General features: G+C 70.8%; 47 protein-coding genes and 1 other RNA gene (2 of these 48 running past the window's edge). 25 read left to right on the top strand and 23 right to left on the bottom strand.

Going from position 1 to position 57,538, the window contains the following annotated elements; translation table 11 throughout:
* The 4 genes in view from I004_RS37445 to I004_RS0107195 are tightly spaced (at most 36 nt apart) and all read right to left on the bottom strand, a layout consistent with a single transcriptional unit that may run on beyond the window.
* Positions 1–1,423: the 5' portion of a helix-turn-helix domain-containing protein gene (locus I004_RS37445; protein WP_051344809.1), read on the bottom strand. It extends 143 nt beyond the left edge of the window; 1,423 of the gene's 1,566 nt are visible here — the first part of the coding sequence; the start codon lies at positions 1,421–1,423; its stop codon lies off the left edge, out of view.
* Positions 1,420–2,508, bottom strand: coding sequence for a DUF917 domain-containing protein (locus I004_RS0107205; protein ID WP_158677012.1), 1,089 nt, complete (start codon positions 2,506–2,508; stop codon positions 1,420–1,422). Before I004_RS0107205 ends, I004_RS37445 begins: the two co-directional genes overlap by 4 nt.
* Before the next feature lie 36 nt (positions 2,509–2,544).
* Positions 2,545–3,687: a DUF917 domain-containing protein gene (locus I004_RS0107200; protein ID WP_028434923.1), complete on the bottom strand. Its 1,143-nt coding sequence runs from the start codon at positions 3,685–3,687 to the stop codon at positions 2,545–2,547.
* Positions 3,687–5,276 carry a hydantoinase/oxoprolinase family protein gene (locus I004_RS0107195; protein ID WP_028434922.1) on the bottom strand — a complete coding sequence of 530 codons (1,590 nt, stop codon included), beginning with the start codon at positions 5,274–5,276 and terminating at the stop codon, positions 3,687–3,689. Before I004_RS0107195 ends, I004_RS0107200 begins: the two co-directional genes overlap by 1 nt.
* Positions 5,277–6,053: 777 nt before the next feature.
* Here I004_RS0107195 and I004_RS0107190 point away from each other — a divergent pair.
* Entirely contained in the window at positions 6,054–6,530 is a 477-nt protein-coding gene (locus I004_RS0107190; protein ID WP_051344808.1) for an ATP-binding protein, read from the top strand.
* 171 nt (positions 6,531–6,701) lie between these two features.
* On the top strand, positions 6,702–7,778 hold the full coding sequence (locus I004_RS32705) for a pirin family protein (RefSeq protein ID WP_078510909.1): 1,077 nt from the start codon (positions 6,702–6,704) through the stop codon (positions 7,776–7,778).
* Between the two features lie 13 nt (positions 7,779–7,791).
* On the opposite strand, the gene I004_RS0107180 is transcribed toward I004_RS32705, so the two are convergent.
* Positions 7,792–9,624 (bottom strand): hypothetical protein, encoded by a 1,833-nt coding sequence (locus I004_RS0107180; protein WP_028434920.1) that lies wholly within the window; start codon positions 9,622–9,624, stop codon positions 7,792–7,794.
* 272 nt (positions 9,625–9,896) lie between these two features.
* On the bottom strand, positions 9,897–10,064 hold the full coding sequence (locus tag I004_RS39390) for a hypothetical protein (protein WP_158677011.1): 168 nt from the start codon (positions 10,062–10,064) through the stop codon (positions 9,897–9,899).
* A gap of 124 nt (positions 10,065–10,188) precedes the next feature.
* Between I004_RS39390 and I004_RS0107170 the strand changes: the two genes are divergently transcribed.
* On the top strand, positions 10,189–11,736 hold the full coding sequence (locus I004_RS0107170; protein ID WP_028434919.1) for an aldehyde dehydrogenase family protein: 1,548 nt from the start codon (positions 10,189–10,191) through the stop codon (positions 11,734–11,736).
* A gap of 102 nt (positions 11,737–11,838) precedes the next feature.
* On the opposite strand, the gene I004_RS0107165 is transcribed toward I004_RS0107170, so the two are convergent.
* Both I004_RS0107165 and I004_RS0107160 read right to left on the bottom strand, forming a co-directional pair.
* A complete protein-coding gene (locus tag I004_RS0107165; protein ID WP_028434918.1) occupies positions 11,839–12,234 on the bottom strand; it encodes a nitroreductase/quinone reductase family protein in 396 nt (131 codons plus the stop codon).
* Positions 12,235–12,395: 161 nt separating this feature from the next.
* Complete coding sequence (locus I004_RS0107160; RefSeq protein WP_028434917.1) at positions 12,396–13,118, bottom strand: TetR/AcrR family transcriptional regulator; 723 nt, start codon at positions 13,116–13,118, stop codon at positions 12,396–12,398.
* Between the two features lie 681 nt (positions 13,119–13,799).
* Here I004_RS0107160 and I004_RS32700 point away from each other — a divergent pair.
* The 4 genes from I004_RS32700 to I004_RS0107140 all read left to right on the top strand — a co-directional run bounded on the left by I004_RS32700 (position 13,800) and on the right by I004_RS0107140 (position 21,818).
* Positions 13,800–14,666, top strand: coding sequence for an IclR family transcriptional regulator (locus I004_RS32700; RefSeq protein ID WP_078510908.1), 867 nt, complete (start codon positions 13,800–13,802; stop codon positions 14,664–14,666).
* 189 nt (positions 14,667–14,855) lie between these two features.
* Positions 14,856–16,118, top strand: coding sequence for a beta-ketoacyl-[acyl-carrier-protein] synthase family protein (locus I004_RS0107150; protein WP_028434916.1), 1,263 nt, complete (start codon positions 14,856–14,858; stop codon positions 16,116–16,118).
* Between the two features lie 638 nt (positions 16,119–16,756).
* Positions 16,757–21,451 carry an aminotransferase class I/II-fold pyridoxal phosphate-dependent enzyme gene (locus tag I004_RS0107145; protein WP_486579829.1) on the top strand — a complete coding sequence of 1,565 codons (4,695 nt, stop codon included), beginning with the start codon at positions 16,757–16,759 and terminating at the stop codon, positions 21,449–21,451.
* Between the two features lie 154 nt (positions 21,452–21,605).
* Positions 21,606–21,818: a hypothetical protein gene (locus I004_RS0107140; RefSeq protein WP_028434914.1), complete on the top strand. Its 213-nt coding sequence runs from the start codon at positions 21,606–21,608 to the stop codon at positions 21,816–21,818.
* 224 nt (positions 21,819–22,042) lie between these two features.
* On the opposite strand, the gene rnpB is transcribed toward I004_RS0107140, so the two are convergent.
* The 3 genes from rnpB to I004_RS0107130 form a co-directional block, all read right to left on the bottom strand.
* An RNA gene (gene rnpB, locus I004_RS37480) (RNase P RNA component class A) lies at positions 22,043–22,465 on the bottom strand.
* A gap of 29 nt (positions 22,466–22,494) precedes the next feature.
* The gene (locus I004_RS0107135) at positions 22,495–23,760 is read right to left on the bottom strand and encodes a lactate 2-monooxygenase (protein ID WP_078510907.1); all 1,266 of its coding nucleotides are present in this window, start codon (positions 23,758–23,760) and stop codon (positions 22,495–22,497) included.
* A gap of 174 nt (positions 23,761–23,934) precedes the next feature.
* Positions 23,935–24,705, bottom strand: coding sequence for an SDR family oxidoreductase (locus tag I004_RS0107130; RefSeq protein ID WP_028434912.1), 771 nt, complete (start codon positions 24,703–24,705; stop codon positions 23,935–23,937).
* A gap of 126 nt (positions 24,706–24,831) precedes the next feature.
* Here I004_RS0107130 and I004_RS0107125 point away from each other — a divergent pair, with 126 nt between their 5' ends.
* From I004_RS0107125 to I004_RS0107110, 4 genes are all read left to right on the top strand, one after another.
* Positions 24,832–26,460, top strand: coding sequence for an alkaline phosphatase D family protein (locus I004_RS0107125; protein ID WP_028434911.1), 1,629 nt, complete (start codon positions 24,832–24,834; stop codon positions 26,458–26,460).
* 121 nt (positions 26,461–26,581) lie between these two features.
* Positions 26,582–27,988 carry a Bcr/CflA family efflux MFS transporter gene (locus I004_RS32695; RefSeq protein WP_078510954.1) on the top strand — a complete coding sequence of 469 codons (1,407 nt, stop codon included), beginning with the start codon at positions 26,582–26,584 and terminating at the stop codon, positions 27,986–27,988.
* Positions 27,967–29,199, top strand: coding sequence for a serine hydrolase domain-containing protein (locus tag I004_RS32690; protein ID WP_486579828.1), 1,233 nt, complete (start codon positions 27,967–27,969; stop codon positions 29,197–29,199). Before I004_RS32695 ends, I004_RS32690 begins: the two co-directional genes overlap by 22 nt.
* A 9-nt stretch (positions 29,200–29,208) precedes the next feature.
* Positions 29,209–30,249: a small ribosomal subunit Rsm22 family protein gene (locus I004_RS0107110; RefSeq protein WP_028434910.1), complete on the top strand. Its 1,041-nt coding sequence runs from the start codon at positions 29,209–29,211 to the stop codon at positions 30,247–30,249.
* An 87-nt stretch (positions 30,250–30,336) separates the two neighbouring features.
* On the opposite strand, the gene ddaH is transcribed toward I004_RS0107110, so the two are convergent.
* Complete coding sequence (gene ddaH / locus I004_RS0107105) at positions 30,337–31,155, bottom strand: dimethylargininase (RefSeq protein WP_037975434.1); 819 nt, start codon at positions 31,153–31,155, stop codon at positions 30,337–30,339.
* A gap of 92 nt (positions 31,156–31,247) precedes the next feature.
* Positions 31,248–32,153, bottom strand: coding sequence for a glycerophosphodiester phosphodiesterase (locus I004_RS32685; RefSeq protein ID WP_051344806.1), 906 nt, complete (start codon positions 32,151–32,153; stop codon positions 31,248–31,250).
* Positions 32,154–32,388: 235 nt separating this feature from the next.
* On the opposite strand from I004_RS32685, the gene I004_RS0107095 reads away from it, so the two are divergent.
* Positions 32,389–33,156 (top strand): bifunctional DNA primase/polymerase, encoded by a 768-nt coding sequence (locus tag I004_RS0107095; protein WP_028434908.1) that lies wholly within the window; start codon positions 32,389–32,391, stop codon positions 33,154–33,156.
* Between the two features lie 151 nt (positions 33,157–33,307).
* On the opposite strand, the gene I004_RS0107090 is transcribed toward I004_RS0107095, so the two are convergent.
* Complete coding sequence (locus I004_RS0107090) at positions 33,308–34,294, bottom strand: SCO2278 family lipoprotein (protein WP_028434907.1); 987 nt, start codon at positions 34,292–34,294, stop codon at positions 33,308–33,310.
* 414 nt (positions 34,295–34,708) lie between these two features.
* On the opposite strand from I004_RS0107090, the gene I004_RS0107085 reads away from it, so the two are divergent.
* Positions 34,709–35,125 carry a hypothetical protein gene (locus I004_RS0107085; RefSeq protein WP_028434906.1) on the top strand — a complete coding sequence of 139 codons (417 nt, stop codon included), beginning with the start codon at positions 34,709–34,711 and terminating at the stop codon, positions 35,123–35,125.
* A gap of 43 nt (positions 35,126–35,168) precedes the next feature.
* On the opposite strand, the gene I004_RS0107080 is transcribed toward I004_RS0107085, so the two are convergent.
* The gene (locus tag I004_RS0107080; RefSeq protein WP_028434905.1) at positions 35,169–35,840 is read right to left on the bottom strand and encodes a biliverdin-producing heme oxygenase; all 672 of its coding nucleotides are present in this window, start codon (positions 35,838–35,840) and stop codon (positions 35,169–35,171) included.
* A gap of 55 nt (positions 35,841–35,895) precedes the next feature.
* Entirely contained in the window at positions 35,896–36,753 is an 858-nt protein-coding gene (gene map, locus I004_RS0107075) for a type I methionyl aminopeptidase (RefSeq protein ID WP_028434904.1), read from the bottom strand.
* 52 nt (positions 36,754–36,805) lie between these two features.
* On the opposite strand from map, the gene I004_RS0107070 reads away from it, so the two are divergent.
* A complete protein-coding gene (locus I004_RS0107070; RefSeq protein ID WP_028434903.1) occupies positions 36,806–37,045 on the top strand; it encodes a hypothetical protein in 240 nt (79 codons plus the stop codon).
* A 345-nt stretch (positions 37,046–37,390) separates the two neighbouring features.
* On the opposite strand, the gene I004_RS0107065 is transcribed toward I004_RS0107070, so the two are convergent.
* From I004_RS0107065 to I004_RS0107055, 3 genes are all read right to left on the bottom strand, one after another.
* Positions 37,391–39,403 (bottom strand): DUF2264 domain-containing protein, encoded by a 2,013-nt coding sequence (locus I004_RS0107065; RefSeq protein WP_051344805.1) that lies wholly within the window; start codon positions 39,401–39,403, stop codon positions 37,391–37,393.
* Positions 39,400–40,416 carry a hydroxyacid dehydrogenase gene (locus I004_RS0107060; RefSeq protein ID WP_028434901.1) on the bottom strand — a complete coding sequence of 339 codons (1,017 nt, stop codon included), beginning with the start codon at positions 40,414–40,416 and terminating at the stop codon, positions 39,400–39,402. The genes I004_RS0107065 and I004_RS0107060 overlap by 4 nt, the downstream gene beginning before the upstream one ends.
* Positions 40,417–40,638: 222 nt before the next feature.
* Entirely contained in the window at positions 40,639–41,286 is a 648-nt protein-coding gene (locus I004_RS0107055; protein WP_028434900.1) for a hypothetical protein, read from the bottom strand.
* A gap of 240 nt (positions 41,287–41,526) precedes the next feature.
* Here I004_RS0107055 and I004_RS0107050 point away from each other — a divergent pair, with 240 nt between their 5' ends.
* From I004_RS0107050 to I004_RS0107040, 3 genes are all read left to right on the top strand, one after another.
* The gene (locus I004_RS0107050) at positions 41,527–42,672 is read left to right on the top strand and encodes a sialidase family protein (RefSeq protein ID WP_028434899.1); all 1,146 of its coding nucleotides are present in this window, start codon (positions 41,527–41,529) and stop codon (positions 42,670–42,672) included.
* 82 nt (positions 42,673–42,754) lie between these two features.
* Positions 42,755–43,471, top strand: coding sequence for an NADPH-dependent F420 reductase (gene npdG, locus I004_RS0107045; protein WP_028434898.1), 717 nt, complete (start codon positions 42,755–42,757; stop codon positions 43,469–43,471).
* 200 nt (positions 43,472–43,671) lie between these two features.
* Positions 43,672–43,893 (top strand): hypothetical protein, encoded by a 222-nt coding sequence (locus I004_RS0107040; RefSeq protein WP_028434897.1) that lies wholly within the window; start codon positions 43,672–43,674, stop codon positions 43,891–43,893.
* Here I004_RS0107040 and I004_RS0107035 read toward each other — a convergent pair.
* Complete coding sequence (locus I004_RS0107035; RefSeq protein WP_028434896.1) at positions 43,877–44,680, bottom strand: site-2 protease family protein; 804 nt, start codon at positions 44,678–44,680, stop codon at positions 43,877–43,879. The genes I004_RS0107040 and I004_RS0107035 overlap by 17 nt on opposite strands.
* Before the next feature lie 259 nt (positions 44,681–44,939).
* Positions 44,940–45,806, bottom strand: a complete 867-nt coding sequence (gene panB, locus I004_RS0107025) for a 3-methyl-2-oxobutanoate hydroxymethyltransferase (protein WP_028434895.1) — start codon at positions 45,804–45,806, stop codon at positions 44,940–44,942.
* A gap of 198 nt (positions 45,807–46,004) precedes the next feature.
* Between panB and I004_RS0107020 the strand changes: the two genes are divergently transcribed.
* The 6 genes from I004_RS0107020 to I004_RS0106995 all read left to right on the top strand — a co-directional run bounded on the left by I004_RS0107020 (position 46,005) and on the right by I004_RS0106995 (position 52,378).
* Positions 46,005–47,600, top strand: coding sequence for an MFS transporter (locus tag I004_RS0107020; protein ID WP_028434894.1), 1,596 nt, complete (start codon positions 46,005–46,007; stop codon positions 47,598–47,600).
* A gap of 162 nt (positions 47,601–47,762) precedes the next feature.
* Positions 47,763–48,383 carry a TetR/AcrR family transcriptional regulator gene (locus I004_RS0107015; protein WP_028434893.1) on the top strand — a complete coding sequence of 207 codons (621 nt, stop codon included), beginning with the start codon at positions 47,763–47,765 and terminating at the stop codon, positions 48,381–48,383.
* Between the two features lie 295 nt (positions 48,384–48,678).
* Positions 48,679–49,719, top strand: a complete 1,041-nt coding sequence (locus I004_RS0107010) for an endonuclease/exonuclease/phosphatase family protein (RefSeq protein WP_028434892.1) — start codon at positions 48,679–48,681, stop codon at positions 49,717–49,719.
* Between the two features lie 327 nt (positions 49,720–50,046).
* Positions 50,047–51,270: an MFS transporter gene (locus I004_RS32680; RefSeq protein ID WP_051344804.1), complete on the top strand. Its 1,224-nt coding sequence runs from the start codon at positions 50,047–50,049 to the stop codon at positions 51,268–51,270.
* A 254-nt stretch (positions 51,271–51,524) separates the two neighbouring features.
* The gene (locus tag I004_RS0107000) at positions 51,525–51,962 is read left to right on the top strand and encodes a PaaI family thioesterase (RefSeq protein ID WP_028434891.1); all 438 of its coding nucleotides are present in this window, start codon (positions 51,525–51,527) and stop codon (positions 51,960–51,962) included.
* Positions 51,959–52,378: an NUDIX hydrolase gene (locus I004_RS0106995; RefSeq protein ID WP_486579824.1), complete on the top strand. Its 420-nt coding sequence runs from the start codon at positions 51,959–51,961 to the stop codon at positions 52,376–52,378. Before I004_RS0107000 ends, I004_RS0106995 begins: the two co-directional genes overlap by 4 nt.
* 53 nt (positions 52,379–52,431) lie before the next feature.
* Here I004_RS0106995 and I004_RS0106990 read toward each other — a convergent pair whose 3' ends face one another.
* Together I004_RS0106990 and I004_RS32675 are read right to left on the bottom strand one after the other, a co-directional pair.
* A complete protein-coding gene (locus tag I004_RS0106990; RefSeq protein WP_028434889.1) occupies positions 52,432–52,746 on the bottom strand; it encodes a hypothetical protein in 315 nt (104 codons plus the stop codon).
* Between the two features lie 109 nt (positions 52,747–52,855).
* The gene (locus tag I004_RS32675) at positions 52,856–54,721 is read right to left on the bottom strand and encodes an NAD+ synthase (protein WP_078510953.1); all 1,866 of its coding nucleotides are present in this window, start codon (positions 54,719–54,721) and stop codon (positions 52,856–52,858) included.
* A 232-nt stretch (positions 54,722–54,953) separates the two neighbouring features.
* Between I004_RS32675 and I004_RS0106980 the strand changes: the two genes are divergently transcribed.
* Complete coding sequence (locus I004_RS0106980) at positions 54,954–56,048, top strand: helix-turn-helix domain-containing protein (protein ID WP_246531056.1); 1,095 nt, start codon at positions 54,954–54,956, stop codon at positions 56,046–56,048.
* 717 nt (positions 56,049–56,765) lie between these two features.
* Positions 56,766–57,538, top strand: the 5' portion of a protein-coding gene (locus I004_RS0106975) for a glutamine synthetase family protein (protein WP_028434887.1). The gene runs 589 nt beyond the window's last position; only the first 773 of its 1,362 coding nucleotides appear in the window; its start codon is at positions 56,766–56,768; the stop codon falls past the right edge of the window.

Below are 57,538 nucleotides of genomic sequence, written 5' to 3'. Positions count from 1 at the left end.
GATACGCGGCCGTCGACGACGCCGACGACTCGTGTTCGAGGTACGCCTCGACGGTCCGGATCAGTTCCGTCTCGCCGCGTTCGGAGAGCGGCTTGAGGATCTGCCGTGCGTAGGTCTGGAACGACTCCAGGCTGTACCAGTCGGCGAGCAGCTGCTGGAGGTCCAACTCGTCGATGTGCGCGATGCGCATGCCTCGTGCTCCCGCGCCTGCCAGCAGACACGCCTGCCGGGCCTCGGTGAGGGTCCTGGCCAGGCCCTCCGGGCCCTCACGGGGACGCCCCACTCCCGCGGTCAGCGGCGCCTCGTCGGACAGCGAACCCAGCGCGGCACGAAGCTGCTTGACCATGTCGCCGGAGGCGGCACGGGCCGGCTCGCGTTCCGAGGTGACCCAGAACGCCCAGCCCTCGCCGCGCTCGACGAGGTGGCCGTTGAGGCCCTGTTCGGAGAGCGCGGAGTTGAGGAGGTCGGCTGTACGCCGCCGCCAGTTGGGAGCGGGACGGAGTGAGCGCAGGTGCACGCCCGTGTGCCAACCGTGCACCTGCCAGCCGAGTTTCAGGCCGCCCTCCGCCACCTCGCGGTTGGGGTTGTTCGGCTTCTTCAGCAACTCGGAGAGGAGATCGCGGCGTTCGCTGAGTTCGCGTTCCCCCTCCATGCGGCGCCGGGCCACCCAGCCGGTGATCGCGGACGCGGCGAGAGTCGAGGCCTGTTCGGCCGTCGTCGTCCACGTCCGTGGCCCCGGCGGGAGCTGCACAGCGAGCCATACGTCCGGCCCCGACTGGACGTCGAGGGTCACGGGGACGAGGACCAGGTCGCCGTCGCGGCTGTCGGCAGCCGCGGGCACCGTGTGCGGGGAAGGATCGGCGAGGGTGCCCTCGGGAAGTGCCAGTGTCGCCCCGGAGAGCACTGTGCCGACCGGGTCGATCAGGCTCGCCCGGCCGCTCAGCATGCGGGAAAGGGTGTCCAGGACGGGACCTGGTTCCGCGTGGCGGTGACGCAGCTGCCGGCCGAGCTGGCTCAGTACGTCCGCCCGCACCAACTCCGGTGCGTGGACGACGCGGTCGAGCTGCCGCGCGAGCTGAAGAGGGTCCTTGAAGGTGGCGACGAGGAGCGGCATCCCCAGCTTGTCGGCCAGCCGCGTGGCGGATCCGACCAGGTGCGGGCCCTTCGTCACGACGAACCCCACCGCGCCCGCCGCCCGGACGGCGCTGAGCATCATGTCCAGGACGACGAGTTCCGTGTCGCCCGGTGCCGCGATGACGAGCGCACCGGCCGTCACCGATTCCGCGCTGGCCAGGGTCGAGACGACCTCGATCGAGCACACCTCGTGGTCGAGGCCCGCCTTCCCGGCAGCGAGATGGGCGCCTACCAGCCCTTCCAGCCCGCACAGCATGCGGACCGTGACCGGCTGCCAGGGCGTCGTCATCCGGGCGTTCCCTCCAGCGGTACGTACTCCATGTCGTAGCCGAACGACCGCGGCCCGAGCAGTTCCAGCCCGGCCGGGCTACGCCACTGAGGGTGGCACGGTATCCCCAGCACCTCGACCCACAGGCCGTAGCGCACCCGCTCAGCCGTCAGACAGGTACCCGTCTCCTGTTCCAGAACGCAGATGAGGTCCGGCACGCAGGCGACGATGCGTCCGTCCTCGAGCGCGACGAGGTACTCGTTCTGCATCTCGATGCGCAGTGCGCGGTCGCGCTGTTCGGTGTGCTCGATGACGACGGTGCCCGTCGGGAACTGTCCGAAGTGCCGCCGCGGCACCTCGACGATCTTGCCTTCGAAGAGGGTACGGGCGCCGTAGCGCGCTGCCAGCCCCTCCCGGTCGCGCTCTTCCAGGAGGCGTCCCATCTCGAGCGCCATGGAGTAGGTGCCGACCAGCATTCCCGTGTCGATCTCGTCCATGCTCAGCGGCCGCCAGGCCATGCCGGCCCAGCCGCCCATCGCCGGCATCGAGAGCCGGATCACCGACTCCGCGTCGGCGCTGTTCACCCCGTCCACAAGGAGGTTGGAGCCCTTGTCGGCGGTGAACGCGGCCGGGGTCAGGTCGATCCCTGCCAGCGTCAGAGTCGTCTGGCTGAGTTTGGTGACGCCGCGCCCCGTGCCGTCCGCGTCCACGAGGGGAAGCCCGAGTTGTGCGGCCGCGATGACCGGGATCACCGCCATGATGCCGGTCATCGCCACGCCGACCACCGCCTGCACCGTGACGCCGGTGTGTCCTTCGACGCCACGTATCGCGCGGGCTATCTCGCTGCCCTCGTACGGCTTTTCATGCATGACTGTGCCGGAGCCGACGAAGCCGACAGGCACCGCCAGGCTCTCGGGCGGCAGTTCGGCAGGTTTGACGACCTCGACGGGACCGTGTTCGCGCAACGCCCGGCGGAGGATGGGCTCCACGAGTTCGGTGCCCGTGCCGCCCCCGCCGCCTGCGCCGAGCAACATCGCGGCCCTGCTGAGAGCCGGTACGTCGTCAAGTGTGATCTGCCACATGCCCACTATTGTGATGGTGCTCACCAAAAGGAATCAGTCAACGACTGAAATGACATATGCCTAGGGGAGCGGCGCGGCGGGACGGTAGTCCTCGTCGACGCCGAAGGCCCGCGGCCCGAAGGCGGCCAGCGCCTCGGGGGTGCACAGCCGGTCCGGCGCGGAGATCACGAACACCCGCACGCGCTGCCCGAACGCCAGTCCCTCGGTGGTGATCGGTTCCCCCGAGTCCGCGTGCAGCACGGTGACGAGATCGGGCACGATCGCCACCGTCCGGCCGGCGATCCGGGCCACCAAGTTCTCGTTCTGGAAGACGAGTTCGCAGGTCGCCTCCGCGCCGTCAGCGACCGCGCCGTCCGCAGCGGTGCGGTCCGCGACCGCGCGGTCCGGCGCGACCACGGCACGACCGCGGGCGAAGCCGTCCGTCGTGCGGCGTTCCACATCGACGACCTTGCCCGAGAAGACGACCCTCCCGTGCCGGTACACCGTGTGCGGCAGCGCGTCCTGGAGCGCGGTGAACGGGTCGCTGTGTCTCTCCCGGGCCTCCCGCACGGCCCGTCCCAGCCGTACGGCCGTGCTCACGGTGCGCGGCACTGCCGTACGGCGGACGTCGCGGCCGCTCATGGGGTAGATCGCCATCGAGGCCGAGGCACCCATGCTGACGGCCAGTGCGCGGGCCAGCGACTCCAGCCGCCGGTTGTCGGATCCCGTCTCGACGACGGCCACGCTGCCGTGCTCGTCGGCCATCGCCATGGGCGAGCCGGGCAGACCGCAGGCGCCGAAGGTCGTCATCGACAACTCGGGGAAGGCGCGGCCCATGCCGTCGGCGTCGACGACGGGCAGCGCGAGCTGCGCCGCCGCCAGCAGCGGGACCATCGAGTTCATGCCGCCGCACTCGGCGGGCATCGTGGCGGTGACGGGGCGGCCCAGGCGCTGTTCCAACGCGCGTAGAGCAAGGGCCGCTTCCGTGCCGTTCGGGAGCTTCTCCACGAGGACGGTCGGCGCTCCCAGCATGGCCGAGGTGACGACGAGGCTGTCCTCGCCGAGTTCGTCCGGGTCGAGGAAACGGACGCTCCCCGTGGCCGACTTCAGGGCATCGGCGGCCAGTGACTCCCCCAGATAGGGGTCGCCTCCGCCTCCCGCGCCGAGGAGTGCGGCTCCCCGGGCGAGGTCCGGCAGGTCGGTGAGCTGGAGCTCCCAGGCCATCAACCGACCCCGCGTCCGTGCGTCACCGGGGAGGGAGCGGAGGTGCTCTGCGCCAGGTCGCCGACCGCCTTCACGCGGATCCGCGTCGCGTTGCCCGGGAGGTAGGCGAGGGGGATCTCCTCGACCTCGACGATCTCCACCGTGCCCGGGCTGGCGCCGGCGATGAGGGCCCGGTCGGTGGCCTCCTGCTTGGCGGTGTCCAGCGCGGCGTCACGCTGACCGGACTGGATCGCGAAGATGCGGTCGACATCGCCGCTGATCTGGGCGATGGCGGCACCCACCGCATTGGCGACGGCGAACTGTTCGGGCCGCAGCACCGAGGACGCCAGCGGGAACTCCTCGGGCAGCAGCACGCTGCCGCCTCCCACGAGGACGACGGGGACGAGCGCTCGGCTGGTGCGCATCCGGTCGATCGTCCCGGTGATCCGGTCCGTCACGTAGCCCAGTCCCGCGGTCACCAGGTCACGGTCCAGGGAGGCCACGCGTTCCGGGTCGCCGATCTGCGCGAGGCCCGCGGCCACGACGAGGTCCGTGGCTGTCGGGGTCTCGCCCCCGAACACGAGGGCCTCGTCCTGCAGCCGGTAACCGACGCTCTCCGGCCCGACCTTGACGTCCGTGCCGTCCTGCCGTACGAGGCTGCCTCCGCCGACGCCGAAGGAGAGCACGTCGGGCATGCGGAAGTTCGTACGGATGCCGCCCACGCTCACTTCGGTGCTCGCCTCCCGCGGGAAGCCGCGGTGCAGCATGCCGACGTCCGTCGTGGTGCCCCCGACGTCGACGACCGCGCAGTCGTCGACCCCGGACAGATATGCCGCACCACGCATCGAGTTGGTGGGCCCGGACGCGAACGTCATCACCGGATACTGGCGGGCGTAGTCGACGCCCATGAGCGTGCCGTCGTTCTGGCTGAGGTACAGCGGCGCATGCAGGCCTATGGTGCGCAGCGTCGCCACCATGCCGTCGCAGATGCGCTCCGCGAGTTCACCGAGCGCGGCGTTGATGACGGTGGCGTTCTCCCGTTCCAGCAAGCCGGTGCGGCCGACTTCGTGGGAGAGGCTCACTCGCAGACCCGGCAGCCGCTCGGCGAGGATCTCCGCCGCCCGCAACTCGAACTCGGAGTTGACGAGCGAGAAGACCGACGTGATGGCGACCGAACGGACCTCGTTGGCGGCGAGTTCGTCGGCGATCCGGTGCAGTTCCTCGGGGTCGAGTTCCGAGATGACGCGCCCGTCGTACTCGTGCCCGCCGTGACACAGATACGTGTGGCCGCCGATGGCGCCCACGAGGTCGTCGGGCCAGCCCACCAGCGGCGGCAGCGACTGAGTGGCCGGCAGGCCGAGACGGATGGCGGCGGTCGGCGCCAGGTCACGCCCCTCGACGATCGCATTGATGAAATGGGTCGTCCCGAGCATCACGCCGGTCAGGGCCGCCGGGTCGAAGTCCCGCTGCTCCCGAAGGCGTTGCACCGCCTGCACGATTCCGTCCGTCACGTCGGGAGTCGTGGTGACCTTCGCATCGGCCAGCACGGAGTCGCCGTCCATCAGAACGGCGTCCGTGTTCGTTCCGCCGACGTCGATACCGATCCGCATGTGGTGAGAACTCCTCGGTCATGGACGTGCCGTGGTGGGGACGAACGGGAACGTCACGGTACGGGCGAAGTTCACGACGTCCAAGCGGCCCGATGACGGTCTTCGGGCCAGGTGCGTCCGCCATGGCATCGGGGTCCGTGCCGACGGTGGCGGCGAGGAGAACGCCCCGTGACGGACAGGCCCGGCGGCCCATCGGAACAACGGGGAGGAATCCCGTAGCCGGCCGAATCGGGGACGGTCGGAAAGCACCGCGCACGGACCTTCCGGAGGAATGCATTCCGGTGGGATGCCCCGTGCCGGAACCGGTGCGGGACAGAAACTTCCCTGGTCCAAAGAAACCTTGCTCCGCTCCTTGTGCGATGTCCGATTTCGGATATCACCGGCGTCGGCTCGGCGGGTGCGCGTCGACCACAGAATTTTAGGTGTGGCGCCGGTCCGGTGCAGTGGGCAATGTGTCAGGCCCGCTTCGTCCGCCCGTGCAGAGTGCACAGTGAGGTCCCGCGCAAGGGGCCTGTCAGCAGCGGCGGAGCGGCAGGGACGGCCGTGCAACGTGCAGCCTCGCGCGCGCGGCGTGTGCAGTGTGACCACTTCCTCACGGCGCCGAACGTGCTTACGGTTAGGCATTGGCAGGAACAGAAATCGCCGTAACGAAAGCCACGGAGCACGCCCATGGCAACTGGCCGTCCCCCCACGGACGTTGCGCAGGGAGAAGACAAGAAAGAGTCCGCTCGCCATAGGCGCACAGCCACGGCTTTGACCGAGCCGCGGCCCTTTTCCGTGTCCCGCACGGTGCCCCGTCCCGAGGACAAGCTGATCGAACTGGTGGAATTCCTGGCGCCCATTCCTGAAGCGGTGCCCGTCGCCCGCCGTCATGTGGCGGAAGTGCTGAGGGGATGGGGCTTGGGCGCGCTGACAGAGACGGCCGCCTTACTCACGTGCGAACTGGTTGCCAATGCCGTCAAGCACGGGAGTTCGGCGCCTGCACCTCTGACCGGCCGCGCCCGGCAACAGATCGTGCTGACAGTGCGTCACCGCGGCGGACTGCTCATCGAGGTCTGGGACCCCGCGTCGAAGGGCCTGCACCCCCAGGTACGGAATGCGGCCCCGCAGGACGAGGTCGGGCGCGGGCTCCACATGGTCGACACCCTGAGTCGCGCCTGGGGCCACTACTCGCCCGCGTACGGCGGAAGAACCGTCTGGTGCGAACTCGCACTTCCGGCAGCCAACGAGGGGGAACGGGCACCTGCCCGGTGAGCTGACCGCGGCCGCGGGGGGGTCGCGGTCGGGAGTCGGACATCCGCTCGCTCAGTGCTGTCGCCCTGAACGGCCCATGGGTGCCGACACCTGGCAGGGCATCCTCAGGGGTGCCCTGCCATAATGAATGTGGCTGGTCGACTGCCCGGCGATCCCCGGAGGTGGCGGACGGTGAGCAGCACGGAGACCGATCCGGCGGAGATTCTCTGCTCACCGGGCGGCGGCGCGCCCGCGCACGTGGAGGTGCTCACCGCACGGGACGTACCGCTGGGCGGACCGAGGGCGATGATGGTGCGGCGCACGCTGCCCCAGCGGGCCCGGACACTGATCGGAGCCTGGTGCTTCGCCGACCACTACGGGCCCGACGACGTCGCCGGAACGGGCGGCATGGACGTCGCCCCGCACCCTCACACGGGTCTGCAGACGGTGAGCTGGCTCTTCAGCGGCGAGATCGAACACCGCGACAGCCTCGGTACGTGCGCGCTCGTGCGCCCCGGCGAGTTGAACCTGATGACGGGCGGCCACGGCATCAGCCACTCGGAGGTCTCCACCTCCCGGACCAGGGTGCTGCACGGCGTACAGCTCTGGGTGGCCCTTCCCGGCGAACACCGGCATGCGGACCGCGACTTCCGGCACCACGTACCGCAGCCCGTTCCGCTGGACGGCGGCGAGGCCCGGGTCTTCCTCGGCTCGCTCGCCGGCAGCGTCTCGCCCGTCCCCGTCTTCAGCCCCCTGCTCGGCGCCGAACTGACCCTGGAGCCACGCGCGTCGGCCACCTTCGCGGTCGATCCCGGCTTCGAGCACGGTCTTCTCGTGGACCGGGGCGACGTACGAGTGGCGGGGACCGTGCTGCACCCCCACGAACTCGGTCACCTGTCTCCCGGGAACGCGACGCTGACGCTGGAGAACACATCGGATGTCGCGGCCCGCCTGATCCTGCTGGGCGGCCCGCCGTTCGAGGAGGAGATCGTGATGTGGTGGAACTTCGTCGCCCGCAGCCACGAGGAGATCCTCCAGGCCCGTGAGGCGTGGGAGAACGCCTCCGACCGGTTCGGCGACGTCGAGGGTTATCCGGGGGAGCGGCTGCCGGCTCCCGCCGTACCGAACACCGTTCTCACGCCGCGCCGGAACCCGGGCCGACGGGCGCCTGAGCCGGCTGAACCGCCGGCGAACCCGCCGCACGACGACAGACCGCCGGATGACGAGACCGCCGCCCGGAGCTGTGGGCCACTCGGCCGCCTCACCTGACGGGACATGATGCTCAGTCGTTCTTCGCACCGGAGTCGGACCCGGGGCCGAAGGTGGTCAGGAAGCGGTCGCGGAAGCTGTCCATCCGCCAGACCGGGGCCTTCTTGCCGGGCTTGAGGCCCTCGTCCCAGCCCCAGCCGGACATCCGTTCCATCACCTTCGGATCGTGGGCCACGATCGAGACCGGTACGTCCCGGCTGACGTGATTGCCCACGACGACCGGCACGGGCTGGTGGTCACCCAGGAACACCAGCACGGTGTCCTTGTCGCCGTACTTCGCCACGTAGTCGGTGAGGCTGCGTATCGAGTACTCGATGGATCGCCGGTACTCGGTGCGCACCTGACGTGGGTCCTTCCAGACGTCCTTGGGGTCCTTGCCGGCCTTCTTCTGCGCGTGGAAGAGCGATCCGTCACCGAGTTCGTCCCAGCCGACCGTCGTGGGCAGAGGCGCCCACGGGTTGTGGCTGGTGGCGAGTATGGCCGTCGCCATCAGCGGCCTGCGGTCCTTCTTGCCGTGCTCCAAGCGCTCGAAGGCCCGCAGCGTGTACTGGTCGGGCACGGGCGACCAGCTGAACATCGGGCCCCTGTAGCCCATTTCGCGGGAGTCGTAGATCTCGTCGAAGTGGTAGAACTGCCCCTCCGGCCAGGACCGCCGGACACCGGGCATCATGCCCACCGTCCGCCAGGCCCTGGAGCGCTGGAAGGCGCCGGTGAGGGTGAAGCGGTCGCTGGCGGTGGCGGTTCGGTAGCGCTGGTTGTTGTCGATCCACAGTCCCGACATGAGCGTCGAGTGGGCCAGCCAGCTGCCGGCGCCCGTCGTCGGTGAGGTGAGCCAGCCGCTGCGGGAGGAGAACCCCGCCTCGCGCAGCCGGCCGGTCTGGTTCTCGAGCATCGCGTCGACCCGGGGTGCCATCCTCGGGTCCTGGACGGCGCCCCTCCCGTAGCTCTCGACGAAGGCGAAGATGACGTCCTTGCCCCGCAGTCCGTTCAGCAGCTTGCCGGGCGGGGTGCCGCGGAAGTCGTCGACCGCGGCCTGTTCGGAGAACTCCCGCCCGTCGTTCAGCCCCTTCCTCAACAGGCTGACGCGCTCCTGGACCTGCCTCGAGGTGGCCTTGGCGGCGAACGGTACGCCCTCGACGACCTGAAGGCCGAGCGACGCGAGAGTGATCCAGGCGACGCCCAGCATGAGGGTGGTGCGGGTCGCCACGGTGCTGTGGCGGAGCACGACGCCGCCCAGCCTGCGCACCGCCAGAGTCACCAGAACGACCAGGAGGAGAGCCAGGATCACGATGCCGACGACCGCGACCGCCGCACCGGTCCGGCCCAGCGTCTCCCTGAGGAAGTCCTCGGCATCGTCGAACAGGATCCAGTCGAGTACCGGGTCGAAGGGCCGGTCGAGAACCGAGTAGAAGCCCATGTCGAGGAATTTCACGACCGTCAGCAGGCCGAGGCCCGCTCCGGCTGTCAGCGAGAGCACGCGGCCCGCCCTCGGCGGCAGGACGATCAGTACGGCGGCGAGGTATATCGCCTCCACGGGCAGACGGACGAACGAGCCCGGCGTGACGCGGTCCAGCGAGTTCGGCACCAGGAGGGCGAAGAGCACGAGCAGGGCGGCCAGACACGTGGTCACCCAGGGCACGCTCCGCGCCATGACCGGGTACTTGGCCCGGTATCCGTCCCGGATCGCGGCAAGCCGCCGGACTCCTGCCGTGACTTTCCCGCGGGCGCCGGTGCCGTCACTTGCCGCAGCCTCCTGATCGGTGGCCGCGTCGTCCCGGGGGAGGTCGTCCGCCGTGGCCGACGTATCCGTTTCCGGCTTCTGACGGGAGCTTGAGAAGAGCGACACCCCGAAGGTCCTTCCGCGCGAAACCCGGTGCTGGCGCGGTGGACCCGGGCCGGAGGGACCGGGGGAACGCCGCAGGCCGTACTGCCGACGGGGACCCGGCGGGATCTTCCGGGCTGCCCCGCGCGGGCAGCGTATGGCGGCCGCGTGCGCGGGTCGGCGGGTTGTCCAAGCGTTCAGACGCCGTTTCCACCGGTACGAAGGCTCCGGCAACTGCCAGGACACTCGGGGCAGTCGGTGACCTCGCGCGATGCCTGATCGAGCGGGGTGCCCGATCAGGCAGTTGCGGTGCCCGGCTCCTCGTCGTGCGGACGCCGCGCCAGTACGCCCGTGGGCAGCCAGAGCATCAGGAGGAGGAACAGCAGGGCGATCACTCCGCGGTGTGCCCCACCGGCGAGGAGACGAGCGCGCCCATCGGCCAACTGCCGTGTCGCAGAGGCCACTTGTCGCGCGGATCCCGCTGGTAGCCTGCGCCGCTGTGCCCCTTCCGGCCGCTTTGCACCGACCAGCTGGGTCCACGGGGGCGCGGAACCGACCGCCCGCATCCCTCCCATCCGAGGAAGTCTCATGACCGGCAACGGACGTTTCGCCTCTCTTTCACCCGCCACCGGGGCAGAGCTTGCCGACTACCCGGTGCACGGCCCCGCGGACGTGGACGCGGCGGTCGACCGCGCGCGTGGAGCGGCCAAGGGCTGGGCGAGGGCGGGCTGGAAGGGACGCAGGGCGGCCTTGCTCGCCTTCAAGCGCGCGCTGGCCACCCGTACGGGCGAAGTCGCCGAGGTCGTCGCCTCCGAGACCGGCAAGACGGATCACGACGCGCGCAGCGAGGTGCTGCTGGCCGTCATCCATCTCGACTGGGCGGCCCGTCACGCCCGGCGCGTGCTGGGCCGCCGCCGAGTCTCCTCGGGGATGCTGTCCGCGCATCAGCGAGCGCTGCTGGCGTACCGGCCATTGGGCGTCGTCGGGGTGATCGGCCCGTGGAACTACCCCGTCCACACACCCATGGGCTCGATCGGCTACGCCCTCGCGGCGGGCAACGGCGTGGTCTTCAAACCGTCCGAACTCACGCCGGGCACAGGCGTCCTGCTCTCACGCATCTGGAGCGAGACGCTGCCGGAACACGCCGATCTGCTGTGCACCGTGACCGGTCGGGGCTCCACCGGGGGAGCGCTGGCACGCTCCGGCGTGGACAAGGTGGCCTTCACAGGGTCACCCGGTACGGCGCGCAAGGTCGCCGCTGCCTGCGCGGAGTCCCTGACCCCGCTGGTGGCCGAAGGCGGCGGGAAGGACGCGGTGCTGGTGGGCGGCGACCTGGACGACGCGGGCCTGGACAGGGCGGCGGAAGCCATTGTTTGGGGCGCGTTGTCGAACGCGGGCCAGACCTGCGCGGGCGTTGAGCGGGTGTACGCGGTCGCGTCCGTGCACGAGGCGCTGTGCGAGCGCATCGTGCGGAGGGCTCGGCAAGTCGTGACCGGGCCGGCGGAGTCGGAACCCGCCGGGACCGGGAACGGGAGCGCGGGCGGCATGGCGGGCGGTAACGAGGAAGCCCACTACGGTCCGCTGACACTCCCTTCGCAGTTGGGGACCGTCGAGCGCCATCTCAAGGAGGCGCTCGGGGCGGGTGCCCGCGTGATGCTCGGCGGGCCGGAGTCGGTGCGGGCGCCCTACGTGCATCCGGTCGTGCTGGCGGACGTGCCTGAGGGCTCGCCCCTCATGCAGGAGGAGACCTTCGGTCCCCTCGTCGCGGTCAACTCCGTACGCGACCTGGACGAGGCCGTCGAACGCGCCAACGCCTCCCGGTACGCCCTCGGGGCAGCGGTCTTCACCGGTTCCGGCCGGGCCGGGCAGGCGGCAGCGGAGAAGCTGCGCGCCGGCGTCGTGTCGGTGGGGTCCGTGCTCGGCTTCGCCGCGATCCCGTCGCTGCCCTTCGGTGGCTCGGGCGAGTCCGGATACGGCCGGGTGCATGGCGAGGAGGGGCTGCGCACCTTCGCCGCGCCGCACGCGATCACGGTACGGCGCTTCGCGCCGCCGGCGGATCTGACGTCGTACGCCACTCCGCGGGCGAAGGCCTCCCGCATGGTGGAGCTCGCCCGCCGTCTCCACACACGCATGTGACGGCGGCGCCGCGCGGGGATGCTCTCCGGCCTGTCGAGCCGCCGCACGGAGACGTAGCGAAACGGCCGCCCAGGCCGTCTGCCAACCCCGCGGCGGATCCGGTCAGTCCGTGAGATCGACCCGGACCGTCAGCAGGTGCGTGCCGAAGGCCCGCACCGCCGCGCTGTTGAAACGCCGTAGCGTCCGCAGCCGTGCACGGGAGTCGTCACCCGGGACGAGATGAGCCGTGCCGCTGTGCCATCGTCCCTTTGTACGGACGCGGACGCGCGGGTCCGCCTTGATGTTCCGCACGTACTGGGACTTCTCTCCGTATTCGGAGACGAACCAGAACTCCCGGCCGACGCGACGCCCGCCGATGGGCGTCCGCCGGGGCAGTCCGGAATTCCGGCCGGTGGTCTCCAGAAGATCCTGGGTCGGCAGACGCACGGTCAGTGGGTTGACGATCCTTCGCTGAAACGACGTGACGACCCGGTGCTTGATCTCGTTGCGGCGTGCCATGTGTCGCTCCCGTCTGCCGTCGTTGTTCTCTGACCTCGGATTCGGGCCATCAGCCGTACGCGGTGCGATCGTACGGTCGTCGTTCACGGGCACATCGGCGGCCCGCGGCCCTGTCCCGAGAGACATCTCACGTGCCGTCAGATCACGCCGTGAGGTCATGTTCAGACTGTGCTGTCGGCCTTGGACGACTTCAGGCCGGTCTGGTGCGCCAGTGCGATGACGGCCTGGTCGAACATCTCGTCAGGTGCCGCGACCACACCCTGGAAGTGGCCGAACACCTCGAAGCTGATGAGTCCGAAGAGCTGCGCCCAGGCAGTGACGACCCACGGCAGTACGTCCTCCGGGACGGCGCGGTCCGAATCCTGGGTGAGCTCAAGGACGTTGGAGTTCAGCACCGTAGCGGGAGGCACCCCCTGGGCGGGTGCCTTCAGGGAGCCGTCAGCCAGGGCGGACCCGGCCAGCGACAGCAGCACCAGTGCCACCCGGGAGGCCGGTTTCACGGTTTCCTGGGGCGCGCGGTAGTCGGGGACGGGCGCACCGTAGATCAGTGTGTACTCGTGCGGGTGACCGAGTGCCCAGCGGCGGACGGCCCGGCACACGGCCAGCCACTCCTGCATGGGATCGGTGCTGCCGCTGTCCTTCAAGGCCATCTCCGCCGCTTCGCCCACCGCTTCGAACGCGTCGATGATGAGCGCCGTGAGCAGATCGTCCCGGCTGGGGAAGTAGCGATAGAGGGCGGATGGAACCATGCCCAGCTCACGTGCGACCGCGCGCAGCGAGAGCCTGGCGGCTCCATCGGCGGCGAGCTGCTGCCGTGCCTGGGTCTTGATGGCGCCGGCGACTTCGGCCCGGGCGCGTTCCCGTGCTCCCTTGATGGCTCCCATGTGATCAGTGTTTCACAACTCAGTGAACAGTGGCCAAGTGCGAGAGCAACACACTTGTTTTGGATCAGTGTTCACGGCACAGTGGTCTGTGACCACATCGAGACTCTGACCCGTCTTCATGCCGGGTGCCCGCATCGCGGGGGGACACCCCACACCTCGTTCCCGCCATGCGCAGGCCCTCTGACCCGCTTGCCGCGCGGTGAACCGTTCCGGGGGAGCACCTCGGGCACGGGGAGTCCCGCAGACACCGATGCCGGGCAGTCCTGGCCCGGCCGAGGCCGCCGGGTCACAGAGGTCGAGAGAGAGGAGGCCGTGTGAAGATCACTACTGGGTCGCCCCGGGAGCGATCGGACGAACCGTCGCGGTTTGTGCGGGTCTTCCCGCGACCGGACCGGCGCTGCGTCCCAGGTGCCCGCGCCGTGAAGCAAAGACGCACAGCGAAGCGCAATCCGGCGGGTGTACTTCCGGCTCGAACTGCCGGAAGCAGGCACAAAGCCTCCCGCGTCGCGAAAAGTTGAAGACGCTTCATTTCCGGGGCAGCGGTGAGGCCGGCCCACCATATCGTCCAACCAACGGGCATGTGAACGCTGGAACGCCCTCGCCCCTGTTTCTGGTTGCGTCAAGTGCGAGTATCACCTGCCGCAGCACCCAATAGGCGGCATCGGGTTCAGTCGTGCGCGTATGTGCCTGAATGTGGAAGGGTGTATCTGCTCGATGCAGAATTCATCTGTCCGTCATGATTCATCTGTCGGTCATGCAGATCGTTCGGTAGTTGACAGGACCCTCAAGATCTTCGGATGTTTCAATGTCAGGAATACCGCTCTCACCGTAAGTGAAATCAGCCGCAGGTCGGGACTGCCCGTGGCGACCACCTACCGCCTTGTGTCGAAGCTGCTCTCGTGGGGGGCGTTGGAGCGCGCAGCGGGCAACAAATACAGCATCGGCCTTCGTCTGTGGGAGGTGGCCTCTCTCGCGCCGCGGCACTCGATGTTCCGTACCGCCGCCCTGCCGCACATGCTCGAACTGCAGAAGGAAACCAATTCATCGGTCTTCCTGTCGGCACGGGAGGAGGGCGACGGAATCTGGCTGGAGAGCTTCTGGGGCGACGGAGTTCCCTACGACGGCTCGTGCATCGTGGGGAACCGGTTCCCGCTGTACGCGTCGGCGTCCGGGCAGGTCCTGCTGGCCCACGCCGACCCAGCGGTTCAACGTGAGCTCTACTCACGCGGCACACGGGCCGTGACGGGGCGCACCGTCACCGGCTCGCTCCCTCTCCGCAGACTCGTCCACGAGGTGAAGCGACGAGGGTATGCCGTGGACGACAGCGAGCCGTGCGACGACCTGTCGGGCGTGGCAGCTCCCATTCACGGCGGTGGCGGAACCGACGTCGCCTGTGTCGCTCTGTGTGGTTCGCCGGCGGACGGGTCGCCGCATCAGCGCGTGAAGCCCCTGCTGGCAACGGCCAGGCGCATCTCGAACGAACTCGCGAGGCTGCAAGGGGCGAGGTTCCCTTCGCAGCGTCAGGACTTAGACCGCGGGGGGAGTTGAGGGCCACGAAAGGAAAGCGACGCAGGTACGAGCCGCAGGTCCGTGAGCGTGCTCTACGGATCGTCGGACCGGCCGCACGTCGACGGCGCACCCGTCAACCGAACCGTTGATCCCATCTGTGCCCACATCGCATCCGATGCGATCCACCGCCGCTTTTCCCTTCCCGATACGCGAAGTTGGAGTCATCCCGTGAACCCGATCAACCGTACGGTGGTCGTCACCGGCCTTGGAGCGACCACTCCGCTGGGCGGCGACACCGCGTCCACGTGGCAGGCGCTGCTCGACGGCCGCTCCGGAGTCCGGCTGCTGGACCACGAGTGGGCCGAGGACACCCCTGTGCGCATCGCCGCCGAGGTCGCGGTGGAGCCGGCCGAACGCATACCTCGGCCCGAGGCGCGCAGGCTCGACCGAAGCGCACAATTCGCCCTGATCGCGGGGCGCGAGGCGTGGGCCGACGCCGGATTCACCGGCCCGGCGGGCGCCGGGTCCCCGGCGGACCCCGACCGGCTCGGCGTCGTCATCGGCTCCGCCGTCGGCGGAATGGCCTCCGTGCTCGAGCAGTACGAGGTCCTCAGGGAACAGGGCGCGCGCCAGGTGTCCCCTCACACCATGCCGATGCTGCTGCCGAACATGCCGTCGGCCGACGTCGGTCTGGACGTCAACGCCCGTGCCGGCGTGCACAGTACGGCCAGTGCCTGCGCCTCCGGCGCCGAGGCCATCGGCTACGGCATCGACATGATCCGTGCCGGCCGCGCCGACATCGTCATCGCGGGCGGCTCCGACGCGGCCGTTTGTTCCCTCAACATGGCCTCGTTCAGCAATATGAAGGCCATATCCAGGCGCAATGACGATCCGGCAGCGGCGTCCCGTCCGTACGACACCGACCGCGACGGCTTCGTCATGGCCGAGGGCGCGGGCGTCGTCGTACTGGAGTCCGCCGAACACGCCGAGCGGCGCGGCGCGCGCGTCTACGCGGAGGCGGTCGGCCAGGGCCTGTCCGCCGACAGTCACCACGTCGCCCAGCCCGAGCCGACGGGCCGCGGAATCGCCGCCGCCCTGCAGCACCTGCTGGACTCCAACGACCTCAAGCCCACCGAGATCATGCACGTCAACACGCACGCCACCGCAACGCCCCTGGGAGACGTCGCCGAAATCAAGGCCATGCGGGACGTTTTCGGTGTCGACGTCGACCACTTCGCCGTGTCTGCCACGAAGTCCATGACCGGGCACATGCTGGGCGGCGCCGGCGGCCTCGAGACCGTCGCAGCCGTCCTCGCCCTGTACCACCGCATCGCACCGCCCACGATCAACCTCGACAACCTCGACCCCGAGGTCAACGCCGACATCGTCTGCGGCGAGCCTCGCCCCTTGCCCGTCGGACGCATCGCCGCCCTGAACAACTCCTTCGGATTCGGCGGCCACAACGTGGTGGTGGGCCTGCGCACGGTCTGAGCCCGGCACGCCCGCGCTGCTCGGGGCGAACTGCACCAGATCGGCGAGGAGTTGCGGCTTCAGGTAGCGGAACGCGGTCCGAGCGGGGTGACGCGAGCGCGGTACGCGGGCGCTGCGCTCGCGGGGCCTCGCCTCCGCTGCCGCGTTCGACGGAGGAGCATTTCGCGCAGCTGGAGCGGGAGCCGACCAGGGCTCAGCCGTGCGCGGCTGGGGGGACCAGCTCCGGACGCTGTCCCGGCGCAGGACGTGATCGATTCCATGAGGCGGCCGGGCTCTGCCAACAGAACCGACCATTCACACGGCACCACACCACGAGTTCGACCTCATCAGCGGGCAGTTCGTGTCTGTTGCAGCAACAGATGTGAGCAGTTCGGGCGCTGCCCTATGACCTTCACGAGTTAATTCTCAGTAACTTCGGAGACTGCTTTTCACTGACTGGGAGAGCGACTTGTTCGGCCTGCGGTCCTCCGGCCAGGCTTCAGGTGTCGGAGTCAGGAAGGCGGAACCTACCGATCGCGACCACATCTCGGAAGAAGAGAGCCGTCTTCGCCGCCGGGCGACGGGGAGGCGATTCACAGCCTCCCTGACTTCTGGCACCGAGTCACTCTTCGGAATCGACGTTGATAGAGGTACCGGACATGGCCCATATGGCCGTCGTCGGCATGTCGTGCAGGTTTCCCGGGGCGTCCAACCCCAGTGAGTTCTGGAAAATCCTGGTGAACGCCGAACCACAATTCGCTACGGTGCCGGAAAGCCGTTGGGACCATTCTGTTTGGTACCGGCCGGGGGAGTTCCGGCAGCCGCACAGCGCCTACACCGACCAAGTCGCCTTTCTCGAGGATGTCGACCACTTCGCACCTGCGCACTACGGAATTCCACCCCGCCGCGCCCGCACCATGGACCCTCAGGCGAAGCTCTTCACGGACCTCGCCCGGGAAGCGCTGCAGGACTCCGGCTGGGAGCGGGACGGCTTCGACCGGGCCTCCACCGGAGTCTTCGCCGGCGTGACGTCCCTGGACCACCGCGACATCAGCTTTTCCCGCGTCACCGCCAATCTCCTCGCAGACGGGTCCATGCACGAGGGCGTCAGCGACCCGGAGCTGCTCACCGAGCTGGAGGAGGCGGGCAACTCCTCGGTGATGCCGTTCAGTTCGTTCACCATCCCCGGAGCACTGGCCAACATGGTCCCGGCCACGGTCAGCGAGATCCTGGACCTGGGCGGCCCCTCCCTCTCCGTCGACGCCGCCTGCTCCTCGGCGCTCGTCGCCCTGGACACCGCGATCCGCTCGCTGCGCTCCGGAGCCTGCTCGATCGCCGTCGTCGGTGGCGTCTACCTCGGCCTGTCCCCGTCCGGCATGGTCGGCTTCTCCCGCGCCGGCGCACTGTCCCGGGACGGAGTGTGCCGGCCCTTCGACGAGCGCGCCGACGGGTTCGTCCTGGGGGAGGGCGGCGCGACGCTGGTGCTGCGCCCCCTGGATGACGCCCTGGCGGCAGGCGACCGTGTCTACGCCGTCATCGCCGGTGTGGGCATGGCCAACGACGGCCGCGGCGGCGGTCCGATGACCCCGCAGACGCAGGGTCAGCTCGCCACGCTCCGCGCGGCGTACCGGGACGCCGGGGTCGTCCCCGGAGACATCGATCTGCTGGAGGCCCACGGAACCGGTACCCCGGTCGGCGACCGGACCGAGGTGGAGGCGCTGCAGCTGCTGCGTGCCGACGAGGAAGAGGTCCGGCCGTGCTACGTGTCCTCGTCCAAGGCACTTATCGGCCACACGCTCTCGGGTGCCGGTGCCGCCGGCCTGGTGAAGGCTGCGCTCGCCATTCACCACGGCGTCGTACCCCCGCAGCCCGCGGACGTTCGCGTCAGCGGCGAACTGGCACTGGATACGGCAGAGTTGCGCATGACCACGCGGCAGCAGCCGTGGCCGCACGACGAGGTGCGCCGGGCGGGCGTCAGCTCGTTCGGCTTCGGCGGTACGAACGTGCACGCCGTCCTGGAGAGCGCGCCGCCCGCACACACTCCCGGCCCGGCCACCGGAGGGGAGTCGGCCCGGCAATTCGAAGAGAGCCAGGACCGGCCCTGGCTCTTCCTGCTGTCCGCCGGGTCGGTTCAGCAACTGGCTCGCCACGCGGAAGAGATCCACCGGTACGTCACGGACAACGCCGACGTCGCACCGGTCGCCGTCGCGCGCACTCTTGCCTCCCGCACCCTGCTCACCGCACGCCTGGCCGTCGTCGCCGCCTCCCGCGAGGAGCTTCTGAGCCGCCTCGAACTGGCCGCCCGGGACCTGGCGGAGGGACGGGTCGGTGTGCTGGCCGACGGCGTACACGTGGCTGCCGAGCCCTTGCCGCCCCAGGACCGGAAAATAGCCTTCGCCTTTCCGGGCCAGGGCTCCCAGCGCCCCGGCATGCTGGCCGAACTCGTCGGGCGCTTCCCGCTGCTGGCCGATGCCGCCGCCGAACTGGCCGGGTCGACGGCGGAAGCGTCCGAGGAACTCGCCCAGGAGTTGCCGGACCTGCTGTGGGGCCGGCGACAGGACGACGACGAGGCGCAAGCGGCGATGACGCTGACCGACCGGTGCCAGCCGGCCCTCGGCATCTCCGGGATGAGCGTCGCGGAGATGCTGGCCGCCTGCGGAGTGCGACCCGATGTCTCCGTTGGGCACAGTGTCGGCGAGTTCCCGGCCGCCGCGGCGGCAGGCGTGCTCGACCCGCGGGACGCGGTCCCCTTCCTGGCGCGGCGGGGCTCGGCCCTCGCCGAGACGGTGCCACCCGGCGAGAGCGCCATGCTTGCCGTCCAGGCTCCGATCGCCGAGGCGGAAGAACTCGCCACGGCAGTGGAGGGCGTGTGGCCCGCTTGCTACAACCACGAGGGCCAACTCGTCCTCAGCGGCAGCAGCGAGGCAGTCGACGCTCTGCGCGAGCACTGCGCTCAGCACGATGTCACCGCCGCGCGGCTGGAGGTGTCCCACGCCTTCCACTCGCCCCTGGTGGCCGCGGCGGACGAGGCGATGGACCAGATCGTGGCCGAGCTTCCGTTGGCCACCCCCACGTGCACCTTCGTCTCCAGCGTCAGCGGCGGGCCGTGTCCGGAACCGCACGAGGTCAAGCAGCTGTGGGCACGTCACCACACCGAGCCCGTGCGCTTCATCGACGCCGTCCGCTCGGTCGCCGAGGGCGGTGCGCGCTTCCTCGTCCAGCTCTACGGCGGCGACAACTTGCTGCAGATGGCCCGCCGCAGCGACGCCGGTGCCGGGCTCGACCTGCTGGCCGTGACCGACGGCCGGGCCGACGCCGGCCGGGCCTTCCTCACCGTTCTCGCCCGGCTCGCGGTCGCGGGGGTGCCCGTCGAGCCGTCAGTGCTCTTTCACGCCGCCGCCGAGCCGCTGCTGCCCCTTCCTCCGTCGCCGCTGGAGACGGAGGTCTACAGCGTCCTCACCGGTACGGGTCGCGAGCCCAAGGCCGCACGCCCGTCCGTGCCGACTGCCACGCCCGCGGCAGCGCCTTCGCCGGCAACGGCCCCCCGTCAGGACGCTGCCTCCGGCCCCTCCACCGAAACTCCCTCCCCCATCCCTACGCATCAGCTTGGAGAGACGAACATGAGCGGTCTCGTTGAGTTCCTGCACGCGCAAGTCGCGCTGCTCCAGTCCGTCGACCCGGATGGCCGGGCCCTTCCCGCCACGGATCCTCGTCACACCGCCGAAGCACCCGCGAAGCAGGCGGTCGAGGCGGCCACCCCGGACTCCGGCGCCGCCCGGCTCCCGGCTGCGGGCGCGGGCGCGGCGGAAGCTGCCCAAGAGGTGGAGGCCACTGTGCTGTCGGCCATCGCGAACGTCAGCGCATACTCCGAGGACTTCCTGCGCGCCGAGCACGCCTTCACCACCGACCTCGGCTTCGACTCCCTCATGCTTGGTGAACTCACGGTCCGGCTGCGCAAGCAGTGGCCCGGGATCGAGGTCAGCGTTGCCGAGATAATCGACCTCGCCAGCGTCGGCTCACTGGTCGGCACCGTGCAGAACCGGCTCGGGGCGGAGCGGCCGGCCGCAGTTCCCGTGCAGCGCACGGCGACGCCAACCGCGCCCACCCAGCAGGCCGCCGGTGAGCCGGAACGTACCGCCTTCGACCGCCAGGAGAACGCGGATGTCCGCCTGTTCCCGGAGGTCGTCGCCTCCCAGGAGCGCGCGCGCACCATTGCCTCGGCCAGTACGCACAACCCGTTCTTCCTGCAGCATGAGGGCAACATCCGGGACACCACCCGGGTCGGCGACCGCGAGTTGATCTCCTTCTCCAGCTACAACTACCTCGGCCTGTCCGGGCACCCGCAGGTGGCGAAGGCCGGCAAGAAGGCCATTGATCGCTACGGCTCCTCGGTGTCCGCCGCCCGGATCCTGTCCGGAAACCGGCCCATCCACGAGGAGCTCGACCGGGGTCTGGCCGAACTCGTCGGAGCACAGGACGCGCTGACGCTTGTCAGCGGTCACGCCACCAACGTCACCGTCATCGGCCACTTGATGAGCCCGGAGGATCTCATCCTCCACGACTCCCTGGCCCACGACAGCATCCTTCAGGGCTGCCGGCAGTCGGGGGCCGCGCGCCAGCCGTTCCCGCACAACGACGTCGCTGCTCTGGACCGGATCCTCACGGAGGTACGAGACCGGTACCGGCGCGTCCTGATCGTGGTCGAGGGCGTCTACAGCATGGACGGCGACACGGCTGACGTGCCCGCTCTGATCACCATCAAGGAGAAGCACGGCGCACTGCTGATGATCGACGAGGCGCACAGCATCGGCGTCATGGGCAAGACCGGCGGAGGCATGGCGGAGTTCTCCGGGGTCAACCCCGAAGACGTGGACGTCTGGATGGGCACCCTCTCCAAGTCGTTGGCCAGCTGCGGCGGTTACATCGCCGGCCGGCGCGAACTCATCGAGCACTTCCGGTACACGCTCCCCGGATTCGTCTTCAGCGCCGGGCTGCCCCCGGCCTCCACCGCCGCGGCGGTGGAGGCGCTGCGACTGATCCGCAAGGAGCCCGAGCGCATCGCGAGGCTGCACGACAACGCCGAGATGTTCCGGCGGCTCGCGGCCGGGGCCGGGGTGGACGTGGGCACCAGCGAGAACACCCCGATCGTGCCCGCCATCACCGGTGACTCCCTCAAGGCGCTGCAACTCGCCGACCGGCTCTACGCCCGGGGCGTCAGCGCCAACCCGATCCTCCACCCGGCGGTCGAGGAACGCCTCACACGACTGCGCTTCTTCATCACTTCCGAGCACACGGAGCAGCAGATCGTCACGACGGTCGAGATCCTGACCGAGGAACTCGCCAACCTGTCCTGACCCGCGGCCGGTGCCTGGACGGAGGCGACGGGGCCCAGGTCCTCAGCTCCGTCCAGGTTCCCCGGTCCGTGTCCGCCGTGGCCGAGGCGATGCATGCCCTCGGCCGGCGAGGCACCGCCCCTTCCGTCCGAGACATCGAACCGGAGGCGAGCGCATGACCGCCCCCACCCCTCGCACCCTTCCCGCACCCGGCTGGCCGGCGGCCACCGAGCACATGCCCGCACTGCCGACCACGCATGAGATGTTCCTGGGCGTCATCACGGCACCGATGGAGGTCTCCGCTCACCTGAACTCCGACTTCGCCGTCTCGCGAGCGGGATGGCCACTGGGGGTCGAACTCGTGGATGCGCAGGAGGGCGGTCCGTGAGCCGGCGTTCCCTCTCCGGGTGAGGCCGGGCCCGGCCCGTGGAACCGTGAGTCCCCCTGCTGATACGTGACGTGGCGGGAAAGTTTGACCGCGGCGCTCACCCTCCTCCCGGGTGGGCCAACGGCTCGCGACCGTGACTGAGCGGCCGCGCCCGCACCGCGGCCGTACGGGCGCGTGCCCGCCGGCCCCTTCGCATGCCGACGCTGGGGGTTCCGATGGTGCGGCGGACGAGCCGGCCTGTACGCCGGGTTCTGTCTCCCCGGAGCCTTGCGGCGCCGGGGGAGGCGGCCATCCATCTGGGACCGGCGTTGCCGCCGGCCTCGTGCGGTCCACCCGCGGACTCGGGCGGGCAGCCCTCGGTCGTCCGCGCAGGGCCGTCAGCCGACGGCCCCTCTTGACCTTGCTCCGGATGGGGTTTGCCGAGCCGCCCAGGTCGCCCTGGGCGCTGGTGGTCTCTTACACCACCGTTTCACCCTTACCGGGACCGTCGCTTTCGCATGGTCCCGGCGGTCTGTTTTCTGTGGCACTTTCCCGCGGGTCACCCCGGGTGGGCGTTACCCACCATCCTGCCCTGTGGAGCCCGGACGTTCCTCGACGGACCTGGACCTTGCGGCCCGAGGCCCCGCCGCGGCCGCCCGGCCGGCTCGTCCGCCGCACGTCCAATGATAGCTGCGGCTCACGTCCCGCTCTGCAGCGAGTCCGGCGACAGATCCGCCGGTGAGCGGTGGCCCGAGAGGCCCAGCGTGAGGTCCAGATCGGCGAGCAGGCTGCGCAGCACGTGCAGCACGCCCTCCTCACCGCCGTGCGCCAGCCCGTACGCGAAGGGGCGGCCGACGAGCACGGAGCGCGCACCGAGAGCGAGCGCCTTGAGGACGTCCGAGCCGGTGCGGACACCGGAGTCGAAGAGGACCTCGAGTCGGTCGCCCACCGCCTCGACGATCGGGGGAAGGGCGTCCAGGGACGCGATCGCGCCGTCGACCTGACGTCCGCCGTGGTTGGAGACGACGATGCCGTCCATACCGGCGTCGGCCGCCCTGCGGGCGTCGTCGGGGTGGAGGACGCCCTTGAGCACGATCGGCCCGTCCCAGTGTTCCCGCAGGAACGGCAGTTGGTCCCAGGAATGGTCGGTGCCGGTGAACATCGGCACCCACCGCAGCACTGCCGGGATCAACTCGTCCTCCGGCGACTTCTCGAGCCCGGCGCGGAAGGCAGGGTCGGAGAAGGGGATCGCGGTGCCGATGCCGCGGATGAAGGGCAGATACGACTGGTCGAGGTCCTGCGGGCGCCAGGCGAGCGTCCAGGTGTCGAGCGTGACGACGAGGGTCGTGAACCCGGCCTTGCGGGCACGGTCCAGGATGCTGACGCACACGTCGTCGTCGTTGGGCCAGTACAGCTGGAACCAGCGCGGGTTGCCCGCACTGTGGGCCTCCGCGACCTGCTCGATGGTGTGCGACGAGGCCGTGGAGAGCACCATCGGGATGCCGACGGCGGCGGCGGCGCGGGCCGTGGCCAGCTCTCCGTCGGGGTGGATGATCGACTGGACGCCGACCGGCGCCAGCATCACCGGAGCGGGTATGCGGGTGCCCAGCACGGTCGTACTCAGGTCGCGCCTGCCCGGGCCGCGCAGCATGCGCGGGACGAGGCGGTGCCGCTCGAAGGCGGCGCGGTTGGCGCGGTGCGTCGCACCCGAGCCCGCGGCGCCCGCGACATAGCCGAAGGCACCCGGGTCGAGGTGTTCGCGTGCCGACGAGCCGAGGAGGGTGAGGTCGGTGGTGAACGGCGGCAGCCGGTCGTCGAGACCGTTGAGGTAGATGTCGTTCTGGTAGTTGCCGAAGCCCGGTCCCGGGGGAGCCTCCGTGGCTTCCGCCGCTCCCGTCGCCCCGGTGGATTCGGTTTCCGCCCCGGCCGCATCGGCCCCGGACGTCCCGGACGCCTCACTCATCGCAGTAGCACCCTTCTCTCTGCCGGCCCTCTGCCGAACCTCGAGTCTGCGCTGCGCAGGGCGCCTGCGGCTACCCTCCGTCGACCGCTACGTCGGTCACGGCGCGGCCTTCCGCGGGCAGGCCGGGTCGCCCTCTCCGCGGCCACCCGCGCCGGGGAGTCCGCCGACGCCTCCTCAGCCGCGTCCGATGTACGGCATCGCCGTCGCCATCACGGTCGCGAACTGCACGTTCGCCTCCAGCGGCAGTGCGGCCATCTGGACGACGGTGCGAGCGACGTCCGCCGCGTCCATCACCGGTTCCGGCCTCGTCGTGCCGTCCGCCTGCGGCACGCCCTGCTGCATCCGTGCGGTCATCTCGGTGGCGGCGTTGCCGATGTCGATCTGGCCGCAGGCGATGCCGTACGGACGGCCGTCCAGCGAAAAGGACTTGGTCAGCCCCGTCACCGCGTGCTTGGTCGCCGTGTACGCGATGGAACCCGGGCGCGGCACGTGCGCCGAGATCGAGCCGTTGTTGATGATCCGTCCGCCCTGCGGGCGCTGATCCTTCATCAGCCGGAAGGCCGCCTGCGCGCACAGGAAGGCCCCGGTCAGATTGACGTCGACGACAGCGCGCCACTCCGCGGGCGAGATCTCCTCCAGAGGCACCGTCGGGCCGAAGGCCCCGGCGTTGTTGAAGAGCAGGTCGAGCCGGCCGCTGCTCTCGCGTACGGAGGCGAACAGGGCCGTGACCGCCTCCGGATCGGTCACGTCCGTCGGGACGACGTCCGCAGGGGCCGCTCCCGCCCTTCCCCCGATCAGCCGTGCCGTCTCCTCCAGCGGTCCCGCCCGGCGTCCCGCAAGCGTCACGGACCAGCCCGCGGCGGCCAGTTCGAGGGCGACGGCCCGTCCGATGCCGGAGCCGGCTCCGGTCACCAGCGCCGTCCGTGTCGTCTCGTCGTTCGTCATGGGCGGCAGGGTACGTGCCCCGGCGGAGGCTGACGTTCGGTCAGAGGACGGACCGCCATCGAACGGACACCCCGCGGTCGCGTGTCTGACCGCTGGGTGACGCTCACGGACTGTGCAATCAGATGTATGACGCAGCCTTCGAGCGCAGACAGCGAATACCGTGCGGCCGCACGGCAATTGTGCCGTCGCCGACTGCTGACCGGCACGGCGGCGACTGTGACGCTCGCCCTCGGGACCAACCTTCCCCGGCCCGCACACGCAGCGGCGAAGCTCGACCCTGCCCGTATCAACAAAGACCCCTTCACCCTCGGTGTGGCCTCGGGTGACCCGCTGCCCGACTCCGTCGTGCTGTGGACCCGGCTCGCCCCCGACCCGTACGAGCCCGACAGCGGTCTGGACCGCAAACCCGTCGCCGTCACCTGGGAGTTGGCGCAGGACCAGGGCTTCAAGCGCAAGGTCCGCAGCGGGAGTACCACCGCGCATCCGGAATTCCACCACTCGGTGCACGTCGTGCCCGAGGGCCTCAGCCCGCGAACCCGCTACTACTACCGCTTCCGCGTCGGCTCCTGGACGAGCCCCACCGGCCGCACCCGGACCTCACCCAGTGCCGGTGACGCCTCCGGTTCGCTGCGCTTCGCTGCCGTCTCCTGCCAGGCCTACCACGACGGGTACTTCACGGCGCTGAAGCATCTCGCGAAGGAGGGCGACGTCGATGCCGTGCTGCACCTGGGCGACTACCTCTACGAGTACGCGGTCGACGCACACGGCGGCGACCGTGCCGACCCTTCGCTCGAACTCCCCGACAGGTTCAACAAGGAGACCGTGACGCTGGAGGACTACCGGCTGCGGTACTCGCTGTACCACCGCGACCCCGACCTCCAGGCCGCACACGCCGCCCACCCGTGGATCGTCACCTGGGACGACCACGAGGTGGAGAACAACTACGCCGACGAGACCCCGGACGGCTCGCCGCCCGAAGCCTTCCTCGCCCGCCGGGCCGCCGCCTACCGCGCGTACTACGAGAACCTGCCGCTGCGGCCGCCCCAGCAGCCCTCGGGCTCCAACCTCCAGCTCTACAGGCGGCTGCACTTCGGCAAGCTCGCGCAGCTCGACATCCTCGACGGCCGGCAGCACCGTGACGACCAGTCAGCCGGCGACGGCTGGCAGGTGCCCACCGCCGAGACGGGCAGGCCGGACCGGACGATGCTCGGCACGACCCAGGAGCGCTGGCTCGAGGACGGCTGGAAGAGCTCGAAGGCCGTGTGGAACCTGGTCCCGCAGCAGACCGTCCTCTCCCGCCGCCGGAACCGGACCACCGGGCCGTTCCCGCTGTCCATGGACGCCTGGGACGGCTACCCGGCGGCGCGGCGGCGCTTCCTGGAAGCCGCGCGCACCGCGGGCGTGAAGAACCTCGCCGTGCTCACCGGCGACGTCCACGTTCACTACGCCATGGACATCAAGGAGGACTTCGACGACTCCGGCTCCCGTTCCGTGGGTGTGGAACTCGTCACCACGTCGGTCGCCAGCGGCGGCGACGGAGTCGCGAAGCCGGGCGACTGGCAGACCTTCCTCGACGCGAACCCTCACATGAAGTTCTACGACGGGCGCCGCGGCTACGTCCTGCTCACCCTTGACCAGCGGCAACTGCGTGCCGACTACCGCACCGTGGACGTCGTCACCCGGCCGGGGGCACCGGTCACGACGGCTGCGTCCTTCGTCTCGCGGGCCGGTGATCCGGGTCTCCGGCCGCTCTGAGAGTCCTGGTGAGGCGGCCGCGAGCCGCTACGTCCGTGGTGCTGTGACGAAAACCCGTTCGGTCGGGGACGGAAATGTCTGGGAGAATGTGCCTGTCATCAACAATCTCCTGGAGAGGTTCATGTCCGAGCCCGGCCCTGCCCGAACGGCCGCCGTCACAGCCCCCGTCGACGACTCCGTCGCCGTCCCCGAATCGACTTCCGCCCCAGGGAGCGCCCCCGGACCCGCGGTCCGCCCCGCCGGTCCTGTGACCGGTCACGTGAACGGTTCCGCCGCGGCTCCCGCGGGCCTCTCCGTGGGCGAGCCCGCTCCGCAGCTCACCGGCCGCCGGCGGGCGAGCCTGTTGGTGACCCTCATCCTCGGCAGCCTCACCGCACTTCCCGCGCTGTCGATGGACATGTACCTCCCGGCGCTGCCCGCCGTCGGCGGCACGCTGAACACTCCCGCCGCGACGGCACAGCTCACGCTCACCGGCTGCCTGCTCGGGCTGGCCGTGGGCCAGCTGGTCGTGGGCCCGATGAGCGACCAGTTCGGACGGCGCCGCCCGCTGCTCATAGGCATGTGCGGGTACATACTCGCCGGAGCCGCCTGCGCGCTCGCACCCACCATCGAGACGCTGATCGTCTTCCGCCTGGTGCAGGGCCTGGCCGGTGCCGCCGGCATCGTCATAGCCCGGGCCGTCGTCCGCGACCTCTACGACGGGCTCGCCATGGCCCGCTTCTTCTCCACCTTGATGCTCATCGGGGGCCTCGCGCCGATCCTCGCCCCCGTGCTCGGCGGACAGATACTCCGCTTCACGGACTGGCGGGGCGTCTTCCTCATCCTCGCCGGCATCGGTGTCGTACTCACCGTCGTCGTCGCGCGCTGGCTGCCCGAGACCCTGGAGCACGACAAGCGGCGCAGCGGTGGCGTCCCCGACGCCCTGCGCACCATGCGCGGCCTCTTCGCCGACCGCCGCTTCACCGGCTACCTGCTCGCGGGCAGCCTCAGCTTCGCGGCGCTCTTCGCCTACGTCTCCGCCTCGCCGTTCGTCGTCCAGGAGATCTACGGGGCGAGCCCGCAGACCTTCAGCCTCCTGTTCATGGTCAACTCCATCGGCCTTGTCGCCGCCGGCCAGATCAACGGGAAGGTCCTCGTCGGCCGGGTGCCCCTGGACCGGGTCCTCGGCTTCGGGCTCTGCCTGACGGGTGCGGCCTCGGTCGCATTGCTGCTGATGACCAGCGGCGTCTTCGGCCGGACGGGGCTCCTTCCGATCGCCGCCGCGCTGTGTGTGCTGATGACGGGCATGGGTTTCGTCATGCCGAACGCCAACTCCCAGGGCCTGATGCGCGCTCCGCACGCCGCCGGTTCGGCGTCCGCGCTGCTGGGCACCGCCCAGTTCCTCATCGGGGCCGTCGCGTCACCGCTCGTCGGTGTCGCGGGTGAGCGCACGGCCGTGCCGATGGCAGTGGTGCAGCTGAGCGCGCTGCTGCTGGCCGCGGCCGCGTTCCTGGGGCTGTGCCGTCCGTGGCGGACGTCGCGGAGCTGAGGCGCGCCGCATCCGCCGAGGAGGCGGGGCTGCGCCCGGCGGAACTGGCCGCACTGCGCGACGGCGTCGACGAACTGCCCGGGCGCGGCTGGTGCTCCGGCGCCGTCGTGCTCGCCGGCCGCGGCCGGTGGATCGCGCTGGAGCACGCCACCGGCTGGGCGGTGCGCTTCTCGGCGTACGACCAGGAGACGTACACCGGCGTCGAGTTGCCGCGCGAGCAGTGGGAGGCGGTGACTCCGGAGACGCTCTTCGATCTCGCGTCGCTCACCAAGCTCTTCACTGCCGTCGCCGCGATGCAGCAGTACGAAGCGGGCGTGGTGGAGCTGGACCGCGAGGCCGCCGCGTACGTGCCGGAGTTCGGCGCGCACGGGAAGGCGCACATCACAGTGCGGCAGCTGCTGACGCACACCTCCGGGCTGCGGCCCGAACTCCCCTTCGGTGAACGCCCGCACGGGCCCGCGGGCACCGGCACGGGTCACCCCGCCACGGCCGAGGGAACTGCCCCCCGCCCGGACGGCCTCTTGGCGCCCCTGTGGGAGGAGGCGCCGGTATCGGCGCCCGGCGGAACGTACTGCTACTCCGACCTCAATCTCATCGCCCTGCAGCAGGTGCTGGAGCGCGTCACCGGGAACGGTCTGGACACCCTCGTCAAAGAGGGCATCACCGGACCGCTCGGGATGCGCGGCACCTCGTACGGGCCCGTGCCCGCCGCGTCCGCTGCCGCGACGGAGGACCAGCGCCGCCCCTGGGCCAAGGCCGACCGCGGAATGCTGCGCGGCGTCGTGCACGACGAGAACGCCTTCGCGCTCGGCGGCGTCGCGGGCCACGCGGGGCTCTTCTCGACCGCGGCGGACCTGGCCGTGCTGTGCCGGGCACTTCTCTCGGACGGCGCGTACGGGCAGGCACGGATCCTCACGCCCGCGTCGGCCCGGGCGCTGCGGACGCCGCCCGGACTGGGATTCGCCGTCGGCCAGCCCCGGTTCATGGGTGAGCTGGCCGGCCCCGCGGGCGAGGCGGGTACGCGAGGCCGGGGGAGGGCCGCGGGGCACACGGGCTTCACCGGCACGAGCCTTGTGATCGACCCGGTCACGGACACCTTCCTGGTGCTGCTCGCCAACACCGTCCATCCGGTGCGCCGGCTGCCCGACAACCGTCCGCGTGCCGCTGCGGCCACCTGGCTGGCACGCGCCGCGGGTGCGGCGGCTCCTTAGACTGTCGCGGTGATCGAGGAAGAACTGCGGCGCGCCCTCGCCGCGCTCGTCGACGGACTGCCGCCCCGTCAGGCGACCGGTGCCGTCGAGCGTCTGATGACCGGCTACCGGCACGGTGAGGCCGCTCCCGTGCTGCGTGATCGCGCGGACGTCGTCGCTTATGCCGCGTACCGGATGCCCGCAACGTTCGCGGCCGTCGCGGCGGCCCTCGAAGCCTTCGCCTCACGTACGGGTGAGTGGCGCCCGGAGAGCCACCTGGACATCGGGGGTGGTACGGGTGCCGCCGTCTGGGCCGCCGCCGACGTCTGGGGAGGGGCGGACAACGCCGGTCGGGACGGGGCGCCGCGCCGCACCACGGTCCTCGACCGGTCGGAGCCCGCACTGGCCCTCGGACGTGAACTGGCGGGCGCCTCCACCGCGGACGCGCTTGGCGCGGCCGAGTGGCGGCACCGTTCGCTGACCGGGCACGACCAGGGAGGCGGGCCGGGTGAAGCCGCGCTGCCCGAGGCCGACCTCGTCACGATCTCCTACGTACTGGGCGAACTGGCGGAGCGCGACAGGCTCACTGTCGTCGACGCGGCGGCCCGCGCCGGCCGTGCCGTCGTCGTCACCGAGCCCGGAACGCCGGACGGCTACGCCCGGACGATGGCCGCACGCGACCACCTCGTCGCGGCCGGGCTGCGGGTCCTCGCGCCCTGCCCGCACAGCGAACGCTGCCCGATGGTCCCCGGCGAGGACTGGTGCCACTTCGCCGCGAGGGTCAACCGGTCCTCCCTCCACCGGCAGGTCAAGGGCGGCTCACTGCCGTACGAGGACGAGAAGTTCAGCTACGTCGCTGCCGCACATCCCGCCATCGCCGGTGCCCCCGCGCCCGGCCGCATCGTGCGCAGGCCGCAGAAGCGCAAGGGCCAGGTGCTGCTGGATCTGTGCACCGCCGGGGACGGGCTGCGTCCGGCGACCGTCACCAAACGGCACGGCGCCGACTACCGCCGGGCCCGCGACGCGAAGTGGGGCGACGCCTGGCCGCCGGAGCCGGAGCCTGCGCCGTAGCGGGATCCGGACGCGGGGGCTTCCCCGCTCGCGTGGGGGGCCATCCGGTCCCACGAGCCTCCGACCCGTGGGACCTCGCGCCGGGTGTCAGGCCGCCGCGCGCAGTTCGGCCGTCACGCACTTCACGCTGCCGCCGCCCTTCAGCAGCTCCGTCAGGTCGACGGGCACGGGGTCGTAGCCCCGCCGGCGCAGCGGTTCGAGCAGTCCCACGGCCGCCTGCGGAAGCATCACGTGATGCCCGTCGCTGACCGCGTTCAGGCCGAGGGCCTCGGCGTCCGCTGCGGACGCGATGAGCGCCTCCGGGAAGAGACGCTTGAGCACGGCCTGGCTGCCCGGGGAGAACGCGGGCGGGTAGTACATGACTTCGTCCCCGCCCAGCACGCACAGCGCCGTGTCCAGGTGGTAGTAGCGCGGGTCGACCAGGTCGAGGCCGATCACGGGCCGTCCGAAGAACTCCTGGACCTCGCCGTGGGAAAGCGGACTGCTGCGGAAGCCCCGCCCGGCCAGCAGCCAGGTGTCGGTCACTGCGAAGTCGCCCTCGCCCTCGTTGATGTGCTCCGGCTCCTGCACGTCCGCGAAGCCGTTGGCCCGGTACCAGGCGCGGTGCACCTCGGCCTCTCCCGTGCGCTCGCGGTGCGCGAAGCGTGCGCCGAGGACGCGGCCGTCGACGACGGTGGCGCCGTTGGCGGCGTACACCATGTCGGGCAGGCCGGGGACCGGTTCGAGCTCCTCGACGGTGTGGCCGAGCGAGCGGTACCGGTCACGCAGTTCCTCCCACTGCGCGAGCGCCAGCGGGATGTCCACGGGCTTCTCGGGATCCATCCAGGGGTTGATGGAGTACGTCACGCGGAAGTGTGCAGGTGAGCACATCAGAAAGCGGCGTGGGGTGTAGCCGGGTCCGTACAACGAAGGCTCCTTCACGGGGTCGACGCGCACTGTGTTGAGCCCATGGTGCGCCGTCGGAACGCTCTTCGCCGCGTTGTGATCGGAATGTTCGCTCACCGGTCGCGCGCGTCGCCCGAGCCGTCCTTCTTGTCCCGCTGTGGTGTGCGGGCCAGGAGTCCTGGAGTGTCCGTCATCACCCCGTCGCACCCCAGCCGCAGCACCCGATCGCGGTCGGCCGGCGTGCGGACCGTGTGCGACCACACGCGCGGAATGCCCGAGTCGACGGCCCTGCGGATGTCGGAGTCGCGTGCGTGGTGGTCGACGCTGAGCATGTCGACCACGTCGCGCCACTTCTCCGGCCGGTCGGTACGCGCCTGCTTCACCGACCGCCACACCGAGGTCAGCAGACCCATCCGGTGAGCCTGCACCGCCGGTGACAGCTCGTTTGTCTGCACGTAGACCGAGTCGGTCAGGCCCCGCTTGCGGATCATTCCCGCGAGCCGCTTCAGGCCGCCGCCGTCCTTGAGCTCGACGTTCAGCACGATGCGGCCCCCGAAACGGTCGAGGACCGCGGACGCCGTCGGCGGGTGCTCCCGGGACCAGGTGCCGGGCAGCCCCCCGTCGGGACGCAGCCGTACGTGGCGCCACTGGCGCAGCGTCAGCCCGGAGACAGGTCCCTTGTGGTCGGTGGTGCGGTCCAGGGTGCGGTCGTGCATCGCGACGAGGGTTCCGTCGCGCAGCGTCCTCACGTCCACGTCGAGCACGTCGGCGGAGCGGCGGCGGTAGGCGGCCGTCAGCCCCGAGATGCTGTTCTCCGGAACTTCGAGGGCGCCTCCGCGATGGGCGGCGTAGACCGTGCCCGGCAGACCGGCGGCGCGTGGGCCCTCGGGGCCTCGCATGCGCGCGGGCGCGGGGGCACAGCCCGGAGCGAGTGCCACAGGTGCGAGGACGAGCAGCGGAAACAGACAGGCTTCGACGGCCCGGACGGCCCTCACGGCCCTGACCATGATCATGACCATGGGTCTCAAGCTAAGCGCGCACGACGGAACATGCCGCCCGGAGCGGCTGTTGTGCGGCAGACGGGTGTTCCTCGCCCGCACAGGCGCCCGGACCGGCGCGGACGGGTGGACGGGCCGACAGCGCAGGATGACGACGGGTCAGCCACGATCCAGGGATTCGGCCCGGCACGTGCTCGGTGCTGCGTACCCTCGGAGATCCACGGTGTGGTCGCAGAGTCGCGGAGTGAGGCGATAGATGGAACGCGAGAGCAGGTTCGACCGGTGGCTGCGTCACTTCACGCGGAGCGGCCCCAGGGCGAGGACCTCCAGGTCCAGGAGCGCCGTCGCACAGGCCGACGCCGCCCGCGCCCGTACGGAACTCCTGCTGACCGCCGCAGCGGCGGGCTTTCCGCTCGCGCCCGCCGCGCACCCCTCGGGGTACGGCTGTTCGTGCGTACGCATCGGCTGTCCCACTCCGGGCCGCCACCCTCTCTCCTTCGGATGGCAGACGCAGGCCACCACCGACGCCGCGCAGATCGAGCGCTGGGCGCAGAGCCAGCCGCTGGCGAACTTCGTCACCGCCACGGGGCGTGACCACGACGTGCTCGACGTGCCGGCCGAGGCCGGCTGGGCGGCACTGGAACGGCTGGATTCGGAGAGGGCGCCACTCGGCCCGGTCGCTGTTTCCGGGGATGAGCGGATGCTCTTCTTCACCGCCACCCGCACCCCCGACGACGAGGACGAGTGGTGGCCGTGCGAACTGGACTGCCACCCCGAGACGATGGACGAGCACCCGGGCCTGCGCTGGCACTGCCGGGGCAGCTACGTGCTCGTCCCGCCCGCGACCCTGCCCGGGACGGGGCAGAACCGCGAGGTGCGCTGGGTGCGTCCGCCGGAGACATCGGACGGTGACGGCACGGGCGGCGCCGAACCACTGCCCGAACCGCTGACCCTTCTGGAGGCGCTCACCGACGCGTGCGCGGAGCACGTGGGCGAGGACACGGCGGCCTGGCCGGTGCGCTGACGACGCGTCGGCGGCGGCAGCTCCGCCCGCGGGGACGGCAGCTCGGGCCCCCGCGGCGAGGCCCGAACAGGCAGCGGGAGCACGCCAGTTCACGCCCGCCGGGGGCTTCGACCGTGCGAGCCACGGGCCCCGGCAGCGGTCCGTGAGGCGGCTACTCGCCCTTGACCGCGGTGAGTCCGTCGATCCGGTTGAGGAACTCGATCTCGCCGCCGTCCTTCTTCGCGGGCACCTTGACGACCTGTTCGGAGACCCGCACATAGGTCACCGACTGACGCGGCGTTCCGGTCATCAGCGCCTTCACCAACGGTTCCTTCACCGGGGGCTTGTAGCCCTTCGCGTAGGTCTCCTTCGTGTGGTGCTGCGAGGCGAAGAAGACCAGCGCGCCGCCGTCCGCGGTGCGCAGCCCGAACGCAGCGTACTGCGGTGCCTTGGCCGCCACGTCCGCGAACTCGGTGCGTTTTCCCGGGCGGTTGGCCGACCCTTCGCGCTGTGCGCGCCGCTTGCTCGTGTGCTCGCCCGGAGCGAAGTCGCCGGTGCCCTCGCCGAGATAGCCGATGTACGCGTCGCTCATCTCGTCCGGTGCGACGATGAGTTGCGACCGCGGACCGCCGAGCACGGCCTTCGCGTAGCCGCCCTTGCCGGTGACGAACTCCGGGATCTCGGAGTTCTGAAGGACAGCCAGGTACGACGCCCGCCAGTCGGAGTTGGCGTCGTCGCGCTGGAAGACCAGGAGCCAACGCCCGTCCGTCGTGCGGTTGCTCTGCGCGTCGGCGACGAAGAACTTGGGCCAGCCCGCCTGCTTGGGAATCAGGAACCGGGGATCGGAGAGCCGCAGCGGCTTGTAGCCCGGGTTGCCCTTCGGTGCCAGCTTCTTGCGCGACTTGAGACCCGCCTCGTCTATGGCTCCGAGTGCGCCCGTCTCGATGGTGGAGTTCAGCCCGGGGTCGTGGGAGGAGTTGGCCTTGTTGCTGGTGGCGTTGAACTCCTTGAGGATCTTCCTCGCGTCGGGTTTGGAGACCGCCGGGATCACCGCCGTCTCGCCGTGCACCGTCACGCATCCCGACAGCGTCACCGACAGCACCACCGTGGCCGTCGACGCCGCGAGCAGCCGCGTCCGCCGCGCTTGCCGCGCATTCATTCTCGTGTCCTCCCCGCCCCGCTTGCGGTATAGCACCTTATCGCCCCGCCCAGGGCGTTCGTCTCACAGCACCGGGCGCCCGTATGCAATCATGCGCGCCTTCGGGGTGGATCTCAGGGGGGCCTGGTGGAGCCTCCTGGGAGGTTCGGTATGGCACCCCGTCAACTGCGAGGACCCGCAGGGTTCGCCATCCGTCCCCGGTGTTCCGGGAGCATCCGGCGCGTCCGTCCGCACTGGTGAACAGAAGCCGCGGATCGCGCGTGTGTAACCCGATAGACCACCACAGACCTGCATAAAATCGGGCAGAACGTCCCAGTAGTCCCGTGATCCGGCGTGTGGTCGTCCGTGCAGAGCGCGTTCCGTACGCGTCGAGGCGCCCCACCCGCTCACGGCTTACGGAAAGGAGGCAGCTGAATGGCTGCCACTACTGCTCGTCGTGTACGGATCGCCGCCACGGCCTGCGCCGTCCTCATGGGCGGTTCGCTCCTCGGGGCGAGCACCGCACAGGCGTCCCCTTCCTCCGCCGACACAGTCGCCTACCCCAAGAAGCCGTACGGCATCGTTCTCGCACACTCGGGCCTGAACGTCCGTCAGTACCCGAGCACCGACTCCTCGGTGAAGTACGTTCTTCCCTTCCACGCCAAGCGCGGCCTGGACTGCAAGATCCGTGCCCAGCTCATCCACGGCGACCCCATCTGGTACAAGCTGCGGAACAGCAACTTCTGGATCAGCGGTCGCTACACGAAGGCCGTCGGCCACGTGAAGTGGTGCAAGGACGTACGCCCCTCGGCCCTGAACAACACCGCGAAGGCCAAGAAGGCCATGGGCTGACGGCGCGGGCGCGCCGCTGAGCGGCCGGTGCCGCTTCGGCGCGTCAGCCGGCTGTCGGAGCGGGAGCTGCCAGCTCCTCGAAGACAGCCGTGTTGAGCGTGAAAGCGCGCCCGCACTCGCCGACGATGCGCCACTTCTCCTCGTCGTCGGCCGGTACCGAATCGAGCAGTTCGCGGTACCCCCTCTTGAAGGCGGCGGGGTTCGGAATGTCCTCGAAGACATAGAACCGGACCCCGTCGCCTTTGTGTGTGAAGCCCCAGTTCTTCTCCGCGGTTCCCCGTACGACCTGGCCGCCGGAGAGGTCGCCGAGGTAGCGGGTGTAGTGATGGGCCACGTAGCCGCCGGGCCAGTCCCGTGAGACCTCGGCGATGCGTCTCGTGTAGCTCTCCGTCGCGGCGAGCGGAGCGGCCGTGCCGCGCCATGCGGACGTGCCGTGGAGATGGTCGAGGTCGCGTTCGAGGGAGGGGAGGCGGAAGAGCTCCCGCCGCACGAACGGGCCGGCGACCGGGTCGTCGCCGAGCCTGCGTGCCGCTTCCTCCAGGGCTTCGTAGACGAACCACAGCTGCTCGGTGTAGCGCGTGAACGCCTCCCTGCCGAGCCTGCCGCTGAGCATGTCGCTCATGAACGTCGAGTTCTCCGCCTGGGTGTGCTGCGCCTTCGTGGCGTCACGGATCAGGGTCGAGAAAGGCAGGTGTGCCGGCAGTCGTGAGGTCATGACGCCATTCTTTACCGACAGCCTGTCGGAAAAACCCCGCGAGCACTCCGAGTGGTCAGGGCAGCGTGAGAATGTCCGCCCCGGACTCCGTGACCACGAGGGTGTGCTCGAACTGCGCGGTGCGGCGGCGGTCCTTGGTGACGACCGTCCAGCCGTCCTCCCACATGTCCCACTCGTAGGTGCCCAGCGTCAGCATCGGCTCGATGGTGAAGGTCATCCCGGGCCTCATCACGGTCGTCGCCCGCTCGTCGTCGTAGTGCGGGATGATCAGGCCGGAGTGGAACGAGGTGTTGATGCCGTGGCCCGTGAAGTCACGGACCACTCCGTAGCCGAAGCGCTTGGCGTACGACTCGATGACGCGGCCGATGATGTTGATCTGCCGGCCCGGGCGCACGGCCTTGATCGCACGGTTGAGGGCTTCGCGGGTGCGCTCGACGAGCAGCGCCGACTCCTCGTCGACGTCTCCGCACAGATAGGTGGCGTTGTTGTCTCCGTGCACCCCGTCGATGTAGGCGGTCACGTCGAGGTTCACGATGTCGCCGTCGCGCAGGACCGTGGAATCCGGGATGCCGTGGCAGATGACCTCGTTGACCGACGTGCACAGCGACTTCGGGAACCGCCGGTAGCCGAGGGTGGACGGGTAGGCGCCGTGGTCGCACATGTAGGCGTGCGCCACTTCGTCGAGCTTGTCCGTGGTGACCCCAGGAGCGATGTGCCGCGCGGCCTCTTCCATCGCCCTCGCGGCGACACGGCCCGCCACGCGCATCTTCTCGATGGTCTCGCTGTCCTGCACCTCGGGCCCCGTGTACGGGGTGGGGGCTTCCTTGCCCACGTACTCGGGACGCGGGATCGAGGAGGGAACGGTGCGGTGCGGTGAGAGTTCACCGGGAGCGAGCAATGACTGGCCAGACATGTGCGCGAGTCTAACTGTGGTACGTCCAGGGCTCAGGGGGGAGCATGACTGTATGGCTCTCTTCAAGCGCAATGCTCCAGGTAAACCGGGCGAGTGGTACTACTGCATCAAGCACGGCAAGGTCGAGGAGGGTCCGGAGTGCCCTGCCAAGAACCGGCTGGGGCCCTACGCGACCAGCGCCGAGGCGTCCCGCGCGATCGAGACCGTCCACAAGAAGAACGAGGCCTGGGACAACGACCCTCGCTGGAGCGACGCGCCGCGGCGTGACGGGGACGGCAGCTCGGACGGCTGACGGCTGAGGGCCGACTCGGCAGGGGAGGCGGGTGGCGGCCGGCGGGGTGAGGGTCAGGTCCCGCCCTGTGCCGCCCCCTCCGGCGCCGGCGTGGCAGCCGTCCGCTGCTCCCGCACGCGGCGGGCGTGAGGGTCCGTGCGGGCCTCGTACGACATCAGCTTCGGCAGCGACAGCGCCCCAGCAGGCCCACAGCCACGACGCAGGCCGCGCCGCCCGTCCACACCGAGGTCCGCACGGTGGTCAGGGCCGCCACACCACCCGAGCGGACCTGTTCCCGCTGCGGGCCCACGGAGCCGTGGCCCGCGTGCGCCGCGTGCCGTCGGCCGCCCGGTCGCCGAGCGGGTGCTACGGGCCCTGGGACGTCGTGACTTCGGCCGAGTACGCGGTGAAGGCGATGCGGGTGAGGGAGCCGTCCGCGCTCCAGCGGACCACGGCGGAGGTGTCGTCGGCGGAGAGAAGGGCGGCCGCCTCGTGGAGCGGGACCGCGTCCGCGTCGGCTTCGGCCTCGGAGCCGACGCCGGACGGGAGCGTGGCGAGTGCGGCGAACAACGCGGTGCCCTCGGCGTCGCCGGTGATCGCCGGTACCTGGGCCCACCGCGTGAACGCGGTGCCCTGCGGGGCTCGCAGGGTGGCCCGTGCGTTCTCGTCCCAGCCGTGCAGGCCGTGGAGCGCGTGCAGGCCGTCCAGCCCGGACGGCTCGTGCGCCTCGTGATCCGGAACGCCCGTCGCCCAGCCCGTCAGCCGTACGCGTGCGCCCGCGGGTGCGCCCACCACGCGGTGCACGCGCAGTTCGAGGCCGCCCCGCACATACGTGAGGCTCTGCACCCGCAAGCCCGGCACCATCGGGCCGCCGGAGGGGAAGACCGGCGTGTGCCAGGACGCCGCCCAGCCCCACGCCCCGTCGGGGGCAGAAGCGGCGCCCAGGGGGTGGATGCGCACGCGGGCGCTGCGGACAGGGGTGCCGTTGGGGCCCGGCACCTCCACGGCGAAGTGGTTGTCGGGCACGTTGCCGGCCGCCGTCGGGCCCGTACGCGTGGAGTAGGCGAGCCGCGCGTACAGCGGGTCGGCAGCGCGCGCGCTCTCGCCCTCGTGCGGCGGCACATGGTCGCTGCCGTGGTTGTGCAGCCGCACCGGCCCGTCGCCGCCCGTCTGGATGAGCAGGCCCGCCGAGGGCAGTGCGACGGCACGTGCCGGACCTTCGCTGGGTGCCGGTTCCTCGCGGGCGGTCCACAGCGGATCGTCCTCCGGTACGAGCAGCGGCAGCAGGCCCTTGGAGGCCCAGTACGGGGATGCCGGACCGGAGTAGTCCTGCAGCGTGGCGTCGTGCGGGCCGTGCCAGCCCAGGGTCAGCAGACCGTCCCGGCTGACCGCGCCCCGGTCCAGGAAGTACCGGACGGACCCGCTCAGCAGCCGCCTGGAGGCGCCGGGCGTCAGCGGCGTGTGACCGGTCAGCGCGCCCAGGGCCACGGCGGCGTTCGCGGCGAAGCGGTAGGTCAGGGAGCGTCCGAAGTGGAGCGGGGCGCCGCTGCCGTCGAAGAGCAGGGAGAAGCCTTCGAGATGGGCGCGGAGGCGGGCGCCGTGGTGGGCCAACTGCCCGGAGTCCTGGGCGAGATGGGCGTGAAGGAGCGGATAGAGGTGCAGCGCCCAGCCGTTGTAGTGGTCGAAGGCGCGGCCGTCGCCGTCGGAGTACCAGCCCTCGCCCCTGTACCAGCTCTCCAGCAGCTCCAGCCCGCGCTCGATCGCCTGCCGCGTCGCGCTGTCGCCGCGCCCGGCCGATTCAAGGAATCCGGCGACGGTCAGCGGGAAGAGATACCAGTTGTTGGGCGCGGGCACGTTGTGCAGCGCACCCCGCAGCCACTCCTCGGCACGGTCCTGCACGTCCTCGTCGAGCCGGTCCCACAGCCACGGCCGGGTCAGCCGCAGCGACAGAGCGATGGACGCCGACTCCACCATCGGCTGGCCGTGGACCGTGTGGTCGAGGATCGGCGGCCACGACTCCTCGTCGTCCCGTCCGGGAGTACGCGTGCCCGCCGCCAGCCCGTCCGCGTACCGCTCCAGCCGGCCGTCCGGGTCGGTGCCCCGCGCACCGGCGACGCGGAATGCGGCGGCGAGGAAGGTGCGCGCGTAGCCCTCCAGCCCGTCGGAACGCACCCCCGTGCGGGACGGGCGGCCCGGCAGGTCGAGCATCGCCCCACGCGGGGTGGCGAAGCGCCACGCGGCGGTCAGCAGACCGTCGGCGGTGGCTTCCCAGTGGGCGCGGGTCCAGCCGGTGAAGGGGCTCAACTCCCGGTCTTCGGGAGGCAGTTCGAAGGGGGCTTCGTCGGGGAGGGGCCTCCGGGTGGCAGCGGTCGCGGTCATGCGAGGAACGCCAGCCTTTCGCGTCGTACGGGATGGGCGAAGCCCTCGCCGCGGGCCCAGCGGGCGACTTCGGAGACGGTCAGGTCCGCGAGCCGCCGCAGCTCGTTGCCGAGGGAACCGGCGATGTGCGGGGTGATGAACGCGTTCTCGCAGTCCCACAGCGGGTGTTCGCGCGGCAGCACCTCCGGTTCGGTCACGTCCAGCACCGCGCGTATGCGGCCCGCCCGCACGGCCTCGGTGAGGGCGTCCTGGTCGAGTACGGCGCCGCGCGCGGTATTGACCAGGGTGGCGTCCTGCCGCATGGCGCCGATGAGCTGGCGGCTCACCAGTGCGCGGGTCTCGGGCAGCAGCGGTGTGTGGACGCTCACCACGTCGCACTCCGCGAAGAGTTCGTCCAGCGTGACCAGACGTGCGCCGAGCGCGTCGGCCTCCTCGGCGCTGACGTACGGGTCATGCAGCAGCACCTGGAAGTCGCACGGACGAAGCAGCTCGATCACGCGACGGCCGATCAGCGAGGCGCTGAGGATTCCCACGGTGCGGCGGTAATTGCCCATGCCGGGACGGTCGTGCAGCCAGTCCGCGCGGGCCCGTGCGGCGGCGTAGTCGCGCGCCGTCTCCAGGACCCTCTTTCCGCTGAGGAGGATCATCGCCACCGTGTACTCGGCGACCGGGAGGGCGTTGGCGGCGGCCGCCGAGGAGACCTCGATGCCGCGTTGCCAGCACGCGTCGGTGATGTGCCCCCGCACACTGCCGGCGGTGTGCGCCACCGCTCGCAGACGAGGGGCGGACGCCAGCACGGCCTCGTCGAGAGGCGGGCAGCCCCAGCCCGTGATCAGCAGCTCGGTGCCGGAGAGCACCTGCCGTGCGCGGTCGCTGCCGAGTTCGTCGAGGGCGGGGAGCGGTGACGGATCGGTGAATTCGGCGAGTTCCGCGAGCACGTCGTCGTGGAGGACGGCGCGGGCCGCGACGGGGTCCATGGCGAGTGCGGCACGGGGACGGCGGGGAGGGGGCATCTGTCTCCTGTGCTGGCTGGTACGGCCCGGCGGCCGGATCTGTCCGAGCCTGCCCCGTGCCGGTCCGGCGCGCCAGATGGCGTGGGGACCGTTCTGACCGGCGGGCGCCGCCCGCGACGACGGCCGGGACGGCCCGGGCGGGGGAGCAGCGGCGGCAGCGGGTGGGGCCCGGCCCTCGGCCGCTGCCGCCGTACCGCTGTCACATCCTCGTGGAAACCGCTCTCACCAGCGGGTCGGCGGCGGGGCGGAGAGCTGTTCCGCGATGCGCGAGAGGCGGTCGCGGAACGTGGGGCGCGAGCCGGCCGCGGGGAGGCCCGGCGCGCCGCTCGGGCCGCGCCGCCCCTGGAAGGTCTCCCCGGCCGCCGCGCTCACCAGATGCTGGACCATTTCGAGATCGACCTCGGCCGCGTCGGCGCTCAGCGCGTCGTGCGCGATGCCCTGAAGCTCGGCCGGGCCGCCCGCGCCGCCACCCTCGTCCAGCGCCAGCACCGTGGCACCCGCCCGTCGTGCGTCGTGCACGCGTTCCAGCAGCTCCGGCCCCGGATCGCCCGGGGACACCACCAGGACCGTCTCCCTGCGGCCCGCCGCCTCGATCCGGCCCAGCCCGGCGGAGAGATGCGCGGGAGCGGCGGGCGGTACGCGGTGCCGTACGAGCGTCGGGGACAGCTCGGGCTGCCCGGACCAGGCGGCCTCGTCGTCCAGGTGCGCCGCCAGGTGCCACGGTTCGTACGTCTCGGTGCCGACCAGCAGCAGACCGCCGCGGTGCGGCGTGACGGACGTACGCAGCGACCCGGCGAACCGGCGCGCGGACCGCACCCATTCCGTTCCCGCAAGCGCTTCCCGCAGATGTGAGACTCGTACTGCATCCATTGCCCGGCATGATGCCTCAACAGCCCTTGCGGGACGGGCGATTCGGCTGTGGTCACCCGTACGGATGTGACTGGGGGCACCGCCCAGGCCGCCGGAGGCTCTGGGGGAGAGGGAGGATGCGCCCTCCCGTGACACGGGCACGGATGTTCATCTCCCGTTTCATTGACGCTCTGTTGTCGTCTGCTTACTTTCGGGCATCAGTCGACTCCGTTCCCGAGCCCGGAAGTTGGGAGCCGCACCATGCCGTACGAGACCTCCGTGCCCTTCAGTGCGGGAAGCGATGGCTACGCGAGCTTCCGCATCCCCGCGTGCGTCCGCGCGCCCGACGGCTCACTGCTCGCCTTCGCCGAGGGCCGGGTCGACTCCGCGAGCGATGCCGGTCACATCGACATCGTCGTGCGCCGGTCCGACGACGGCGGCCGGAGCTGGGGCGAGTTGCGCGTCGCCGCCTCGCACGCGTCGGGCACCGCGGGAAATCCGTCGCCCATCGTGATCCCCGCCGGTGAGGGCGAGGGGGAGGACGTCACCGGCGGAAGCATCGTCCTGGTGTACGTGACCAACGGCGCCGACGCGACGGAGAGCCGTATCCGGCGCGGAGAGGTCTCGTACAAGGACAGCCGCCGAGTGTGGGTGAAGGAGAGCAAGGACTCAGGCGTGACGTGGCCCGAGGGCCGGGAGATCACCGCGTCGGCCAAGCTGCACGAATGGCGCTGGTACGCGACGACACCGGGGCATGCCCTGCGGTTGGAGCGCGGTGAGTACGAGGGCCGTCTCGTCGTGCCCGCCAACCACTCGCTGCCCCCGGAGGGCGACGACGACGGCACCGAAGCCCGCTACAACGGCGGCCACGACGTGATCAGCGACGACGGCGGCCGGACCTGGCACATCGGATACATCGACGACAATCCGGACGGCTGGGTCAACGTCAACGAGACGACAGCCGCCGAACTCCCCGACGGCCGCCTCTACTTCAACACCCGCACCGAAGCGATCGCGCCCGAGCACCGCGCCGACGCCCGCTCCGAGGACGGCGGCGAGGGACTTCTGGCCCCGTTCGAGCCGCAGCCCCAGCTCACGGCGCCCGTGGTCGAGGCGAGCGTGCTGCAGCTGAACGACCCTGACGTGCTGGTCTTCTCGGCGCCGGGCGACCCCGAGGAGAGGCGGGGGATGATGCTGCGCGCGTCCACGGACGGCGGCGTGAACTGGCGGGCGGTGCACACCGTGGACGACCGGCCCGCCGCCTACTCGGATCTCGTGCGCATCGACGACCACACCCTCGGCCTGCTGTACGAGACGGGGGACGAAAGCCCTTACGCGACGGTGACGTTCAGGCGGATACCGGTCTCGGAACTGGCGGAGGAGGCCCCGGCGCCGGAGGCACGGTAGAGCTCCGTGCACTCCCAGACGTGATCACCTTCACGGCTGGGACTGAGGCGCGGCCGGTGGGCCGGGTGGCAGGATCCTGCACATGACTTCCTCCGCATCTGCGTCCGCGTCCTCATCACCCGCGCCCCGGAAGGACCCGTGGGACCTGCCCGACGTCTCAGGCCTCACCGTCGGTGTCCTCGGCGGCACCGGCGACCAGGGCCGGGGTCTGGCGTACCGGCTGGCGAGGGCGGGCCAGCGGGTCGTCATCGGATCGCGTGCCGCGGAGCGGGCCGAACAGGCCGCGCAGGAGCTGGGCCAGGGCGTGGAGGGCGCGGAGAACGCGGAGTGCGCGCGCCGTTCGGACGTGGTGATCGTCGCCGTGCCGTGGGACGGGCACGCCAGGACGCTGGAGGCGCTCCGCGAGGAGCTGCGCGGCAAGCTCGTCGTGGACTGCGTGAACCCGCTCGGCTTCGACAAGAAGGGCGCCTACGCGATCCGGCCCGAAGAGGGCAGCGCCGCACAGCAGGCCGAGGCGCTGTTGCCGGAGTCCCGGGTCACCGCCGCCTTCCACCACCTCTCCGCGGTGCTGCTCTCGGACCCTGCCGTCGAGAAGATCGACACCGATGTGATGGTGCTGGGCGAGGACCGGGAGGACTGCGCGGTCGTGCAGGCGCTCGCCGGGCGCATCCCGGGTATGCGGGGCGTCTTCTCGGGACGGCTGCGCAACGCGCACCAGGTGGAGTCGCTCGTGGCCAACCTGGTCTCGGTCAACCGTCGCTACAAGGTGCACGCGGGCATCCGGCTCACCGACCTGTGAGCCGTGGCGGGGCCGGGCGGCGCCCGCAGACCGCCGTGGGCGATGGGGGAGAATGGGCGAGGCGGTCCGGTCCGCACGGCGCGAGGACCGCTCGCGTCTCGCCCTCCGGCGAGGCACCGTGATCGCTTGCCGGGCCCGGGCCGCGAGCCGCCCGTCCCGTACCGCCGTCCCCGCCGCACCGTCCGACTGGAGCCGCCCGCATGTCCGCCCCCGCCGCCTCCCTCCGCTCGCCGCGGGGGATCGCCCTCTACGCCACCGTTCTGTGCGTCCTCGCCGTGATCGCGGCGGTGATCTCGTTCGTCAAGGGCAGTTGGCTGGGCGTCGTATGGGTGCTGCTCGCGGGGCTGGCCTCCAACATGGCCTGGTACTACGGGCGCAAGGCCCGGCGCACGGCCGCCGCCGCGCCTACGGCTGCGGAGTGACCGAGAGTTCGGGCTCACCCTGCCAGAAGCGGAAGAAGTCGTAGCCGTAACTCACGTCCAGCTCCGTGACGTTGAGCACGCCCATGACGTGGCCTATCGCGTCCCAGAAGACGCCGTTGACGGCCGGGACCCACAGGAAGCCGAAGACCACCAGGAGTCCGAAGGGGGCGAAGGGCTCCGCCTGCCGGCGCGCCGCGGGTGAGAGCCACGGCTCCAGCACTCCGTAGCCGTCCAGGCCGGGCACGGGCAGCAGATTGAGGATGGCCGCCGTCACCTGGAGCATCGCGAGGAACGCGAGGGCGTAGCGGAACGCGAACGGTACGTCCGCCATCGCGTCCAGCCAGAACGGAGCCGTGAGCACCGCTGCGAAGAGGGCGTTCGTCGCGGGCCCGGCGGCGGAGATGAGGCTGTGCCGCCAGCGGCCGCGGATGCGGCCGCGTTCGATGTAGACGGCGCCGCCCGGCAGCCCGATGCCGCCGAGGACGACGAAGGCGACGGGTAGCACGATGCTCAGCAGGGCGTGCGTGTACTTGAGCGGGTTGAGTGTGAGATAGCCCTTCGCCGCGACCGAGGTGTCGCCGCTGCGCAGCGCCGTATGGGCGTGTGCGTATTCGTGCAGGCACAGCGAGACGACCCAGCCCGACACGACGAAGAAGAAGACCGCCACACCGGTCACCTCGGCCAGCCCGGACCAGACCGCCCAGCCGGAGACGGCCATGATCGCGGCGAGCCCGAGAAAGACCGGGCTGATGCGGTGGTGATCGGGGTGGGTGGAGGCGCTGGTCATGGAGTCAGACCGTACCCGGAGCGTGAAGGGCCCGGCCAACGGTCCGGCGCCTTGGGGGACTTCGTCCCGATCACAACCGATCAGTCCTGGAATGTCTCCGCGGTGCGCCGTACCGCGGGGACGTCGTCGCCGCTCGCGCCGGCCCGCCGCGCGCCCGTGCCGAAGGCTGCGGTCATGCCTGTGAGCAGGGCCGTCCGGCGCGCGAACGCCCGAACGGCCCCGGCTCATGGACGATGCCCGTGGTCCGGCGAACCACCGGTCAGGCGAAGCTGTGCCGCTCCTCGGGGAAGTCGCCCGCGATCACGTCCTGCGCGAACTCCTTCGCCGCGTCGCCCAGCGTCCGGCGCAGCTGTGCGTACTGCTTGACGAAGCTCGGCACGCGGCCCGCCGTCATCCCCGCCATGTCCGTCCACACCAGCACCTGGGCGTCGGTGTCCGCTCCGGCGCCGATGCCGATGGTCGGCACGTGCAGCGAGCGTGTGACCTCGGCGGCTAGCTCGGCCGGCACGGCCTCCAGCACGACCGCGAACGCCCCTGCGTCCTGCACCGACTTGGCGTCCCGCAGCAGCTGCTGGGCGGCCTCCTCGCCGCGGCCCTGCACCCGGTAACCCATCGCGTGCACGGACTGCGGGGTGAGGCCGACATGGGCCATGACCGGGATGCCGGACTGCACCATCAGCTCGATCTGGTGAGCAGAGCGCTCGCCGCCCTCGAGCTTCACGGCACCGGCTCCCGCCTCCTTCACGAGCCGGGTGGCGCTGCGCAGCGCCTGTACGGGGCCTTCCTGGTACGTGCCGAAGGGGAGGTCGGCGACGACCAGGGCCCGCTTGGTGCCCCTTACGACCGCGGCGGTGAGCATGGTCATCTCGTCCAGAGTGACCGGGACCGTGGTCTCGTAGCCGAGGTGGCAGTTGCCCATGGAGTCGCCGACGAGCAGGACGGGGATGCCCGCCTCGTCGAAGACCGAGGCCGTCATCGCGTCGTAGGCGGTGAGCATGGGCCATCGCTCACCGCGCTCCTTCGCGGAGCCCAGGTCGCGGACGGTGACACGGCGATTGCGGACGCCGCCGTAGAGAGCTGCGGGCTGCTTCTTGGAGGGCCCGTCCTGTTTCTGCGCATCAGGCATGGCTGAACGCTCCTGTTGTGTTCGTCGTCTCGAGGCGCCCTGACGGCGTCCCCGGATACGTCCCCAGTGGCTTCGCATGGGGAGACCCCTCCATGCTGGCACGCACCGTCGGCCGAAGGAAGAGAAGGAAAGCGGACGGGCCGCCCCTGGTATCCGATACGAGACGGACTCGTATCGGAATGCGCTAGAGTACCGGCCATGAGTTCCCCCGTGCCCCCGAACGTGCACCGCCGACGCTGGGTGATCCTCGGCGTGCTGATGCTGAGCCTGCTGATAGTCGTCCTGGACAACTCGATCCTCAACGTGGCGATGAAGACCATCGCCCAGCCCGCGCCGACCGGACTCGGCGCGAGCCAGAGCGAGTTGGAGTGGGCGATCAACTCCTACACCCTCGTCTTCGCCGGGCTCCTCTTCACCGCGGGCCTGCTGGGGGACCGGCTGGGGCGTCGGCGTGTGCTCCTCTTCGGCCTCGTCGTCTTCGGAGTGGGTTCCGTCTTCGCCGCCATGGCCACCTCGCCGGAGCAACTCATCACGTTCCGGGCCGTGATGGGCTTCGGCGGGGCGTTCGTCATGCCCTCGACGCTGGCCATCCTCATGAACGTCTTCGAGCGCGACGAGCAGCCCAAGGCCATCGGCATCTGGGCGGGCGGCGTCGGACTCGGCATAGCCATCGGCCCGATCACGGGCGGCGCGCTGCTGGAGCACTACTGGTGGGGCTCGGTCTTCCTCGTCAACGTGCCGATCGTCCTCGTGGCCCTCGCGGCCATGGTGCTGCTCGTCCCCGACTCACGCGACCCGAAGCCGGGACGGCTGGACCCCCTCGGCGTACTGCTGTCCATCGCAGGTCTCGTGCTGCTGGTCTACGGGATCATCAAGGGAGGCCAGCTCGCCGACTTCACCGACCCCGAGGTGCTCTTGACCATGGGCGGGGGAGTGGCCGTCCTCGTCGTCTTCGTGCTCCACGAGCGGCGCAGCGACCACCCGGCCATCGACGTCAACTACTTCAGGAACCCGGCGTTCTCCGCGGCCGTCGCCGCCATCGCGCTCGTCTTCTTCGCGCTGATGGGCGTGACGTTCTTCGCGGTCTTCTACATGCAGAGCGTGCGCGGCTTCTCGGCGCTCGAGGCGGGGCTGCTGATGATGCCGCTCGCCCTCGCTCAGCTGATCTTCGCGCCGCGTGCGCGACTGGTCGTCGACCGCTTCGGCGCGAAGCTGGTCTGTGCGAGCGGGATGGTGCTGGTCGGGGCGGGCATGGCGGCGTTCCTGCTCTTCGGCCGTACGACCCCGATCTGGGCGCTGGAGGTCGTCTTCTTCCTGCAGGGCACGGCGATGGCGCACATCATGCCGCCCGCCACGGTCTCGATCATGCAGTCGCTGCCGCGCGAGAAGGCTGGCTCGGGGTCGGCCGTCAACAACACGTTCCGGCAGGTCGGCGGCGCCATGGGTGTGGCCGTGCTCGGTTCGCTTCTCTCGGCGCGCTACCGGGAGGGCATCGAGGGCCGGCTGGCGCAGCTGCCGCTGCCGGAGAGCGCGCGGCACGCCGCCGCGGAATCGATCGAGGGGACACTCGCCGTGGCGTCCCGACTGGGGCCCGCCGGGCGGGAGTTGGTGGATCCGGCCAAGAACGCCTTCATCGACGCGATGCACGTGACCGTGCTCGGCTCGGCGGCCGTGGCACTGCTGGGCGCGCTGGTGGTGGCCCTCTGGCTCCCCGGCAAGCCGCGTGCGGGCAAGGGCGCCTCCGAACCCCCCGAGCAGGAGGAGACCAAGACGCCGGTCGGCGCCGGACGTTGACCGGAATTCGAGTGATGGTCAAGCGGTCGGAGGGCCGGGCCGTGACAGAATCGGGCGGTCCGGCCGGCAGGTGAGAAGCGGCCTTCGGGCAGCGTCCGTCGACTCAGCGCGCGACCCGCGACGGAAGCCCTCGACGGAAGCCCGTGAAGAAGGAGCGCCACGATGAACCCGACGCCGCCGGCGGCCGGCGCCGCGCCCGCGCGGCGCGGCCGCCCCCGGAGCGAGGCGGCGGAGCGCGCGATCATCGAGGGAGTGCTCCGCCTGCTGGAGGAGGGCACGTCCATCGACGCCATCTCCATCGAGGGCGTCGCACGGGTCGCGGGCGTCGGCAAGGCGACCGTCTACCGGCGCTGGCCCGGCGGCAAGGACGAGCTGCTGCTGGCCGTCGTGGACGCGCTGGAGGAGCCCCCGGCCGAGCCGCGCGGTGATTCCATGCGGGACGACCTCGTCACGCTCCTGGAGTGGTACAGGCGCGTGGGGATGGCCAAGCGTCAGTCCGCCGTCCTGCGCACCATGACGAGCCACGTCAAGAGCCACCCGAAGCTGTGGCAGCAGTACCACGACAGCGTCATCAAGGCCCGCCGAGAGACCCTTCACGGTGTACTGCGGCGCGGCGTCGCGTCCGGCGAACTGCGCGACGACATCGACCTCGGGCTGCTCGGCGAGCTCTTCACCGGGCCGATGCTCACCCGCACGGTCCTCCACGAGGGCAAGGACCTCCCGGACGGGCTGGCCGAGCAGATCGTCGACTCCGTGCTGGACGGCGTGCGCCCCGGCCGGTGAGGCGGCGGCCCCGAGGCCCCCCGTTCCACGGACGGGGGCCGCTCCCCGGCAAGCGGTGTGCCCTCCCCGGTACACGCCTCCTCCGCGGCCGTGTGCGTGATCCGTCACAGAACCCCGCGCGGTGGCTCATGGCAGGAACCTCACCTGGCCGGGTGTTCGTCCTGAACGTCACATGGGGATCCACCGAGCCACTCCTGCGGGACGGGTGGTCGTGTTGGACATTCGTCGGAAGGGAACTCCCGGTTCCGCATCACCTATCGTTCGACAAGCAACGGCAAGCGAGTGAGGACAGCGGATGGCGCGCGCGTACATGGCGGAGGCCTCGAAGACTTCTGGCGAGCGGTACGGGGCCGGATCCCGCACCCGCCGGTACGGGAGTCGTGCGCCCCGGGTGTTCGCCGGCTGGGGCGGACCGGGAGCCTGGCGCCGCGGCTGGTTCCTCGCCGTGCTCGCGCTGCTGCTGGGGCTCGCTCTCTTCCTGCACTCCGAGGTGCCCAACACCATCGGCAACCTGGGCTCGCTGTGGGAGACCTTCCTTCCCTGGGGCGGCGCTCTCGTGCCCGTACTGGCGCTGGTGGCACTGCTGCGCCGGTCCCTGATCGCGCTCGTGGCGCTGCTGCTGCCGGCCCTCGTGTGGCTGAACCTCTTCGGCGGTCAGTTCACGAGCAAGTCCGGCACGGGCGGCGACCTGACCGTCGTCACTCACAACGTCAACGCGGGCAACCCCGACCCGGCGCGCACGGCACGTGAACTCTCCGGCTCCGGGGCCGACATCGTCGCGCTGGAGGAGGTCGCGGGAGCGCAGGCCAGGCAGTACGACAAGGGAATGGCGGGTGCGTACCGCTATCACAAGCGCGTCGGCACGGTCGGCGTGTGGAGCAAGTACCCGATGCGGGACGCGCGGACCGTCGACATCAAGATGGGCTGGCCCCGTGCGATGCGCGCGACCGTCGCCACGCCCAAGGGCGACGTCGCCGTGTACGCGGCCCATCTCCCGTCCGTGCGGCTGCAGTTCGCCTCCGGCTTCACGGCCGGGCAGCGGGACGACAGCGCCGAGGCGCTCGGCAGGGCCATAGCGCAGGACCGTACGGGCAGGGCGGTGCTGCTCGGAGACCTCAACGGGACGATGAACGACCGTGCCCTCGCGCCCGTCACGTCCCAGATGCGCTCGACGCAGGGCGCGGCGGGAGACGGCCCCGGCTTCAGCTGGCCGGCGTCGTTCCCGACGACGCGGATCGACCAGATCATGGTGAAGGGACTGGAGCCGGTCTCCTCATGGTCCCTGCCCACCACCGGCAGCGATCACCTGCCGGTGGCGGCCTCCGTCGACTTCTGACACACGGTGGGGTGGCGCTCTTCACACGCCCCCGCACACAGCACACGGCACCGGGCGCACAGCGCCGGTCAACGGGCCGCCAGGACAGCAGATCCTGGCGGCCCGTGGTGTGAATCACGCCTGTTCCGGCGGGTTGTTGCCGTCCTGAAACACAGATGGCGGCCGTGGCGGCATGACGTCTGAGAGACTTTGTTCAGTGTGAGAACATAAGAAGCTGTGCCAGTGCGGCAGGCGCCGTACGCACTCTCGGCGCGCACGCCGAGCGCACACACATCCCATGAACTTCCTGACGCCTTGCTCCACCCTGCCCTGAAAGGTTTTCCGCCCATGCCTCTGGCCTTGCTCGCGCTTGCGATCAGCGCCTTCGGAATTGGCACGACCGAGTTCGTGATGATGGGGCTCCTCCCCAACGTCGCGGATGACATGGGGACTTCCGTGCCCACCGCCGGCTACCTCGTCTCCGCCTACGCCATCGGCGTCGTCATAGGCGCACCCCTGCTCACCGCCGTCGGTGCCCGCGTCCCGCGCAAGCGGATGTTGGTGCTGCTCATGGGCCTGTTCACCGTCGGCAACCTCGCCTCCGCGCTGGCGCCCGGCTACGGCGCGCTCCTCGCCGGGCGTGTGCTCGCGGGGCTGCCGCACGGCGCCTTCTTCGGCGTCGGCGCTGTCGTCGCCGCCCGTCTCGTGACGGAGGACCGGCGGGCACGCGCCGTCGCGACGATGTTCCTGGGGCTGACAGTCGCCAACATCGTCGGCGTACCGGCCGGCACCGCGATCGGTCAGGCGCTCGGCTGGCGGGCGACGTTCCTCGTCGTCAGCGCCATCGGCCTGCTCGCCATGGTCAGCCTCGCCGCGCTCGTACCGCACCTGCCCTTGGAGCACCAGCGGGGCGTGGGGCACGAGGTCCGTGCGCTCGGCCACCGTCAGGTCGTACTCGGGCTGCTCACCGCGGTCTTCGGCTTCGGCGGAGTCTTCGCGGTCTACAGCTACCTCGCCTCGATCATGACGGAGGTCACGGGACTCGCCGACTCCTCCATGATGATCGTGCTCGCGCTCTTCGGCATCGGCATGACGCTGGGTGCCCTGGTCGCGGGTCCGCTCACCGACCGCGCCCTGCGGCCCACCCTCTACGGAGGGCTGGGCGCGCTCGCCGCCGCGATGCTCGTCTTCCACGCGGTCGTCGACATCAAGTGGGCCGCGATGACGATGGTCGTGGTTCTCGGCGGGCTCGGCTTCATGACGACCACGCCGCTGCAGATGCTGATCATGCAGAACGCCCGGCACGCGCCGACGCTGGCCTCCGCCGGCAACCAGTCCGCGTTCAACCTGGCCAACGCGGGCGGCGCTTGGCTCGGCGGCGTCGCCATCGCCGCTGGATGGGGCTGGCGTTCGCCCATGCTCGTGGGCGTGGTGCTGGCGCTGGCCGGCCTCGGCATAGCCGTGCTGGCGGGCGTGCTGGACCGCGGCACAACCGTGTCGCGCTCGCGGATCGTCGCCCGCGGCGTGCCCGGCCTGCGCAGGGCGCGGGCCGCGGAGAGCGTCTCCGGGTGAGCTGCCGGGGCGGCGGCGCTGCACCGCCCGCCGCCGCCCCTCCCGATACGGGTCCGCGCTCAGGCGCGGGCCCGCTTCGTCGGTCACCCTCGGAGGACCTGCGGGTCCGGCACGGCGGCCCTCGTCGAACAGTCCCTGCGGCGCGACGTCCGCACTGCCCAGCGTCGAGGAGCGGGACATCGTCGCCGCCCGAACCGGACAACGCGAGGAGCGCTTCCGGGAGGTTGTCGGTGCCGGGGAGTTCAATGCCGGGCATGGAGACCAACGGACAGCGGCAGGGATTCTTCTGGGACATGCTGGCGGGACGGATCGCATGGCCGCCCTCGGCAAGGACGCTGGGCTGGGAGCTGATCGACGTGGATCCCGAACAGGGGCGGATCGAGGTGGCGTTCGAGGCGGGCGAGCAGTTCACGAACCCCGGTGGCACCGTCCAGGGCGGGTTCATCGCCGCGATGCTCGACGACACGATGGGGCCGGCACTCGGCGCGACACTGGACTCGAAGGTGCTGGCCCCGACCCTCGACCTGCACGTCCAGTACCTGCGGCCCGCCCGGCCGGGACGCTTCGTGGGGCGGGGGCGCGTCGTCCAGCGCGGCAACGAAGTGTGCTTCCTCGCCGGCGAACTGCTCGGTGCCGACGGCAAGACGGTGGCTGTCGCCACGGCGACCGCCCGCATCCGGAGCGTCCCGTGAGCGGTGCTCCCGTGCCCGAAGAGGAGCGCCCCGCCGTCGCGGCCGCCGTCGTCGTCCACGAGGGCATGGTCCTGATGGTGCGGCGACGGGCCCAAGAGGGCGCGCTCGTCTGGCAGTTCCCCGCCGGTGAGATCGAGCAGGGGGAGCAGCCTTCGGAGGCAGCCGTGCGGGAGACCCGTGAGGAGACCGGCCTGACCGTGAGGGCCGTCGGACACCTCGGTGAGCGGGTGCACCCGTACACGCGGCGGCTCATCTCTTACACGGCGTGCGAGGTCGTGCACGGAACCGCTTCCGTGGCCGACCCCGATGAGCTGGCGGAGCTCGCGTGGTGCGGCCGTTCCGGGCTCGCGGAGTACGTGCCCCACCCCCTTCACGAGCCCGTCCGGACGTATCTCGGCAGAGCACTGGCCCCGTGACGCGCCCCGGGGCGGGAGGAGGTCCGGTCCTCGCATGGCGCTTGGCGGCAAGGTCACCCCGTCCGAAACCCGCCGTGGGGCTCGTCGACGGCGGGACGGGCGCGGACTTCCTGAGGCTCCGCGATGCCGACGCCCTCGGTGCCGACCCGCTCGGTGCCTCTGTGCGCTCCGTCGAGAGATGCGCGGGGGCCTTCGCGCGGCCCGGCGCGCCGGAACAGGTCCTGGACCATCCGCCGGGCCGGGTGAGGGGCAGGCAGGCCCTCGCTGTACGGACCGTGGACAGCACCGTCCATAGGTGGGCCCTCGCGCGGGCAGTCGGGACCGACGACTCCCTCGACGCCGGTCTGGCCGTCTGGCTCGACGGTCATCTCGACGACATCTACGCCGGGTTGGCGGTGTTCCCGCCGACCGCTCCGGCGAGACCTCCCGCCACTTCTTCGCCGCGCCGGACGGTGAGCCCGGGTCCGGGGCCTCCCGTCAGGTCCGGCTGCTGCACCGATGGGAAGAGAAACCTGAGCCGGGACCTGGCGGACGGCTGGAATGCCGGTGCGGCCCCGGGCGCGCGGCCGACCTCTCAGCCCGCCGTCCCTCCGCCGTCTCGCGCCAGCGGTTGGTGATGGGCAGCCGGCGGTCCTTGCCGAAGCCCTTGGCGGAGATCTTCGTGCCCGGGGGGTACTGGCGGCGCTTGTACTCGGCGGCGTCCGTCATGCGCAGCACCCGGCCGACGACCTCCGGGTCGAAGCCGCGCGCGATGATCCCCTCGCGGCCCACGTCGCCGTCCACGTACAGCTTCAGGATGCGGTCCAGGACGTCGTAGTCGGGGAGGGAGTCGGTGTCGACCTGGCCGGGGCGCAGTTCGGCGCTCGGCGGCTTGACGATGCTGTTCTCCGGGATGGGTGGTGTCTCGCCGCGATCGGCCGCCGCGCGGTTGCGCCACTTCGCCAGGCGGAAGACGTTCGTCTTGTAGACGTCCTTGATCGGCCCGTAGGCGCCGACGGAGTCGCCGTAGAGCGTCGAATAACCGCATGCCAGCTCGGACTTGTTGCCCGGCGCTAGGACGATGTGGCCCTCCTGGTTGGAGATGCCCATCAGCGTGACGCCGCGCAGCCGCGACTGGAGGTTCTCCTCGGCGACGCCGGTCAGCTCCAGGTTCTTCATGAAGGCGTCGAACATCGGGCCGATCGGCACCGTGCGGTAGTTCATGCCGGTACGCCGGGCCATCTCGGCCGCGTCGTGCTTGGAGTGCTCCGAGGAGTAACGCGAGGGCATCGAGACGGCGTTCACGTTCTCGGGCCCGAGGGCGTCGCAGGCGATCGCGGCGCAGAGCGCGGAGTCGATGCCGCCGGAGAGGCCGAGTACCACGGAGCGGAAGCCGTTCTTGGCCGCGTAGGCGCGCAGGCCCACGACGAGCGCCGTGTAGATCTCCTCGTCGTCCTCCATGCGCGGTGTCTCGCTGCCCGTGGCGTCCGGCTCGTACGGGGGCAGCGGGTCGCCGGAGAGGACGACGTGCTCGACGGCCAGTCCGTCGTCGACCGTGCCGGAGGGCGGTTCGTCCGCCGCGGCCGGCAGGTCCAGGTCCAGCACGACACAGCACTCCTCGAACTGCGGGGCGCGCGCGACGACTTCACCGCCGGAGCCCACGACGATCGAGTCACCGTCGAAGACGAGCTCGTCCTGACCGCCCGTCATCGCGAGGTACGCCGTGGTGCAGCCGGCCTCCTGGGCGCGCCTGCGCACCAGTTCCAGGCGGGTGTCGTCCTTGTCGCGCTCGTACGGGGAGGCGTTGACGGAGAGCAGCAGCCCGGCCCCCGCGGAACGGGCGGCGGGCACCCTGCCGCCGTTCTGCCACAGGTCCTCGCAGATCGCGAGCGCGACGTCGACCCCGTGTACGCGGACGACGGGCAGGGTCTGGCCGGGCACGAAGTAGCGGAACTCGTCGAAGACGCCGTAGTTGGGCAGGTGGTGCTTGGCGAAGGCCAGCGCCACCTCGCCCCTGTGCAGCACGGCCGCGGCGTTCTGCGGTGCGCCCGCGGGGCTGCCCAGCGTCGCCTGCACGTGCTCGGCGCGGTCGAGATAGCCCACGACGACGGGCACTTCGCCCAGGTCCTCGTCGGCCAGCCGACGCGCGAGCGTGCGGAGCGCGGCGCGGCTGGCGTCGACGAACGAGCCGCGCAGCGCCAGGTCCTCCACGGGGTACCCGGTCAGCATCATCTCGGGGAACGCCACGAGGTGCGCCCCCTGCGCGGCCGAGTGGCGGGCCCACCGCAGGACCGCGTCGGCGTTGCCGTCGAGGTCGCCGACGGTCGAGTCGATCTGGTTCAGTGCGAGACGTAGGTGAGGCACGAACCCCACTGTAATCGTCTCTCTGACGCAATGCGGAGGGCCGTACGCTACCGGTGGTCACGGCGCTGCGCCTGCGGTTACGGGCACTATGTGCCACGGTCCGTCACGGGGTGTTCACGCAAGCTTCACAACTGTATCCAGCCTGCGGCTACCCCTACACGAGGGTATCCGCAGGATTTCGATACCTGGTGTACTGGATTCGGCGCCCGCCTGGCGGGCATCGGTCAGTGACGTGAACTCGCCACAGCACAGGGGGATCGACATGCTGGAGTCGCTCGGGCTCGAACCCGTCCAACAGCAGGCGTACGAAGCGCTCGTCGACGGTGCTGTCACTGTCGCCGAACTCCGCACGACGCTGGGTCTGAGCGCCGGGCGAGTACGCGAGACCCTCGCCGCGCTCGAGAAGTTGGGCCTGGTGGGGCGGTACCCGGGCGAGCGGCGCGGGGAGGAGCGGTTCCTGCCGGTGGCGCCCGAGGTCGCGTTCGAGTCGCTGCTGCTGGCCCGCGAGGAGGCCATCCACCGCACCCGCCGGCACATCCAACTGCTGGCCACGCGCTTCCGCGCCAACGCCACCGCGCGGGATCCCGTCGACCTGGTGGAGATCGTCACCGGACGGGCCGCCGTCATCCAGCAGGTCGACCAGCTGCAGCACAGCGCCACCAGCGAGATACGCGGCATCGACCGGCCGCCGTACGCCAACAGCGACCCGGACCGCCTCGACCCCAAGACCGGGATGATGCCGGTGCAGGCCAAGACGATGCGGCGCGGAATCGGCTACCGCGTGATCTACGACACCCACGGCCTGGAGACCTTCCACCGCATCGACACCGACATCGAGGCCTGCGCCGAACTCGGGGAAGAGGCACGGGTGATGGCCGACACCCCCACGAAACTGCTGGTCGCGGACGACCGGGTGGCTCTCATCCCGCTGCGTTCCGCGCCGCACGAGATGGCCAGCAGCGTGGTGGTGCATCCGTCGGGGCTGCTGGACGCGCTCTGCGAGTTCTTCGAGGTGCTGTGGGCGCGCGCCCTGCCGCTCTCCGCGTACTTGGCCGGACGCCCGGGCGGCGCCGGTGACGCCCCCACGTCGGACGAGGCCCGGCTGCTCGCGCTGCTGACGACGGGGCTGACGGACCAGGTCATGGCGCGTCAACTCGGCGTCAGCTACCGCACGTTCCAGCGACGGTTGAGCGGCCTGATGGAGCGGCTCGGCGCCGGTACCCGCTTCCAGCTCGGCATGCGTGCCGCGAGCCTCGGCTGGGTGTCGCAGCCGGCGGACGGGGCGGTGCGCATCGGGCCGGGGCCGGGCACCGGAGAGATCGCCTGAGGGGTTTTCAGGGGGTGTCCGACCCGCGAAGTACGCACCACAAGATGTCGATTGGCACACTCACCGGTAACTCTTGTTCTCCCCTTCGCCGGTGTGCGAACTTCATTGCGTGACGTCGCCGGGCAGGACGGCTCACGACTCACGACCACAAGGCCGGACGCCGCTCGCGACGGACCGGCCGGCACCACCCAGCCGCGGTCCGGTATCCCCCACTACCGGACCGCGGCTTTCACTTTCCCGGCCGGTTGCCGCGAGGCGCCTCCGCAAGCCTCGGCCGTCCCGGCGTTCCCGCTCGGGCGGTCTCCGGAGCCGCTCGCGGAGCCCGGCTTTCTGCTGCCACTCTCCGCACCTTCCGCAGCCGGCTTCCGCGACTGCGACCGGTGGCCCGGGACCCGCGCCCCCGCTCCGGGGTCGGTCCCCGCCCGGAGCCCTGCCCGCGCCGCGCAGAGGCATCCTCCGGGCGCTCCTCCGACACCTTCCCGACCCCGCGATGACGCCTTTCCCGGCTCGCGTCGGGGCACCCCTCCCGTGGTCTACTGGGAGCGGCGTGAGGAGACGGAGCGGGCGCAGGCAACGCTCCGGAAACCTTGAGGTGGGATGCTCGTCCGGCCCGCCCCGGAATCCGGGCGGCCGGCCCGTGAGCGGGGCCCTCCGGGCCGTCAGGTCCAGGGCCCACCGGGTGCGAGGAGCCACCCCGACCAGCGAGGATGGGTGACTATGGATAAGCAGCAGGAATTCGTGCTCCGTACGCTCGAGGAGCGCGACATCCGGTTCGTAAGGCTGTGGTTCACCGACGTCCTCGGCTTCCTCAAGTCCGTCGCTGTCGCGCCCGCCGAGCTCGAGCAGGCCTTCGACGAGGGCATGGGCTTCGACGGGTCCGCGATCGAGGGCTTCGCCCGCGTCTACGAGTCCGACATGATCGCCAAGCCGGACCCGAGCACGTTCCAGATACTGCCGTGGCGGGCCGAGGCCCCGGGTACGGCCCGGATGTTCTGCGACATCCTCATGCCGGACGGTTCACCGTCGTACGCGGACCCGCGCTACGTGCTCAAGCGCGCCCTGGCCAAGGCGTCCGACCTCGGGTTCACCTTCTACACCCACCCGGAGATCGAGTTCTTCCTGCTGAAGGACCGTCCGGTGGACGGCACGAGGCCGGTGCCCGCGGACTCCTCGGGCTACTTCGACCACACACCGCAGCACGTCGGCATGGACTTCCGGCGGCAGGCGATCACGATGCTGGAGTCGATGGGCATCTCGGTGGAGTTCTCCCACCACGAGGGCGCCCCCGGCCAGCAGGAGATCGACCTGCGCTACGCCGACGCGCTCTCCACCGCCGACAACATCATGACGTTCCGGCTCGTGATGAAGCAGGTGGCGCTGGAGCAGGGTGTGCAGGCCACGTTCATGCCCAAGCCTTTCTCCGAGCACCCCGGCTCCGGGATGCACACCCATCTGTCGCTCTTCGAGGGCGACCGGAACGCTTTCTATGA

The organism is Streptomyces sp. TAA486 (genome assembly GCF_000426165.1).
Note: the sequence above shows the minus strand (reverse complement) of the source record. Positions and strands in the feature narration are given on the sequence as shown.

What these genes read in the sequence shown, in the direction of transcription:
- I004_RS0107200 (WP_028434923.1), bottom strand. Translation starts at nt 3,687, where the DNA reads ATGGCCTGGGAGCTCCAGCTCACCGACCTGCCGGACCTCGCCCGGGGA.
- I004_RS0107195 (WP_028434922.1), bottom strand. Translation starts at nt 5,276, where the DNA reads ATGCGGATCGGTATCGACGTCGGCGGAACGAACACGGACGCCGTTCTG.
- I004_RS0107170 (WP_028434919.1), top strand. Translation starts at nt 10,189, where the DNA reads ATGACCGGCAACGGACGTTTCGCCTCTCTTTCACCCGCCACCGGGGCA.
- I004_RS0107165 (WP_028434918.1), bottom strand. Translation starts at nt 12,234, where the DNA reads ATGGCACGCCGCAACGAGATCAAGCACCGGGTCGTCACGTCGTTTCAG.
- I004_RS0107160 (WP_028434917.1), bottom strand. Translation starts at nt 13,118, where the DNA reads ATGGGAGCCATCAAGGGAGCACGGGAACGCGCCCGGGCCGAAGTCGCC.
- I004_RS32700 (WP_078510908.1), top strand. Translation starts at nt 13,800, where the DNA reads ATGTGCCTGAATGTGGAAGGGTGTATCTGCTCGATGCAGAATTCATCT.
- I004_RS0107145 (WP_486579829.1), top strand. Translation starts at nt 16,757, where the DNA reads ATGGCCCATATGGCCGTCGTCGGCATGTCGTGCAGGTTTCCCGGGGCG.
- I004_RS0107140 (WP_028434914.1), top strand. Translation starts at nt 21,606, where the DNA reads ATGACCGCCCCCACCCCTCGCACCCTTCCCGCACCCGGCTGGCCGGCG.
- I004_RS0107135 (WP_078510907.1), bottom strand. Translation starts at nt 23,760, where the DNA reads ATGAGTGAGGCGTCCGGGACGTCCGGGGCCGATGCGGCCGGGGCGGAA.
- I004_RS0107130 (WP_028434912.1), bottom strand. Translation starts at nt 24,705, where the DNA reads ATGACGAACGACGAGACGACACGGACGGCGCTGGTGACCGGAGCCGGC.
- I004_RS0107125 (WP_028434911.1), top strand. Translation starts at nt 24,832, where the DNA reads ATGACGCAGCCTTCGAGCGCAGACAGCGAATACCGTGCGGCCGCACGG.
- I004_RS32695 (WP_078510954.1), top strand. Translation starts at nt 26,582, where the DNA reads ATGTCCGAGCCCGGCCCTGCCCGAACGGCCGCCGTCACAGCCCCCGTC.
- I004_RS32685 (WP_051344806.1), bottom strand. Translation starts at nt 32,153, where the DNA reads ATGGTCATGATCATGGTCAGGGCCGTGAGGGCCGTCCGGGCCGTCGAA.
- I004_RS0107095 (WP_028434908.1), top strand. Translation starts at nt 32,389, where the DNA reads ATGGAACGCGAGAGCAGGTTCGACCGGTGGCTGCGTCACTTCACGCGG.
- I004_RS0107090 (WP_028434907.1), bottom strand. Translation starts at nt 34,294, where the DNA reads ATGAATGCGCGGCAAGCGCGGCGGACGCGGCTGCTCGCGGCGTCGACG.
- I004_RS0107085 (WP_028434906.1), top strand. Translation starts at nt 34,709, where the DNA reads ATGGCTGCCACTACTGCTCGTCGTGTACGGATCGCCGCCACGGCCTGC.
- I004_RS0107080 (WP_028434905.1), bottom strand. Translation starts at nt 35,840, where the DNA reads ATGACCTCACGACTGCCGGCACACCTGCCTTTCTCGACCCTGATCCGT.
- map (WP_028434904.1), bottom strand. Translation starts at nt 36,753, where the DNA reads ATGTCTGGCCAGTCATTGCTCGCTCCCGGTGAACTCTCACCGCACCGC.
- I004_RS0107070 (WP_028434903.1), top strand. Translation starts at nt 36,806, where the DNA reads ATGGCTCTCTTCAAGCGCAATGCTCCAGGTAAACCGGGCGAGTGGTAC.
- I004_RS0107065 (WP_051344805.1), bottom strand. Translation starts at nt 39,403, where the DNA reads ATGACCGCGACCGCTGCCACCCGGAGGCCCCTCCCCGACGAAGCCCCC.
- I004_RS0107060 (WP_028434901.1), bottom strand. Translation starts at nt 40,416, where the DNA reads ATGCCCCCTCCCCGCCGTCCCCGTGCCGCACTCGCCATGGACCCCGTC.
- I004_RS0107055 (WP_028434900.1), bottom strand. Translation starts at nt 41,286, where the DNA reads ATGGATGCAGTACGAGTCTCACATCTGCGGGAAGCGCTTGCGGGAACG.
- I004_RS0107050 (WP_028434899.1), top strand. Translation starts at nt 41,527, where the DNA reads ATGCCGTACGAGACCTCCGTGCCCTTCAGTGCGGGAAGCGATGGCTAC.
- npdG (WP_028434898.1), top strand. Translation starts at nt 42,755, where the DNA reads ATGACTTCCTCCGCATCTGCGTCCGCGTCCTCATCACCCGCGCCCCGG.
- I004_RS0107040 (WP_028434897.1), top strand. Translation starts at nt 43,672, where the DNA reads ATGTCCGCCCCCGCCGCCTCCCTCCGCTCGCCGCGGGGGATCGCCCTC.
- I004_RS0107035 (WP_028434896.1), bottom strand. Translation starts at nt 44,680, where the DNA reads ATGACCAGCGCCTCCACCCACCCCGATCACCACCGCATCAGCCCGGTC.
- panB (WP_028434895.1), bottom strand. Translation starts at nt 45,806, where the DNA reads ATGCCTGATGCGCAGAAACAGGACGGGCCCTCCAAGAAGCAGCCCGCA.
- I004_RS0107020 (WP_028434894.1), top strand. Translation starts at nt 46,005, where the DNA reads ATGAGTTCCCCCGTGCCCCCGAACGTGCACCGCCGACGCTGGGTGATC.
- I004_RS0107015 (WP_028434893.1), top strand. Translation starts at nt 47,763, where the DNA reads ATGAACCCGACGCCGCCGGCGGCCGGCGCCGCGCCCGCGCGGCGCGGC.
- I004_RS0107010 (WP_028434892.1), top strand. Translation starts at nt 48,679, where the DNA reads ATGGCGCGCGCGTACATGGCGGAGGCCTCGAAGACTTCTGGCGAGCGG.
- I004_RS32680 (WP_051344804.1), top strand. Translation starts at nt 50,047, where the DNA reads ATGCCTCTGGCCTTGCTCGCGCTTGCGATCAGCGCCTTCGGAATTGGC.
- I004_RS0107000 (WP_028434891.1), top strand. Translation starts at nt 51,525, where the DNA reads ATGGAGACCAACGGACAGCGGCAGGGATTCTTCTGGGACATGCTGGCG.
- I004_RS0106990 (WP_028434889.1), bottom strand. Translation starts at nt 52,746, where the DNA reads ATGACCGTCGAGCCAGACGGCCAGACCGGCGTCGAGGGAGTCGTCGGT.